Genomic DNA, 55,844 nt, shown 5'->3' on the forward strand with positions numbered 1-55,844 from the left:
CCGCATTGCGGACAACCAGGCCTGCACCAACAATGGGTCCGCACCCACGAATTGTACGAATCAACACAACATTCCCACCGATGCAAGACCCACCTGGGGAAACGCGAACACGCCGTCGATTCGTGCACAATCGGCACCGAAACAGGGTGGTTGATCGCAGTTCTTCACGCAGTGAGCTCGGGCAGATCGGAGGAAGCTGCAGGTGGCGGGAGCCAGATGTGCCCGAGTGCTTGGCTTTCCTATAATGGTCGAGATTAGAAACGGAGGTCCCCAATGGCAGATGTGGACGAAGGAAAAGCGCAGGAGCGCTCTTCCGGCAATAACGGTCGCAAGGACAACCCGCGCGGGGAGCGCGGTGGCCGTGATGCCCGCAACCGTGATGGTCAGGGCGGGTCTCGCAGAAATGGCGGGGGTCGTGGTGAAGGTCGCGGTTGGGATGGGGGCCGTCGTCGGGGCGAAGGCCGCGGACGAGGTGAGGGCCGGGGCGAGCGCCGAGGAGACGGTCGTCGTGGCGAGGGACGGGCCGGAGGAGACGGTGATCGTCGCCGGGGCCGTGGGGGCGTCCGCCACGACCGGTCTAACCCGCGTCGTGAGGGCTTCCGCGAGGACCGCATGGCGCAAAAGGAGCTGGAGCCAGATCTGCCCCAGGGCCTCGAAATCTCTGACCTGGATCCTTCAGTTCTGCAGGATTTGAAGGTGCTGTCGAAGGATAATGCGGAGCGCGTCGCAAAGCATATGCTCATGGCGACCGACCTGCTGTACGACGACCCGCAGCTGGCACTGCAGCACGCGCGTGCGGCGAAGAACCGCGCTGGCCGTGTGGGTGTCGTGCGCGAGACCAATGGTGTGGTTGCGTACCACGCCGGGGAATGGAAGGAAGCGCTGTCTGAACTGCGCGCCGCCCGCCGTATCTCCGGCGGGCCGGGCCTGCTGGCTGTGATGGCCGATGCCGAGCGCGGCCTTGGGCGCCCGGAGAAGGCACTGGAGCTTGGCCGTAGTCCAGAGGCGCGTGAGCTTGACGAGGACGGCCAGATTGAGCTGGCGATCGTGCTGGCTGGTGCTCGTCATGATCTTGGCCAGCACGACTCTGCGGTCGCCCAGTTGCAGCGGTTGAACCCGTCGCTGGATTCCCAGGGTCTTGAGCAGGCCCGCCTGAGCTACGCCTACGCGGACGCCCTTTTGGCTACCGGTGAGAAAGCTGAGGCGAAGCGGTGGTTCGAGCACGTGGCCAAGATTGACGTGGACGGCATGACCGACGCGTCCGAGCGTGTGTCGGAGCTGAGCTAGAGCGATGACGCTTGCGGCGAACCATGACGGCTTGCTGCTGGACCTCGACGGCACTGTCTGGTCTGGCGGTGTGGCGATTGAGCACGCTGTCGAGGCAATTCGCGCCTCCGGGCTGCCGGCGATGTACGTGACCAACAACGCCTCGCGTAGCGCCACGGATGTCGCGGAGATGCTTCGCGCCATTGACCTTGATGCGGCGGAGGAGGACGTGCTCACGTCCGCGATGGCGGCGGTGACTATGGCGGAGCGTTACTTGGAGAAGGGGGATGCGGTCTACGTCGTGGGGGCTCCGTCGTTGCGACAGCTCGTCCAGGAGGCCGGCTACTGGGTCGTGGACAGTGCCGACGATGCGCCCAAGGTGGTGCTGCACGGCCACAACCCAGACACCGGGTGGCACGAGCTGTCGGAGGCTGCGCTGAGCTTGCAACGCGGGGCGAAGTACCTGGCCACAAACTTGGACACGTCGTTGCCGATGGAGCGCGGCTTCATGGTGGGCAACGGCTCCATGGTCGCGGCTGTCATCTCGGCGACCGGGGTTGTGCCGGAGGCGGCGGGCAAGCCGGAGCCGGCGATGTTCACCCAGGCGGCGGATTCGCGTGGCATGCACAAGCCGCTCGCCGTGGGCGACAGGCTGGACACGGACATCGCTGGCGGTGTCGCCGCTGGCATGCCCGCGCTGCATGTGCTCACTGGCGTTTCCGGCCCGCGCGCGCTGCTGCAGGCACCGCCGGAGCACCGCCCGACGTATATCGCCGCGGACATGCGCGGGCTCAGCGAGCGGCCGGAAGCACTCGCCCCGGGGGCTCAGGAGGGCTTTGCGGCGCGTATCGACGGCTCCGCCATGGTCCTTTCCGGCGGCAACACTGGCGCCTCGAGCCTGGCCGCCCTTCGCACCGCGCTGGATGTGGCGTGGCAACAGCCAGAGCCGCCGGCCGAGGTGCGCGCTGAGTCCGACGCTGCTGAGGCGGCGCTCGCCGAGTGGTGGTGACGAAGATGAGCCCCGCTCCGATTCCCCGCGACCCACGGGCACCGAAGGTCAGCGCCGACGAGGTCACCGAGCGCGTTGAGACGATTCTCGCGGAGCCGACGGACGGACTCGCGGATGAGGTGGACGCGCTGACTCGAGCGCACGCGGTGCTGCACGAGGCGCTGTCCGACAATTAAGCCCGACAGGTAAGCAACGAAAGGGGGCCGCTACCGTGGCACCGAAACGCACCCGGCTCGACGCGGAGCTGGTCCGCCGCAAGATTGCGCGCTCGCGCGAGCAAGCGCAGACCTGGATCAAGGAAGGCCGCGTCCAGGTCGGCGGCTTCACCGCCACAAAGCCGGCGACGGTGGTGGAGCCGGAGGCGTCGATCAAAGTCAACACCGAGGACGTGGACGATTGGGCGTCGCGCGGTGCGCACAAGCTGCTTGGCGCGCTTGAGGTGTTTGGCGGGGGCGGGCTTGTCGTCGAGAAGCGAAAGGCGTTGGACGCTGGTGCCTCCACCGGCGGGTTTACCGATGTGCTGCTCGCGCGCGGCGCGAGCGAGGTCGTCGCAGTGGACGTGGGTTACGGGCAGTTGGTGTGGCGGCTGCAGAACGACGAGCGCGTGCGCGTGCTGGACCGCACCAACATCCGCAACCTCACCCCAGAGATGATGGGCGGGCCGGCGGATCTGATGGTCGGAGACCTGTCGTTTATCTCGCTGAAACTGGTGCTGCCAGCGCTGGTGGAGTGCATGGTCGACGGCGCGGACATGCTACCCATGGTCAAGCCGCAATTCGAGGTGGGCAAGGACCGCCTCGGCAGCGGCGGCGTGGTGCGCTCCTCAGAGCTGCGCGCGGAGGTCACGCTGGACGTCGCGCGTTTTGCGCAGTCGCTGGGCCTGTCCGTGCGCGGGGCGACGGCGTCCCCGCTGCCGGGGCCGAGCGGCAACGTGGAATACTTCCTGTGGCTGGTCAAAGACGGGGGCGAGCAACAGCTTGACGACGACGCACTGGTCGCGCTGGTCAACCGCGCGATCAAGGAAGGACCGAAGTAGATGGGTGATGCAACACGCCGCGAGATCCTGCTGGTGCCGCACTTGTTCAGGGCCTCCAACATTGATTCGGCAGCCCGGGCGGCGCAGCTTCTGCAGCAGGCGGGCATTGAGGTCCGCTTGCTCGAGCAGGAGCAGATGGACGTTATCGAGACCAACCCGGTGCTGTGTGGACTGACCCGCGCGAAAGCGGACGACACCGCGGCCGCGGGGTGCGAGCTGGTGCTAGTGCTCGGCGGCGACGGGACGTTTCTGCGGGCGGCGAGCTACGCGCGTGCGCAGGACATCCCGGTGCTGGGCATCAATTTGGGCCACGTGGGCTTCCTCGCGGAAGGGGAAGCATCGAGCCTGGAAAAAGTCATCGGCCAGGTGATTGACCGTTCCTACCGCGTGGTTGAGCGCATGACGCTGGACGTGTCCGTCATCGGCGAGGGCGGGGAAGTGCTTGGCCGCAGCTGGGCGCTCAACGAGTGCAGCATTGAAAACTCCGACCGCACCCGCGTGCTGGACGCGACGCTGGAGGTGGACTTCCGCCCTGTGTCCTCTTTCGGCTGCGACGGCGTGCTCATCTCCACCCCGACGGGCTCGACCGCGTACGCGTTTTCGGCCGGCGGGCCAGTGATGTGGCCGCAGCTGGAGGCAATCCTGGTGGTGCCGAACAACGCGCACGCGCTGTTTGCCAAGCCGCTGGTGGTGGCACCGACGTCGACTGTGGCTGTGGAATCGGAGCGGCAGACTACGCAGGCCACTGCGGTGATGGACGGCCAGCGCCGTCTCACGGTGCCGGCTGGCTCGCGCGTGGAAGTGGCGCGAGGCGAGCGCGGGGTGCGCTGGGTACGCTTGGACGGCAGACCGTTCACGGACAGGCTCGTGGATAAGTTCCAGCTCCCGGTTTCCGGGTGGCGCGGCCCGCGCGGGGCGTAAATCTAACAGGCCTTAAAGGCACCGATAGGGAGGCACGTTTTTGCTCGCTGAGATCGCTATCTCCAACCTTGGTGTGATTAGCTACGCCTCGTCTGAGCTGTCGCCGGGGTTGAACGTGCTCACGGGCGAGACGGGCGCGGGTAAGACGATGGTGGTCACGGGCCTGCGCCTGCTCACCGGCGGGCGTGCGGACGCCTCCCGCGTGCGCACCGGCGCTGATGGTGCGGTGGTGGAGGGCGCCTTTGGCACGCAAGGGCTGCCAGAGGAGGTGCGTCAGGCTGTCGACGCCATCGCGTCCGGTGCCGGAGCCGAACCGGACGAAAACGGCGAGTACCTGGTGTCGCGCTCGGTGAAGGCCTCCGGCCGCTCCAGTGCGCACCTCGGTGGCCGTAAGGTGCCTGCGGCGACGCTGAGTGAGCTGGCGGGCCACCTGCTGACCATCCACGGCCAGAACGACCAGCTGCGGCTGATGGCGCCGGAACAGCAGTTGGCCGCGCTCGACCGCTTCGACCCGGCTATCCAGGCCAAGCTGGAGGCGTACCGTGAGGCGTACACCGCTTGGCGTACGGCTGCGAAGGATTTGAAGGAGCGCACCGAAAAGCGCCTGGAGCTGGCGCAAGAGGTGGACCGCCTGCAGTTCGCCATCGACGAGATCGACGCGGTGGCCCCGCAGGCAGGTGAGGACGAGGAGCTGGTGGCCACCATCAACCGTCTCCAGGATGTGGACGCGTTGCGCGAGGCCGCCGAGACCGCGCTTGTGGCTATCGACGGCGCGGACGCCGTCGGCGGTGTCGGCGGGGAAGAAGAGCCCGCCTCCGACCTGATCGGGCGCGCGCAGGCGGCGCTCGACGGCGCCAGCGACCAGGAGCTGCGCGACATGGGAGCCCGGTTGGCCGAGGTCGCCGGCGTGCTTTCAGATGTCTCCGCGGAGCTGGGCAGCTACACCGGCAGCCTGCCGTCCGACCCGGAGGAGCTGGAGCGGCTCCTGCAGCGCCAGCAAGAGATCAAAGGACTGACCCGCAAGTACGCCCCGGACGCGGCCGGTGTGGTGGCGTGGCGGGACAAGGCTGGGGCACGGCTGGCCAAGATTGATACGTCGGAGGGCGCCGTTGAGAAGCTCAAGGCGAAGGTGGCCGAGCTCGAGCAGGCGATGATAAAACGCGCTGCCGCGCTGACGAAGGCGCGCACTAAGGCGGCGGGCAAGCTGGGCGAGGCGGTGACCGAGGAGCTGCACGGACTGGCGATGCCGAAGGCGCAGCTCACCGTTAACGTGACGCAAGCGCAGTTTGGCCGCGACGGGGCTGATGCGGTGGAGATCCTGCTCGCGCCGAATAGCGCGCTCGAGCCGAAGCCGCTGGCCACGAGTGCGTCCGGTGGCGAGCTGTCACGTGTGATGCTCGCGCTCGAGGTGATCCTGTCCGAATCCTCCAGCGGCGCGACGCTGGTGTTCGATGAGGTAGACGCGGGCGTGGGCGGGCGCGCGGCGGTGGAGATCGGCCGGCGCCTCGCACGACTGGCGCGCGGCAACCAGGTCATTGTGGTCACGCACCTCCCGCAGGTCGCGGCCTATGCCGATACGCATCTGCACGTGTCCAAGGACATCGGTGACGTGGCCGTGACCTCCGGTGTTGCGGCGCTGCAACCGGAGGAGCGCATCGAGGAGCTGGCCCGCATGATGGCGGGCATGGACGATTCGGACACCGGCCGCGCCCACGCGGCGGAGCTGTTCGAGCGCGCACAAGGAGAGGTGGCGCAGTTGCGCGGTTAGTTCCCCGCGCGCCTCCCCGGTTCAGGCAGGTCACCGTTGCACAATGGTGCGCATGACTGTTGCACCCTCCACCCAAGACCCCACCAAGGAACCGCCCGCAGCCGAGCTGCGCGGCACCTTGCGCGACTGCACCCCGCAGGGCAAGGGACTGGGCAAGCTCAACGAGGGCGACATCGTGTTCGTGGACGCCCCCGACATGCAGCGCCGTTTAGCGGAGCAGATCATCGCGCGCCGCCCTGCGGCGGTGGTCAACCTCGCGCCGTACTCCACAGGCACGCTGCCCACGTTCGGCCCGCATCTGCTTCTCGACGCTGGCGTTCCGTTGTTCGAGGCAGCAGGCTCAGACCTGCGCAGCAAGATTCGCGACGGCAAGAAGGCCGTGGTCTCGCCGACCGGCCAGATCACCGTGGGGCGCAAGGCCGCGGGCCAGGCGCAGCCGGTGACCCGCACAGAGGTGGACGCCACGTTCGCCCAGGCCCAGCGCGGCCTGGTGGAAAACATGGAGGCCTACTTCGGCAACACCATCGAGTTCATCCACTCGGAGGCGGCGCTGCTTATCGACGGCGTGGGCGCCCCGGAGCTCGGCGACATCATGGCCGACCGCAAGGTGCTGGTGGTTTCGCCGGCTCCCGACACCCGCCAGCGCATGGAAGAGCTGAAGAACTTCATGCAGGAGTACACGCCGGTGGTCATCGGTGTCGGCTCTGCTGCGGACACGCTCGCGTCCATGGGCTACGCGCCGGACGTCATCGTGGGCGACCCGAAGGATGTGGCGTCGGAGAATCTGCGCTCGGACGCGAAGGTCATTTTGCCCGCGGAGCCGGACGGCTACGCGCCCGGTTTAGAGCGCATCCAGGATCTTGGCGTGGGGGCGATGACGTTCCCAGCCGCGACGGATTCGCCGACGGACCTGGCAATTTTGCTTGCTACGTTCCACGACGCCGAGATGATCGTCACCGTCGGCCAGCCCGTGGAGCTGGACCGTATCTTCGCGGATTCGGCGACCACTGCGGGCACTCCCGGCACTGAGCCGGCGGCGTTGCTGGCGCGGCTGAAGGCGGGGCGCAAAATTGTGGATTCCACTGTGATTACCAACCTGTACGCCGTCGAGTCCGGCGCGGGTGTGGCATGGGCGTGGGCGATCCTTGGCGTGCTCGTTGCCGCCGCAGTGGTGATCCTCATCGCCGGTTTGGGCGGCGACGGAAGCTTCGCCGACAACCTCGTAGACACCTGGAACACCATCGCGCTGACCGTGCGCGGCTGGTTCGAAGGCCTGACCAACTAGGAGGGCAGTGGCAGATGGCGAAGACTAAAGGCAGGGTAGGCCTCATTACGGCTGGCCTGGGTTGGGGCGCAGCCCTCGGCATCGCTCTGGGCGCTCTCGTGTTGGCGCCGGCGATGCCCGGCAAGGTGGACCTCGGCTTCTCCCAGTACAAGGCGGACGCTCCCGCGAAGCCGTCTGTGGACGACGCGGACTTTGAAGCCGCAGAGGCCCGCGCGGAGGAAGCGAACGACCTGTTGGCGCAGGAGTCCGGCTCAATCGTCTCGGGCGCGCTGAAAGACGTTCCGGTGACCATCGTGCGCACGGCTGCGGCGAATTCAGAGGATGTGGAGTCCGTGCGGTGGTTGCTCAACGCCGCCGGAGCATCCGATTCCGGCGAGTTGACGTTGACGGAGCGTTTCACCGATCAGGCGGGTGCGGACGAGCTGTCCAGCATCGTCGCTAACACGCTGCCATCGGGGGCGCAGTTGTCGGTGGAGGACCGCTCCCCGGGCCTTCACGCAGGTCAATCGCTTGCGGCGGTGCTTTTCGACGACGGCACGTCCGGCGAATCCAAAACTCTCCCGGAAGACCGAACCCTGGTGCTGGAAACGCTGCAGCAGGCCGGGTTTATCGAGTTCAGCGGTTCCATCGTGCCGGCCGGCGCGGTGGTCATCGTGGACGGGCCGTCGCGCGGCAGCGACTTCGGTGCGAAAGTCGTCGGCGATTTTGCCAAGGCGCTCGGGGCCGAAGGCAAAACAGCGTTGGCGTCCCAGGGCGCTGAGCCCGACGCAATTAGCGGGGTGAAGACTGTCGGCGGCGTGGACTACGAGGCCGGGCGTATCAAGTCCGTGCTCGCGGTGTCCAGTGGTGGCGGCGAGGCCTAAGGCTCGTAGGCTTGGGCCCATGAGCCACGAATTCACTGTCACTGGATCCGAAGTCGTCCTTGACGCGCCGATCATCGCGGTGCGACGCGACCAGGTGGTCATGCCGGGAGGCACCGAGGCCGCCCGCGAGATCGTCGAGCACTTCGGTGCCGTCGCCGTGGTTGCGTTGGACGGTCAGGGACGTGTGGCGCTGGTGGAGCAGTACCGTCACAGCGTGGGCGAGCGCCTGCTCGAGCTTCCCGCCGGGCTGTTGGACATGCACGCCGAGGACGAGCTGACCTGCGCAAAGCGTGAGCTGCAGGAAGAGGCAGGCCTGGCTGCCGACGAGTGGGGCGTGTTGGTGGATCTGGTCACCTCCCCGGGGTTCGCGGAGGAGGCGGTGCGGGTGTTTATCGCCCGCGACCTGCACGAAGTGGAACGTCCTGAGGCGGAGAACGAAGAGGCCGACATGGGCTTTTTGTGGGTGGACCTGGAGGAGGCTGCGGATATGGCCCTGCGTGGGAAAGTGGTCAACTCGATTGCGGTGTCCGGCATCCTCGCGGCCGCGCGCCTGGTGGCGCGGGGTGATGCGCCCCGGCCTAGCGACGAGCCGTTCCGCCTGCGCCCGACATCCTTGGCCAACCGCCGTGCGGAGCAGGGCGTCGTGCCCGACATGAAGCGGATCTAGCAGGTGGAGGCGGAGGCGCTGGCGCAGCGTTGGCTGACCCATCTTGCCGTCGAGAGGGGAGTCTCACCCCACACGCTGAGCAACTACACCCGGGACGTGAACCGCTACACCGCGTGGCTGGCAGCGGCGGGCAAGACGGATTTGAAGCAGGTCACCGCCACCGACATCGAGGCGTACGTGGCGGACTTGCGCCGCGGTGTGGACGGGGCGAAGCCCCTGGCCGCGTCCTCAGCTGGGCGCGCGCTCACCGTCGCGCGCGGCCTGCACAAGTTCGGGGTGGAAGAAGGCGAGCTGCCTGCGGATGCGGCCGCGGAGGTCTCGCCGCCGCAGACCGGCGAGCGGCTGCCGGACACCTTGAGCATCGAGGAGGTGGCCAAGCTTCTCGACGCCTGCCCGACCGAGACCCCCTCCGGCCTGCGCGACAAAGCGCTGCTGGAAACGCTCTACGCCACCGGCGCCCGCGTCTCCGAGGTGCTGGGTTTGAGTGTCGACGACGCGAACGCCGCCCTGGACGGCGAGTACGGCGGAGTGCTGGCGGTAACTGGCAAGGGCAACAAACAACGTCTGGTGCCGCTGGGGTCCAAGGCACAAGAGGCGCTGGAGGCGTACTTGGTGCGCGGCCGCCCGGCGTTCGCCAACGGGACGTCTCACGCGCTGCTGCTGAACAAGCGCGGCGGGGCGCTGTCCCGCCAAAGCGCGTGGAACGCGATCAAGGCTGCAGCGGCCCGGGCGGGGATTGACAAGGACATCTCGCCGCACACCCTGCGGCACTCGTTTGCCACGCACCTGCTGGAAGGCGGGGCGGACGTGCGAAGCGTCCAGGAACTCCTCGGGCACGCCTCAGTGACCACAACGCAGATTTACACCCACATCACAGCCGATAACCTGCGCGAAGTTTGGCGCAGTACGCACCCGCGTGCGTAAACTCGGCTGCTTGATTGACGTACGCAATTAACGGGAGAACTATCCATGCGACCCGCATCCTCTACACCCCACAGCACGCGCCGCGCTGCGCTGCTCGCCGTGCCCGCCGCGCTGCTTCTCGCAATTCCGACCGTTCCGGTGGCTGACGCACAGCTTCCGGAAGGTATGAGCCCGGAGGAGGTGCAGTCCATGATCCCCGGCGAGATCTCCGTGCCCGCCGGTGAGAGCACGACAGTGGACGTGGGTGTTCCGGTGGACGTGAATTATTCCTCGGGCGGATGGACGGTGACCTCGTCGGGTACATCGGTGACCGTCAGCGCACCGGATCAGCCGGGGGCCACCGCAGCAGTGTCGGCCAGCGCCGGCGGTTACTCGGCGACGGTGAACCTCGTCGCCGTCGGTGATGGCTCCGCGGATGTCGGCGGGGACTCCGGCGAGTCCGCGCAATCCGGCAACTCTGGCAGGGGAGCAGGTGGTGCCGCTGTCGGCGGCGGGGATGCGAATGGTGCAACGGACGGTGGCTCGGACGCCCCCGGAGGTGCAGGTGCAGCCGGCAGCTCTGGTGGCGCCGGCGGGGAAGGCTCCAACAACCAGAGCGGCGAGGCTGGCAGCGCCCCGGCCGCGTCGCACCCGTCGCGCTCAAAGGCAGAGCCGGCTGACGATGCAGCTGCGACGAAGCTCTACTTCGACGGTGAGATCCAGGACAACACAATCGTGGTGAAGGTGCCGCTGAGCCGCGTCAAGGACCTGATGAAATACGCCAGCTACGACACCGAAGGTGCCACGCTGCGCTACCTGGATGTCAATGGTCAGGTCATCGAGGGCGTGGAGCGCCAGATCGATAAAGCCAGCCGCACGATCACTCTGACCTACCCGGAGGGTGAGACTCCGGATAACCCGTTCATCATGGAAATGGTCCGTGACGGCAAGGCGGATTTCGTCGCGGTGATCACCTCAACCAACGCGCCGGTGGAGCAGGCCGGCGACAGCAACGCAGACAACCAGTACGGCAACTACGCGAACCAGGATGGTCAAGGTCGTGGGGTTGACGGGAGTTCGTCGATAAGCGATGTGCTGCCGCTTGCAATCGCAGGAGCTGCATTGCTGGCTGCGATCGCGCTGCTGATCGTGTTCCTGCGCCGGAGGCGCGCGCAGGCGTAATGACAACGTTGTAAGATGGCGGAAGTCAAGGGTTTGGACGTGATTGAGGGAAGGACCGGCCATGGCGGACGAGGCGCTGTTTGACGCTGCGGACCAGAAGACGTTTCTGACCGGGCGGCCGTGGCGCGAGTTCGCCCAGCCGAAGGAGCTGGACAAGCACGGGCCCGCCACGGTGATCTCCATGGTCAACCAGAAAGGTGGCGTGGGCAAGACCACCTCCACCATCAACCTTGGCGCCTGCCTGGCAGAACAGGGGCGCAAGGTGCTGCTGGTGGATCTGGACCCGCAGGGCGCGCTTTCCGCAGGCCTGGGTGTGTCCTACGAGGAGGACCAGGTCACCGTCTACGACCTGCTGTTCGACAACACGGCCAGCATCCACGCCGCGATCAACACGACAAACGTCTCGGGGCTGGACGTGGTTCCCGCCAACATCGACCTATCGGCGGCGGAGATCCAGCTTGTCAACGAGGTCGGTCGCGAACACACCCTTGCCCGCGCGCTGCGTCCGGTGCGCAACGAGTACGACTTCATCATCCTGGACTGCGGGCCTTCCCTCGGACTGCTCACTGTCAACGCGCTGGCCTGCTCGCACGGCGTGATCATCCCGATGGAGTGCGAGTACTTCTCTCTGCGCGGCCTGGCGCTGCTCACAGACACTGTGGAGAAGGTGCGCGACCGCATCAACTTCGACCTGGACATCGTGGGCATCCTGGTGACGATGTTCGACCGCCGCACCACCCACGCCCGCGAAGTGATGGACCGAGTGGTGGAGGTCTTCGGCGAGCGCGTATTCGACACGGTGATCACCCGCACGGTCCGTTTCCCGGAGACGTCCGTGGCCGGCGAGCCGATTATCACCTGGGCGCCGAACTCGCAGGGCGCGGACCAGTACCGCAATCTGGCGCTTGAGGTGCTGGAGCGCACCAGCTAGTGGTGTCGGCCGCGCCCGAGCAGTATCCCCAGCCGGAGATCATCGGTTTCACCCTGGCTCTGCAGAACTTCGAGGGGCCGTTCGACCTACTGCTCACGCTGATCCAGTCGAAGAAGCTGGACGTGACAGAGGTGGCGTTGGCGGAGGTAACCGACGAGTTCATCGCCTACACGCGTGCATTGGGGGAGACCGAGGCTTTGGATGAGGTCACCGAGTTTCTCGTGGTGGCGGCCACCCTGCTGGACCTGAAAACTGCGCGCCTGCTGCCGGGCAACGACGGCGATAGCATCGAGGACCTCGAGTTACTGGAGGCGCGGGACCTGTTGTTTGCCCGCCTGCTGCAGTACCGCGCCTACCAGCGTGTGGCGGACCAGTTTGCGGAGTGGCAGAAGCATGCGCTGCGGCGTTATCCGCGCGCGGTGTCCATGGAGCCGCGGTTTGTGGACCTGCTACCACCGGTGGATCTGGGACATACCCCGGCTAGCTTTGCCGAGCTGGCGGCTAGCGTGTTCCGCCCCCGACCGCCGGAGGAGGTGCGCACCGATCACCTGCACGCGCAGGCGGTGTCCGTGCCGGAGCAAGCCGGCAAGATCCTGGACACGCTGAAGCTCGCCGGCACCGGGTCGTGGCTGACGTTCGCTGCGCTCACGCGCGACTGCACCCGCTCCATGGAAGTGGTGGGCCGCTTCCTGGCGCTGTTGGAACTGTACAAGGCCAAGGCCGTGGAAGCCGAACAGCCAGAAGCACTCGGACGGCTGGACGTGTCATGGACCGGGCTCGAGGTGGACCCGGCGGTGGTTGCCGCCTCGAACTGGACGTAAGCGCCGGACCGGCACGCGGCACCCGATACACTGCCGAAGCATGGATAGCTTGCCCATGGTCTCCCAGTTGCGCTCGCGTATCGAGTCGGTGCTGCTGGTTATCGACGCGCCCGTCGCCGTGGAAGAACTGGCAAGTGCGCTCGGCGCGACCAGCGAAGAGGTGTCCGACCAGCTACGCGAGTTTGCCCGGGAGCTGGACGAACGCGGCTCCGGCATCGACCTGCGCGAAACGGCGGAGGGCTGGCGCCTGTACACCCGCACCGAAAACGCCGACGCGGTGGAGGCGTTCCTTCTGGACGGCACGCAGAAGAAGCTCTCACGCGCGGCGATGGAAACACTCGCAGTGGTGGCCTACCGCCAGCCGGTCACCCGCGCGCAGGTCGCGGGCGTGCGCGGAGTCAACGTCGACGGCGTGATGCGCACGCTCGCGCTTCGCGGTCTCATTGCGGAGGTGGACCCGGGCGAGGCCGGGGAAGACGTGCCTGATCATGGCGCGCACCGCTACGTCACCACCGAGCTGTTTTTGGAGCTGTTAGGCATCGACTCTCTCGAGCGGCTGCCGGAGCTTGCGCCGCTGCTTCCGGACGTCGATTCCATCGAGGATGCCTGGTAGAATCCCGGGGCATGACACCACCCGCTCGCCGAGATGGCACACCGGATAAGCGTGGGAAGGACGATACGTTCTACATCTCCTACGCCAAGCCGGCTAAGAAACAGAATGTCCGCCTGAACAAGAGGCGCCAAAACGCCGCGAAGAATCAACCGAACCCGCTGGACGATAACTGGTGGGACGACGACCCGGCCGCAGCGAAGGCGGCGTCTGAGGGCGTTCGCCTGCAGAAGGTGCTCGCGCAAGCGGGCGTAGCTTCCCGTCGTCACGCGGAGGCGATGATCGAGCAAGGCCGCGTCGAGGTCAACGGTGAGATCGTGATGCGCCAGGGCATGCGTGTGAACCCGAACGTGGACATCATCCGCGTCGACGGCGCACGCATCAACGTCAACGAGGAGCACGAGTACTTCGTCTTCAACAAGCCGCGCGGCGTGCACTCGACCATGAAGGACGAGATGGACCGCATTTCCGTGGGGTCCTACCTGGCGGAGCGCACCGCGTCCGGCCAGCGCCTGTTCCACGTCGGCCGCCTGGATGCGGACACCGAGGGCCTGCTGCTGCTCACCAACGACGGCGAGATGGCCAACCGCCTGACCCACCCGAAGTACGAAGTGTCCAAGACCTACTTGGCCACGGTGCTCGGTGAGGCCAACAATGCTGTGGTCAAGCAGCTCAAGGAGGGCATCGAGCTTGATGACGGCCCCGCGAAGGTCGATTACGCGCAGGTAGTGGACGTGCACAACGGCCAGTCCATCATTCGCGTGGAGCTGCATGAGGGACGCAAGCACATCGTGCGCCGCATGCTGAAGCAGGCTGGATACCCGGTGCAACGCCTGGTGCGCACGAAGTTCCACACGGTCCAGCTCGGCGACATGAAGCCGGGTTCTATGCGCGCGCTGAACTCCTCCGAGCTGGCGTCGCTGTACAAGGCGGTGGGGATGTAAATGGCTGACACACTGTCCAACATGGAAAACGGCGGGCTCATCGTGGCTGTGGACGGGCCTTCGGGCACCGGTAAATCCACCATGTGCCGCGCGTTGGCGAAGCGTCTGGACGCAGAATATGTGGACACCGGTGCGATGTACCGCGTGGCCACCCTGGCTGTGCTGCGCGCGGGCGTGGACCCGGCGGACACGGCGAAGGTGATCGAGGCGACCGCGGACCTGCCGCTTGAGGTCTCCGACGACCCGGATTCCACCGAGGTGCTTTTCGCCGGCGAGGACGTCAAGGGTGAAATCCGCGGTGCCGAGGTGACCAAGCACGTCTCTGCCGTTTCCGCCATCCCCGAGGTGCGCGTGAACTTGGTGGAGCTGCAGCGCAAGCTCGCCCGCGAGGCCGGGCGCGCGATCGTGGAAGGCCGCGACATCGGCACGGTCGTGCTGCCGGACGCACCCGCGAAGGTGTTCATGACCGCAAGCGCCGAGGTGCGAGCGAAGCGCCGTTACGACCAGGACGTCGCGGCGGGGCGCGAGGCGGACTTTGACGTGGTGCTTGCGGACGTGCAGCGCCGCGACGAAGCAGATTCCTCCCGCGCGACCAGCCCGCTCAAGCCCGCCGACGACGCGGTGCTGGTGGACACCTCCCAGATGACGCCGGACGAGGTCCTGGCGGCACTGACTGAGGTCGTGGAAAGGAGCGCGCGATGAGCGAGCGCAACAACAACGGTGAGCACCTCGAGCCGGAAACGCAGTTCATCCAACCCGGCATCGACCGGTCCGGCTACACCGACATGGATGCCTACGTGGTCGGCGCTGATAGCGCCGAGTACTACGAGAACAAGGACTTTAGCGCCGAAGAAGACCTGCAGGGCTTTGAAGAGGCCGGCATCGACGAGTCCGAGTTCGGTGAGGCCGACTTCGGCGAGGGCTACGACTCCGATGACGAGCTGACCGAAGAGGAGTGGGCTGAGGTCGAGGCCGAGTACGGCATTGCCCAGCCCGACGTGGTCACCGAGGCGTTACCGACGGTGTCCATCGTGGGTCGCCCAAACGTGGGCAAGTCCTCCCTGGTGAACCGCTTCATCGGACGCCGCGAGGCAGTGGTGGAGGACCACCCGGGTGTCACGCGCGACCGCGTGAGTTACATCACGGACTGGGGCGGGCGCCGATTCTGGGTGCAGGACACCGGCGGCTGGGACCCGGACGCGAAGGGCATCCACGCAGCGATTGCCCGCCAGGCGGAAGCCGCGATGGCCACCTCCGACGTGATCGTCATGGTCGTGGACGCCAAGACTGCGGTGACAGAGACGGACGCGGTGATGGCCCGCAACCTGCAGCGCTCCGAGGTTCCCGTGATCCTGGTGGCGAACAAGTTCGAGTCCGACAGCCAGTGGGGCGACGTGGCCGAGTTCTACGCGCTCGGCCTGGGCGACCCGTGGCCGGTTTCTGCACTGCACGGCCGCGGCGGCGCGGATGTGCTCGACGAGATCTTGCGACTGTTCCCAGACGAGCCGCGCGTGAAGGAATCCATCACCGGCGGCCCACGCCGCGTGGCGCTGGTGGGCCGGCCGAACGTGGGCAAGTCCAGCCTGCTGAACAAGCTGACCAGGTCCGACCGCTCGGTGGTGGACAACGTTGCTGGCACCACCGTGGACCCGGTGGATGAGCTCGTGCAGCTGGATGAGGACCTGTGGACCTTCATCGACACCGCTGGCCTGCGCAAGAAGGTGAAAAACGCCCAGGGCCACGAGTATTACGCGTCGCTGCGCACCCGCGGCACCATCGAGGCCGCCGAGGTGTGCGTCGTGCTCATCGACGCCTCGGAGGAGATCTCCGAGCAGGACCAGCGCGTGATCTCCATGGTGCTGGAAGCAGGTAAGGCGATGGTCATCTGCTTTAACAAGTGGGACCTGATGGACGAGGACCGCCGCTACGACTTCGACCGCGAATTCGACGAGACGATGGGCCAGCTCAAGTGGGTGACCAAGCTGAACATCTCCGCCGACACCGGCCGCGGGCTGCACCGCCTTGAGCCAGCGATGAAGGAGGCGTTGGAGAACTGGGATAAGCGCATCTCCACCGGCCAGCTGAACAACTGGCTGCGCGAGGCGATCGCGGCGAACCCGCCGCCGATGAAGAACAACCGCCTGCCGAAGCTGCTGTTCGCCACCATGGCCAGCACTCGTCCGCCGACAATCGTGCTGTTCACCACCGGCTTCCTCGACGCCGGCTACCGCCGCTACCTGGAGCGCAAGTTCCGCGAGCAGTTCGGCTACCACGGCACCCCGGTGCGCATCGCGGTGCGCGTGCGCGAGCGCCGCGGCAAGAAGGGCTAGGCCTATGCGGCAGCGCACAGTGGAAATCGGTGGCGTTCAGCGCGCCTACCACGTCTGCGCTCCCGCAGGTCACACTGGCGCGCTGCCGGTGATCGTCGCGCTGCACGGCAAGGGCGGCAACGGCCGCGACTTCCTTGCCGGCACCGGCTTGCACCGGGCGTGCGCCATCGTCGCCGCGCCTACGGGTGCGGGTCTTGCCTGGTCGCCCGCGCCGTACGCGCGGACCACGTTCGAGGAGGATGCGGCGTTTGTGCGCGCGCTTCTCGACGACCTCCGGTCGACCTTCGCCACCACCAACACCTACCTGGCAGGTTTCTCCAATGGCGGGGGACTGGCAGTGCACCTGAGCCTGACCGACCTTGGGCTCGCAGGCGTGGCCACGGTCGCGGCAGCGGTGCGCGCCGCCCCGGACGAGCTCGCGGCAGCGAAACAGCCCCTGGATTACCTGAACATCCACGGCACCTTCGACGACGTGGTGCCGTTCGCCGGCGAACAACGATCCCCGTACAGCAGGGCAGAAGACGACACCACCTTTGGCGCACCGGAGGTGGTGGCGGCGTTTGAGCGTCGCAACGGCGACCGCGCCCGTGCCACGCTGACCGCGGTGGAGGGGATGGGCCACGAATGGCCCACCGGACCGTGGGCTGCCCGGCGCGGCGTGGACGCCACTGAAGCGATCCTCGAGTTCTTCGGGGTTGAGCACAACCGCGCCGGCTAGGCGCGCTCGTAGACGAACGCGTCGGTGCGGTACGGCAGCGGGATCGTGTCGCCGGGGTCGAAGCCGAGACGCTTGTAGAGGTACCAGCTCAGATTCGCCTCCATCTTGGCGCGGGTGCGTTCGTTCGCTTTCAGCCAGTAGGAGCGGGTTGCCATGAGCTCGAAGCAGTCCTCCACAGCGATCGGGTGCAGCCACTCTTGGCGCAACTCGTTCTGCAGCAGCCAGGGGGCGGCGACCTCCGGGTAGAAGCCCTCGCGCTGCACGTCGCCGGAGTGCATGATGCGGCTGAGCCTCAGCACCCAGGGGTGGCGCACGGCCAGCGTGTTCCAGCACAGCACGAGGCGGCCGCCGGGACGGATCACGCGGTCCGCTTCTCGGCTTGCGGCGGGCACATCCACCCAGTGCCAGGTCTGCGCGCACGTCAGCGCATCGACGGAGTCGTCTGCGAGTCCGGTCGCTTCGGCGGTGGCGCGCCACACGGGCACCTCGGGCAGCACTGTGTGGCAGACCCGGGTCATGTCGCCGCTGGGGTCGCAGGCGAGCACGGAACGTGAATCGGCGCAAAGCAATTGTGTGAACTTACCGGTGCCTGCACCGACGTCGCAGACGGTGCCGGAGCCGACCAGCTCGCTGAGCGCGGCGGGGTAGGTGGGGCGGGCGGCGTCGTAGCGGGTTGCGTCGCGGTCAAATGCCTCTGCTGCGCCGCTGCGGTGCGCGGAGTCCCTGAACCTCGGTCCAGCTTTCTTGCTGGGTCCTGGCTGTGTTCCGCTCGCGTGCACGATGGTCTAATCTACCTTGCGTGTTTTACCGCCCAGTGATCCGCGCCGCGGCCGCAATCAGCTTGGCCGCAACTTGCTTGAGCGTCGCAGGGTGCGCGGGTGACACGGCGCGGCTGCGCACCGCGATTACCACGCAGCCGGATGCACCCGAGGATATCGTCCGTGAGGTGGAACCGTGGTCGGATCCTGCGATTGAGCGCAGGCAGATGACCTCCGCCGGGCTGAAACGCGACTACATCCTGTCGGTGCCGAGGGGCGCGAAGCAGCGCGACCGGCTGCCGCTGATCCTCGTGTTTCACGGCTACAAGGAGGACGCAGAGCGGCTCAGGCAGCACTCGCAGCTGGATAAAGCGGACGCTGTGGTGGCGTTTATGGACGGCGTCGGCGAAGCCTGGGCGCCTGCCCCGTACGCGGAGACGAGCGGGGAGCAGGACCTCGCGTTTGTGGACGATGTGCTCGATCAGCTGGAGGGGGAATTCTCCATCGACCGCACCCGGATCTTCGCAGCAGGGTTTTCCAACGGTGGCGGGTTCGCTGCGTTTGTGGGCTGCCAGCGCCCGCAGGAGTTCAGCGGTGTGGCCACGGTGGCCGGCGCGTTTTACCAGCGCGTCGCGGAAGGGTGCTCCAGCATCCCCATGAAGCACGTCGACTTCCACGGCACCGCTGACCCGATCATCTCCTACGACGGCGGCGAGCGGCACGAGACGGTGTACAACTCCACACCCGAGATGCTCGAAGAAGCCGCGGTGCGCAACCACTGCGCGGGACGCAGGGAAGACGTCGAGTTGTCGCATACGGTGACGAAGCTGAGTTGGGACGATTGCGACGCCGCGCTGTCGCACTACCGCATCGAGGGCGGGCCGCACGTGTGGCCCGGCGGCACCTCCGACAACACAGGCCTAGTGTCCAAAGGGTTTGCCACCCGCACGCTGCTGGAGTTCCTTGGCGTCGGCATGTCCTAGCCGCGCGGTGCGACGCGGTACGGGTCTGGCACGGCTACCATGAGGCGCGTGAATGTCGCGTCTAGTCCCCGGGTGACGGTGGTGTACAACCCCGTGAAAGTCCACCTGGAACGCCTGCGCCGCGCCGTGGAGCGCTACGCCTGGGAGGGCGCGGACATCGAGTGGGCGGCAACGACCACCGAGGGGCCCGGGTTTTCCCAGGCTGTCCGAGCGCTCGAGCAGGGCGCGGATTTGATCATCGCCGCCGGCGGCGACGGCACGGTGCGCATGGTCGCGCTGGCCGTGTCCGGTTCGAAGACACCTATGGCGATTGTGCCGGCGGGCACCGGCAACATGCTCGCGCGCAACCTCGGCTTGCCGCTGTTACTGGAATCGGCGGTGCACCGTGCGTTTGCGGGCACCGACCGGCTCATCGACCTCTGCCGCGCCGAGATGGTCTACCCCGACGGCCGTACCGAGCACTCCGGCTTCGCGGTCATGGCCGGCGTCGGCGTGGATGCGGGCATGATCCACCGCACCCGCGACAGCCTCAAGGCCGCCGTCGGACCGCTCGCGTACGTGCCGGCCGTGTTCCAATCGCTCGGCGGCGGCAATAGCGTAGACGTGGACATCACACTTGACGGCGATCCCACGGTTACCACCTCGTTGCACACTTGCATCGTCGGCAACTGCAGCGACCTGGTGGGCGGGATCCCGCTGTTGCCGGACGCGCTGCCTGACGACGGGGTACTCGACGCCGTGGTGCTGCGCGCCGAGGACGTCACCGACTGGGCAGGCATCGGCGGCAAGCTCGCGCTGGACACCGTGCGCGGCGGCATTAACGCGCTGCTGCCGAGCGAGGTGCAGCCGCGCCCGCCGGCGTCCCTGCCGCCGAGCATGGAGTACCTCGAGGGACGCCGTATCACCCTGGAGTTCGCCGAGCCCGAGCAGCTTGAGCTCGACGGCGACGCCGCCGGCGCGGTCAGTGCCGTGACCTTCGACGTGATGCCGGGCACCCTGCGGATGGTGTGCTGAGCGCCGCGTGCCGTCGAGTAGCAGCGAAGGCACAATGGTGGCCATGATCTACAGCTTTGAAGGCGCAACCCCGCAGATCCACCCCTCGGCGTTTATCTCCGACGAGGCCACCATTATCGGCAACGTGACCATCGGCGAAGACGCGAACATCTGGCCCGGCGTGGTCATCCGCGGCGACGTGGGCGCGATCCGAATCGGCAACCGCGTCAACGTCCAGGACGGCTCCGTGCTGCACGTGGACACGGACGGGGAGACCGTGCTGGAAGACGACGTCACCATCGGCCACCTGGCCATGGTGCACGGCTGCCACATCGAGCCCGGCTGCCTGATCGGCATGAGCGCGACCGTGCTGTCGCGCTCGCGCGTGGGCAAAGGCAGCATCGTCGGCGGCGGGGCAGTGGTGCTCGAAGGCCAAGAGCTGCCGGAGTTCTCTCTGGCGGCCGGCGTGCCCGCCAAAGTGAAGCGCACGCTCGAGCCGGACACCTTCGAGGCCAGGTTGCGCCACGCGGCGTACTACGTGGAGCTGGGCCGGCGGGCGGCGACCGGTTTGGTGCCGGTGGAGCGAGACTCGCTCACGTAAAAGTTCACAGTGAAATCGTCGTCAAAGTCACGCAATGAGGCGTAATGTGACGAGTATGACATTCAATAACGTAACAGTACTTGGTGCAGGTGTCCTGGGCGCGCAGATCGCTTTTTGCTCCGCGTTCGCGGGTAAGAAGGTTGTGTCCTACGACATCAACGAGGAGGCCCTCGCGGCCGGCAAGAAGCGTTTCGACGCTATCGGCGAACAGATGAAGACGGAGCTCGAATCCGCCAACGACGAGACCGTCGCGGCAGCGCACGCGAACCTAACGCAGACTTCGGACCTGAAAGAAGCGGTAGCGAACGCGGACCTAGTTATCGAGGCGATCCCGGAGAACCTCGAGCTGAAGCGCAAGGTCTGGGCTGAGGTGGGGGAGTACGCCCCGGATACCGCGGTGTTCGCCACCAACACCTCCACGCTCATGCCGAGCAAGTTCGCAGACGCGACGGGCACGCCGGAGCGCTTCTTGGCGCTGCACTTTGCCAACCACATCTGGATCCAGAACACCGCCGAGATCATGCCGCACGAGGGCACTGACCCGAAGTATGTGGACCAGCTTGTGGAGTTTGCGGAGCAGATCAACATGGTGCCGGTCCCGCTCAAGCGCGAGCAGCCCGGCTACGTGCTGAACACCCTGCTGGTGCCGCTGCTCAGTGCCGGCATGTACCTGCTGCACCACGACATCGCTGACCCCGTCGACATCGACCGCGACTGGTGCAACTCCACCGGGTCCCCGCGCGGGCCGATTGAGATCATGGACCTCGTCGGCGTGCGCACCTTGGTCGCCGTGATCGAGTCCAACGACAACGCCCCGCAGTGGCAGAAGGACTTCGTTGAGACGACGCTGAAGCCGATGGTCGCAGAAGGTAGGACCGGCCTGGAAGCTGGGCAGGGCTTCTACACCTACGACGCGAACGGCAAGATCGTGTCCTAAGCGCGGCGCTCGCGGATAAGCTGTTGAGCTCGCTGCAGATGCTCTCCGTCAAAACCAGGCGCAACCTGTTTGTCCTTGGCGACGGCGATTTGGTTTCTGCGTGCGAGCTCTTTCCATTGCTTCACTGCGTCGACTGCGCGGCTGAGTCGCTCGATGGCTTGAGCGTCATTGAGACCAAACCAGCCCGCGGCACCCATGAGTGTGTCTACTGAATCGTCGCCGACAATGGAAGCAGCTTACGTAGCCTGGGAGGTACCCAAATATCGAGAAAGAGAAGGGTGCCCAAGTGAACCGCGAAATCGTCTTCATCGTCTACGTGACTGACATCGATAGATCAGTCGAGTTCTACTCAGACCTCCTGGACCTGGAGACTGACTTTGTTTCACCGCGCTACGTGACGTTCGCTTTGGCGGACGGTGTGGCTCTCGCACTGTGGACTGGGAACTCCGAAGTGCTCGCAGACGCTCCCGCACGCACCACCGAAGTGTGTCTCAACGTCAACGGGGAAGAAGTCATGGACGTGTTCCAGGCCTGGACTGGCAAGGGGGTCGACGTCATCAAAGAACCCCACCAGGACGTCTTCGGAACGACGTTCGTGATTGCCGATCCCGACGGGAACCAGATCCGAGTGGCACCTATCGACTAGCAACGTCGCCGAAAGAGAACCCCCGAACCCCCAGAAAAAACTTTGTCGGACTGACAGGATTTGAACCTGCGACCCCCACACCCCCAGTGTGGTGCGCTACCAAACTGCGCCACAGCCCGATCCGCTACCGAAACGGTAACTGCGCAAATATTACAGCACTGTCATACGGACCCAAAACCGGCAGGTCACCAGACAGTCACCGGTGACACCCCAGGGTTAGCGGACTACGCCGTCGACGTAGACCCACCGCCCGGCGCGGCGCTCGAAGCGGGAGCGCTCCCGCATGACGCCGCCGGGGTGGTGGGCGGCGAATTCGACGACGCCCTCGGCGTCGAAAGGCCCGCCGCCGGTGGTGTCCAGCACTTCCAGGCGGGTAAACGGTTCGCCGGACGGGTCCACGGTCAGATCCGCCGGCCGCGTCTCATCGGCCCAGGTTTCCGCCACATAGGAGCCCGCGCCGCGCACGTAGGCGGTGTAGCGCGAGCGCATCAGCGTCTCAGCGGTGGGCGCCGCGGCAGCGCCGTCGATGTAGCGCCCGCAGCACGCCTCGTACGGCAGGCCCTGCCCGCAGGGGCACAAGGCCCGCACGTCCGCCCACAGCCCGGATTTAGCCATTACTTACCCAGGCGCTCCGCGCGGTGGAGCTTGTTCTGGCGGCGTCGGCGCTCGAGTGAGGCCGTCTCGGCGGTCGTTTCAATCTCGCCCTTTGCCACGTAGCCGTCCACGGTGGAGGAGGCGCCGGCGGCGCGCAGGGTCTCCACCTCATCGTCGGTCAGGTCGCCGTAGAGGGTGATCAGGCGGGTGAAGGTGCCGTCGCCGTTGTGGTTGACTTCCACGCGGACGTCGTCAAGCTGCATGCCCTTGGCCGCCTCGCGCACCGCCTGCGAGCAGCTGACCGCGAGCGCGGACATGTACAGGCCGGTGGAGGTGACACCCTGGCCCTTGCCGCCGGTGTTCTTGGAGCGGTCGGTGGTGATCGCGCGGTCGGAGGTGCGCACCACGTCGCCGTACTTCGTGCCACGCGCGGAGTAGGACACGGCGTTGGTGTCCGTGGTCTTCGCAGGGACGAACAGCGGCTGGATGTACTGCTGCGCCCAGGAGCCGATGATGTCCGCGGCGCGCTGCGCGGTGCCCTGGCGGGTGAGCAGGTGGTCCGCCTTGTCCAGCGCCATCAGGGACTTGGGGTAGCGCGCCAGTGAGAAAATGTTCTGGGCGTTATCGATGCCGACGGTGACGTCGATAGGAGAGTGAACGACAAGCAGCGGCTTGCGAAGCTTGGGTAGGTACTCCTCCGGGTTGGTCTCGGCGAGGTCTTCGAGGAACTCGCGCGAGATGGTCAGCTCGCGGCCGCCGAGCACCACGCCGACCGAGCCGTTCGCATCGGCCTCGCCGATGGCGTGGGCGTAGTGGAGCACCGAGTGCGCCGGGTCGAACGGCGCGCCGACGGTGGCCACAGCCTTGATCATCTTCTTCAGCTCCGGGCGGGTGGCGGCTTTCAGCGTGGCGGCGCCGCCGAGGGAGTGGCCCATGAGCAGCTGCGGGGCCTTGTAGTTCTCCTCCAGCCACAGCGCGGCGGCGACGATGTCGTCCACGTTCTCGGAAAACGAGGTGTCCTTGAACTCGCCCTCGGACTGGCCCAGCCCGGGGAAGTCGAAGCGCAGGGTGGCAATGCCGTGTTCCGTCAGCCGCTTGGAGATGCGCGAGGCACCCGGGGTGTGGCGCGAGCCGGCGAAGCAGTGGGCGAAAATGGCGTAGGCCTGCGCGGGTCCATCGGGGCGGTCGATGGTCGCAGCCATCATGTGGCCCTTGGACGACGGAACTTTCACGTTCATAGACAGCATGGGTAGCCGTTTCCTCCTGCGGCTCGGCGGTTCAACGCAACGGTTACTTTCGCTGCAAGACTAATCGTCGCACCAACGGTTTGGCACGTTGGCGTTATTCTTAGCCCTTATGGGCAAGTTTGACTGGTTCTGGAAGGCCATGGGCTCCACTACGGAGCGCAACAACAAGAAGTCGAAAGCCGTCGTCGCGGACGCGCACGGCTTAATCGAGGAGCTTTCGCTTCTCGACGATGCTTCGCTCGCCTCTGCAGTCGCCTCCACCGTGCGCGACGGGGCTATTGCCGACAAGCCGCGCTTTTTGGCCGGGCTGTCCGTCGCCTCCCAGCGCACCCTGGGCATGACGCCGTTTGAGGTGCAGAATCAGGCTGTGCTGCGCCTGCTGGAGGGCGACGTGATCCAGATGGCCACCGGCGAGGGCAAAACGCTCGTCGGCGCGATGGCCGCCACCGGGTTCGCCCTGCAGGGCAAGCGCGTCCACCTGATCACGGTGAACAACTACCTGGCCGCGCGCGATGCGGAATGGATGCGCCCGCTCGTCGAGTTTTTCGGGTTGACGGTGGCGGCGGTCACGGAGTCGTCGACACGCGACGAGCGTGTGAGCTCCTACCGCAGCGACGTCATTTACGCGCCGGTGACCGAGATCGGCTTCGATCACCTGCGCGACAACCAGATCACGTCCCGTGAGCAGACGGTGCAGCTGCCCGCCGACGTCGCGCTGGTCGACGAAGCGGACAGCGTGCTCGTGGACGAGGCGCTCGTGCCGCTCGTGCTCGCCGGCTCCGAGGGGTCCAAGCAGGCCACCGGCCAGATCACCGAGGCCGTGTCGAAGCTGGACGAGGACACCGACTACACCATCGACGCGGACGGGCGCAATGCCTTCCTCACCGACGACGGCGCGGCGAAGATCGAACGGATTTTGGGTATCGACTCGCTGTACTCGGACGAGCACATCGGCACGACGCTGGTGCGCGTGAACCTTGCGCTGCACGCGAAGGCACTGCTGATCCGGGACGTGCACTACATCGTGGACGACGGCAAGGTCGCGCTTGTGGACGCCTCCCGCGGACGCGTGGCTGAGCTGCAGCGCTGGCCCGACGGCCTGCAGGCCGCGGTGGAAGCCAAGGAGGGGCTGGACGTGTCCGAAGGCGGGCGCATCCTGGACTCCATCACCCTGCAGGCGCTCATGCGCCGCTACCCGCTGGTGTGCGGCATGACCGGCACCGCCGTGGAGGCGACCGACCAGCTGCGCAGCTTCTACGGCCTGCACGTGTCTGTGATCGACCGCGCCAACGAGCTGCAGCGTTTCGACGAAGCCGACCGAATTTACGCCACTATGGAGGAGAAGAACTCCGCGATCGTCGACGAGATCGCGCACATCAACTCCACCGGCCAGCCGGTGCTGGTGGGCACCCACGACGTGGCGGAATCCGAGGCGCTGGCGGAAGCGCTTGAGGCGCGCGGTATCGCTGTCAACGTGCTCAACGCGAAAAACGACGCGGAAGAAGCCCGTATCATCGCCGAGGCCGGCGACGTGGGGCGGGTGACCGTCTCCACGCAGATGGCGGGCCGTGGCACGGATATCCGTCTCGGCGGCGCGGACGAAAGCGACCACGACAAGGTCGCCTCGCTCGGCGGCCTAGCGGTAATCGGCACGGCCAGGCACCGCACCGCCCGCCTGGACAACCAACTGCGCGGCCGCGCCGGCCGCCAGGGCGACCCGGGATTAAGCGTGTTCTTCGTCTCCCTCGACGACGACATTGTCACCTCCGGCGGAGACGGCGAGCAGTTCTCCGCTCAGCCTGAGCCGGACGGACGCATCACCGGCAACCGCGCCCAGAGCTTCATCGAGCACTGCCAGCGCGTCACCGAAGGCCAGCTGCTGGAGATCCACTCACAGACCTGGAAGTACAACAAGCTGCTGGCGGACCACCGAGACATCCTCGACGAGCGCCGCGCCGCTCTGCTGGACACGGACACCGCGTGGCGCGAGCTGTCCGAGCGTTCCCCGCAGCGCGCCGCAGAGCTCTCGCACCTGCCACAGGACGTGCTCGAGCAGGCGGCGAGGGAGATCATGCTCTTCCACCTCGATGCCGAGTGGTCCGAGCACCTGGCGCTCATGGACGACGTCCGTGAATCCATCCACCTGCGCGCCATCGCCCGCGAAACGCCGATCGACGAATACCACCGCATCGCCGTGCGCGAGTTCAAGGACTTGGCCAACCGGGCGGTCGCGGCCGCGGTAGAAACATTCAACTCTGTGGACATCGACTCCAGCGGAGCGCACTTGGCCGACGCGGGCTGGAAGCGCCCAAGCGCGACGTGGACATACATGGTCTCCGACAACCCACTGGCGGGATCCGGGAACTCAGTCATTTCCGGAATCGGCAACATTTTCCGCTAGGCATTATCCGGTAGCCGCCCCTTCGGGCGAACCGGACGCTATTATGGCGAGAGATCTCAACCACGACTCGAAAGTCAGGAGTTACCCATGAGCGACAACACGCCGCAGAACCAGGTCGAAACCACCTCGGTATTCCGCGCAGACCTGCTCAAGGAGATGGAGTCCGGAGCTGCGACATCTGCGGACTCCGCCGCCGGTGCGGACCAGCTGTCGGATGGGGAGGCCCTCCTCGTAGTCAAGCGTGGCCCGAACGCGGGTGCCCGCTTCCTGTTGGACCAGGATTCCACCACCGCAGGCCGCCACCCGGAGGCCGACATCTTCCTCGACGACGTGACCGTGTCCCGTCGTCACGCTGAGTTCCGCCGCAACGACGGCGGGTACGAAGTCGTGGATGTGGGCTCGCTCAACGGCACCTACGTCAACCGCGAGCCGCGCAACTCCCAGGAGCTGACGAACGGCGACGAAATCCAGATTGGTAAATTCCGTCTGGTCTTCATCACCGCCGGCAACTAGTTAGAGAAGAGTTCGATCACGTGAGCGCAATCCGTCAGACGGCACCAGCCGCTACCTCCGCGAAGCCGGCTAAGGGCGCCAAGGCAACCAAGACCGCGAAGACGATGTCCATCGGCGTGGTGCTTGAACGTCTGCGCACCGAGTTCCCGGACGTGACCGTCTCCAAGATCCGCTTCCTCGAGTCCGAAGGGCTGATCACCCCGCAGCGCACCGCTTCCGGTTACCGCCGCTTCACCGAGGAGGACGTGGAGCGCCTGCGCTACATCCTGGTCACCCAGCGCGACAACTACCTACCGCTGAAGGTCATTCGCGAACAGCTCGAAGCAATGGATTCCGGTCACGTCACCGCGATCCTGTCCGCTGGCGAGTCCGAGCCGATGATCTCCCCGGAGAACTTCCGCGCGCCGGCGGCGACGCAGCTGACCGACACGGACGTTGCGGAGCAGGCGCAGGCGGATCCGTCTACGGTGGAGGAGTACATCAAGGTCGGCCTGATCACCCCGGATGCTGCTGGGCTGTTCACCGCCGACGATGTCCGTACAGTCACCACCGCGCTGTCGCTGTCCGAATTCGGCTTCGACGCCCGCCACCTGAAGACGCTGCGCACCGCGGCGGCCCGCCAGGCCGACATGATCAACCAGGTTGCGGAGCCGGTGTCGAAGTCCGGCAAGGTCACCGCGAAGCAGAAGGCCGAAGAGATCGGTCAGCAGATGTCCGCGCTGGTCGTGTCCCTGCACGCGTCGCTGGTGAAGAACGAGCTGCGCAAGCAGCTGGGGAGCTAATGGAGGCCGTCAACCTCATCGGTGTGTTTCCGGTTGGCCCGGAGGACTTCCTGTGCGCCCTGCTCCAACGGCCCACGAACGGCCGGTGCATTCCAGTGTGGCTGCCGCCGATGGAGGGCGCTGAGCTGGCCATGCGCCTGGACGGGTGGGCCCCGAACCGCCCGCGTCCCGTCGACGCGATCGCGGAGCTCATCCGCACGTCAACCAGCGGCGCCGAAAGCCTTGAGCTGTCCAGCTACGTAGACGGCACATTTATGGCCTCGCTGACGCTGCTGGGCGGCACCGAGATTGACCTGCGTGCTTCAGATGCGCTCCTGTTGGCCAGTGAGCTGGACATGGAGCTGACTGTCGACGACACCGTCGCCGCCCAGGCCTCGGTGTTTTTGTCGCAAGAGGACGCGGAGCGTTACCTGCAGGCGCAGATCGAAATCGAGGACTTCACGGATGGGGCTGTCTCCGCCAGCGGCGACGCCCAGGCCGACGCAGACTTCGAGGCGCTGATGCGCAGCCTCGGAGTGGAGGACTCGGATTTGGGGGAGGGTAACCCCAAGGAGGGGTAAAACCCTCAAGTATTCCTTGAGAGTTTCGGCGTGTTACGCATGTGACTATTGACCAGCTCCGTATGCTTACTCTTTAATAGTCATTAGGCTTCGAGCTAACTTTCATGGGAGTAATTACGTGAGCATCATCGAGGACAATCAGGACGGCCTGTTCGACGCTGTGCAGGAATCGCTTTTCGACGTCGGCCCGTCCGACGAAGTCGGCTACCGCGTGCCGATCGCCTGCCAGGTCGCCGGCATCACTTACCGCCAGCTCGACTACTGGGCCCGCACCGGCCTGGTGCGCCCGTCCATCCGTGGCGCCAAGGGCTCCGGCTCCCAACGTCTGTACTCCTTCAAGGACATCCTGGTCCTGAAGATTGTCAAAGGGCTGCTCGACACTGGTATTTCGCTGCAGAACATCCGTCTCGCAGTGGACAAACTGCGCGACCGCGGTGTTTCCGACATCGCCGAGATCACCCTCGTCTCCGACGGCGTGACTGTCTACGAGTGCCGCTCCAACGAGGAAATCATCGACCTCCTCGGCGGCGGCCAGGGCGTGTTCGGCATCGCCGTGCCGCAGATCATGAAGGAACTGACCGGCACCATCTCCGCATTCCCGTCTGAGCGCGTGATCGACGACAGCGCGGACAACGTCATCGGCTTCGACGAGCTGGCGGACCGGCGCCGTCGCAAGACCTCCTAAGCAAAGCGTTTAGGCCCGGGCTGGGATCACTCCCACCAGCCCGGGCCTTCTTCTATGTTCCCGCCTCCCAGGGTCTGTCGCGGGGCAGCCGGAGAGCTACAGGCCCGACACCTGCTTTACAGCGCTCTCGATGCCATCGGCCTGCTTCGCGTCCACGGTCTTCGCGGACAGTGCCTCGACCGCCTGGTCTGCCTCGCCCTCGCCGACGCGGACAACGGTGATTTCCACCTTGTCGCCGGCGGCGCCGCGCACTGCGTCTTCGAAAACCTTGTCGTCCCCGGCATCAGCTGTGCCAGTGGTGACAAGGACGATGCGGGTCTTCGCCTCGCCTGAGCCGTAGGCGCTTGCGGCCGCCTCGACGGCCTGGCGGGTCTGGGGCACACCGCCGGTGAGGAAGCGGCGCACCGCCACGGCAACGGAGTCGGCATCGGGGGAGACCGTGATGTTCTGGCGGTAGCCCACCACAACACCCGGGTTCAGCGGGGAGGAGTAATTCCACAGGCCGACCTGCTTGCCCTGGCCGCCGAGCTCGAGCGCGGTGTTTGCGATTGCGTCCTTCGCGGGCTGGATGTATGGGTTCATCGCGTCGGAGGTGTCCAGGAGGAACAGGGTGTTTTCGGGCTGCAGTGCTGCGGCATTGGCACCGTCGGTATCTGCGCCGTCGCCGCCAGCTGCCTTGTCAGCGTCGGCACCGTCCTGGGCGTCGCCTTCCTGCTTCGCATCCGCAGTAATGGCCTCGCCTCCAGCAGGCAGGGCAGCCGCCCACACCAGATCGGAGACGGCCGGCTGGTCCTTTTCGGAGCCGTCGAAGTGCTCGGAGGCGAAACGGGCGAAGTCTTGGCCGGCGCGGGCCTGGTTCTCGTCCACCTTTTCGTTCTGATTCAGCGGGAACGCGGTGTAGACGGCGTCGGCGCCGACCGGGGTGAACTTCAGTCCCTCGGGGACGGCATCCTCGGCGGTGGCCAGGAACTCTCCGGCGTCCGCGTTAAGCTCGTCCGCACTGCCGAGGCGCTGATCGGTCAGCGCCTGCACGGCGTCGGTGTCGTTGCCCGCCACCTTGGATGCAACCAGCGCGGAGGCAGCGGACTCGTCGGAGACCGGGAAGCGGACCTTGTCCACGGTCAGGTCTTCGAGCTTGACATCGTCCTTGCCGGCCACGCCGACGGCTTCGCTGTAGGCAGGCTGGGGGTCAGAAACCGCTGGGGTGCGGCCGGAGCTTTCCAGCGACTGGTGGGTAACCGTCGTATTCGGGGCGACAAAGACTGCGGCGTCGGCGACAGCATCCACAAGCTGGGGCTTCACGCAGTAGTCGCGGACGACGGGGGCGGAGTCACCGTAGGCGTCCACAAGCGACTGGCCCGCACCCTTGTCGGAGGCAGCAACAGGCAGGACGAGCTCACCCGCGACGCAGTCCTCCGCCTTCGCCTGCGCGCCGTCGGCGTCGTCCGCACCGTCTCCGCGGCTGGACAACCACCAGATCACGGCCGCTGCGATCAGGGCCAGTACCACCAGTAAGGCGATGAGCTCTCCGGACAGCCTGTAGTTGTTTTTACCGCTTGCGTGCTTCGCCACCGGAATCGCCGCCTTTATCGATCGAACGAGTGAAAACCGTCTTCGAGTCTAGCCGTCATAGGCGGCGTCGATGACCGCGACAAGCCGCTGGCGCAGGGGTTGTGCGCGGCGGCTCAGCTCGCGCTGGCGGGCGACGTACTCCGCCTTGCCCTCAGGCGTTTCCACGGCCACCACGCCGAAGCCTAGCCCCCGGCAGTCGTAGGGCGATGCCTCCATGTCCAGGCGGCGGGCATCGGCGGCCAGCTCGAAGCAGTCCATGAGCAGCTCGCCGGGCACGAGCGGGCCGAGCTTCATCGCCCACTTGTACAGGTCCATGCTCACGTGCACGCAGCCCGCCTGGTCGTTGTCCGCTTGCCCCTCGCGCGTGAGCACGGTGAGATTCAGCGGCCGCGCCGCCGGGGTGAAAAACCGGAAGGCGTCGAAGTGCGTGCACTTGACGTTGTGCGCCTCCACCACGGCGTTCGTGCCCTCAGGACCTAGGCGCAGCGGCAGGCTGTGGCGCGGGTTGTCGGTGCGGTACACCATCGCCCACTCGTGCATGCCGAAGCAGTCGAAGTGGGCTTCACGCCTATCGACGGACCGAAGGATCGCCTCCGCCTCCTCCACGTCGGCGTGGCGGTGGGAGAGGAACCTGTGGACGTCGAGAAGCACAGTGCCCTTGTCACAGACATAGTCGCGCCAGCCGGCGTGGGGGAGTGAGGCGGCGTCTTCGAGCGCGACGCCGGCACCCGGGTGCCACCGCTTCAGGTGTGCGGGGCGCTGCGGGTAGTAATCGAAGAGGAAGTCCCACACGGGGTGGTACTGGCCGCGCGCCCTGCGGGCCACTCTCGGCGCGGTCCAGCGCTCGGCGCGGGCGGCGTGCGCGTCCATGCGCGGCAGGTACTCCTCGGGCGTGAGCACCTGCATTATTCGCCCTCGTGCGTCCAGTCGGAGACCGTTCCCACGTACTCCTCGATGAGGTCTTCCAGGGCGACCACGCCGACGAGCTTGCCGTTGTCGTGCACCTCCGCCATGTGTGCGGAGCGGCGGTGCAGCTGGGCGAGCGCGTCGTCCATGGACTGATTAGCTTCGACGGTGCTTAACGGGCGGATGCGCTTGAGCGAGACGCGCGGGTCGCCCTGCGGGAACTCCATCAGGTCCAGGATGTCTTTGACGTGGACATAGCCGGCGAGCGAGCTGGCGTCGATGCGTACGGGGAAGCGGGAATATCCGGTGTCTTGCACCGCCTGCTCGATGACGGAGAGGCGGATGCCGCGCGGGTCGTACGGGATGGTGGTGACCTGCGCCAGCGGGATCATCGCTTCCTTGAGCTGGCGGGAATCCTGGCGCAGCGCCTTGGCCAGGCGCACCGTCTCCTCGGCGTCGAGCAGGCCTTCCTCGCGCGACTCCTGGATCATGCTGGCCAGCTGTTCCTGGTCCACGGTGGATTCCAGCTCGTCGCGCTGCTCGATGCCGAACAGCAGCAGCGTCTTACGCGCGACCCAGTTGAGGAACTCCAGCAGAGGGCGAGTGAGCTTCATCCACAGTGTCATCGCCGGCGTCAGCCACATGGCCATGCTCTCCGGTCCCGCAATGGCCAGGTTCTTCGGCACCATTTCGCCGAAGAGGATGTGCAGAAACGAGATGATCAGCAGGGCGATGATGAACGCGACCGGGTGCAGCAGGTCCGCGGGCATGCCCAGGGCCATAAACGGCGCCTCGATGTACGAGGCGATTGCGGGCTCGGCCACCTTGCCCAGAATCAGCGACGCCACAGTGATGCCGAACTGCGCACCAGCGAGGTAGATAGAGAGGTGCTCGGTGGCGTAGAGCACGCCCTCGGCCTTGGTCTTGCCTTGTGCGAGCAGCGATTCCAGGCGGTCCTTGCGGGAGGAGACGAGGGCGAACTCGACCGCCACGAAAAACGCGTTGGCGCCGAGCAGCGCGACGATGAGCAGTACTGCGAGCCAGATACTCACTTGGCCTCCACCTCCTCTCCGGTCTCGTGTTCAGGAGGAATTGGTCGCAGCAGGGCGCGGTCGATGCGGCGGCCGTCCATCTCGGAGACCTGCGCCAGCCAGTTGCCGGCGCCGCCGGATTGGAACTCCTCCTGGAAATTCGCTGCGCTGGCGGTGCGCAGCACTACCTCGTCGCCAAGCTCGGGGATGCGCCCCAGCGTGGCCATGATCAGACCACCGAGGGTTTCGTAGGGACCGTCTACCGCGGCAAATCCGGTGCGTTCCTCCAACTCGTCCAGACGCACGAGGCCTGCGACCTCCCAGGATGTGCCGAAGCGTATGAAGTCCTTTTCGCTTTCCTCGTCGTCGTATTCGTCGTAGACCTCGCCCAAGATCTCCTCCACGAGGTCCTCGATGGTGACCAGGCCCTGGGTGCCGCCGTACTCGTCGGCCACTAACACCACCTGAGATCCGGCCGAGCGCACGCGGTTGAGCACAGAATCGCCGTCAAGCGTGCCCGGCACGAACGGCACACGTCGCGCCAATGAAGCCAGCTTCGTCGTGGAACGGAACTCGTGCGGGACAGAAAAAGCGTCCTTGATGTGGACCACGCCCAGCGTGTCGTCCAAGTCGCCGCGGCGCACGGGGAAGCGGGAGTGGCCAGTCTCGCGCGCCAACGTGATCAGGTCCGCGACCGTGTCCTCGGCGTCCAGCGAGTCGATGGTCGAGCGCGGCGTCATCACTTCCTCAGCGGTAGTCTCGCCGAAGCGCAAGGAGCGGTCGATCACGGCCGCAGTTGCCGCATCCAGCCCGCCAGCCTCAGCGGAGTTGCGCACCATCGCGCCGAGTTCCTGGGAGGAACGGGCCGAGGCGAGCTCGTCGGCAGGCTCGATGCCCATCTTGCGCACCACCCAGTTCGCGGCGGTGTTGAGGAAGAGGATAAACGGCTTGGTCGCCGTGTTGAAGTAGTGCACCGGAGGCACCACGGCGCGGGCGGTGTTCAACGGGTCCGTGATGGCGACGTTTTTCGGCACCAACTCGCCGAAGACCATGGACAAAAACGTCGCCACAATTAGCGCGAGGATGAGCGCGACAGTGGTGGACGCGTTCGCCGAAAGGCCAACGAGTTCCAGCGCCGGAGTAAAGAACTTGCCCAGCACCGGCTCCGCCAGGAAACCGGCGGCGAGTGTGGTCACCGTGATGCCCAACTGCGCGCCGGAAAGGACGAACGAGAGGTTCGCATGGTCGCGCGCAATCGCACGCGCCGTGCCGTCGCCGCGCTCTTTGACGTGAGTTTCAATCGTGGACCGCTCCAGGCCGGTCATGGCAAATTCGATTGCGACGAAAAGCCCGGTCGACGCCGTGAGCACCACGAACGCCAGCAGGGCGAGAATGGATAAGAATATGTCCATGGATGGTGGTCTGTGCCTTAGCGGCCGTTGCTCCTTCGACTTCGGTCTGAGCGGCGAGCGCGGCTGCGGTTGTTTCCGCGGCCGCGGTTAGCATTGCGGCTCCGGTTGCCGGAGGCGGCGGGCTTCTTGGTCCGCCGGGGCTGGCCCGGCGGAGGCAGTGGCGCGCCCTCCGGTTTGCGTGCACCGGTGATTGTAACCAAGGATTCCGACAGCGGAGCCACCCGAACCTCGGGCGCGTTAACGCCAGCCTTGCGCAAAAGCTGCGCAACCTCCTTGGTTTGGTCGTCCATCACGAGTGTGACCACGGTGCCGGACGTGCCCGCGCGCGCCGTGCGGCCGGCTCGGTGCAGGTACGCCTTGTGCTCCGCGGGCGGGTCAACGTGCACGACCAGGGAGACGTCGTCGACGTCGATGCCGCGCGCGGCGATGTCTGTTGCAACTAATACCGGGGTGGAGCCGTCGGCGAAGCCCTCCAGTGCGCGGGTGCGTGCACCCTGGCCCTTGTCGCCGTGCAGGCCCTGGGCGTGGATGCCAGCGCGGCGCAGTTTCTTCACCTGGCGGTCCACACCGTGCTTCGTGCGCATAAACATGATCGTCTTGCCCTCGCGCGCAGCGATCTGCAGGGCGATCTCGTTGCGCTCCTCGCGGCCGCCCACGAGGAGGCGGTAGTGGTCCATCGTGTTCACCGCGGCCTGCACCGGGGCGGTGGAGTGGGTCACGGGATCGTGCATGTAGCGGGGGATGAGCTTTTCCACGTCCCCGTCGAGGGTGGCGGAAAACAGCAGGCGCTGGCCGTCTTTCGGGGTGCGGTCCAAAAGCTTGCGCACCTGCGGCAAAAAGCCCATGTCCGCCATTTGGTCCGCCTCGTCGAGCGCGGTGATCTCCACTGCGTCGAAGAAGAGCTTCTTCTGGTTGATCAGGTCCTCGGCCCGGCCGGGGGTAGCCACAAGCAGGTCCACCGGAGAGGCCAGGGAGCGGATGTGGTGGTTGATGTTCACCCCGCCCACGACGTCGAGCACGCGCAGACCCAGTGCGGCCGCCGGGTCGTCCAGGCGCTCGCGGATCTGGGCGGCAAGTTCACGCGTCGGAGCCAGCACCAGCCCGCGAGGGTGGCCCGGGGTGCTCGGCTTGCCGGCGAGGCGCGCCAGCATGGGCAGGCCGAATGTGAAGGTCTTGCCGGAGCCCGTCGGCCCGCGGCCGAGCACGTCCTGACCGGCGAGCGCGTCGGGAATCGCCGCCTTCTGGATGGGGAAGGGCTCGGTGATGCCCTGTTTGCTCAAGACGTTGACAATGGCCCGGGGCAAACCGAGGTCGGCGAAAGTAGTCATTCGGTGCAGTCTACGCGGTCAGGGGTACCGGGAAAAGCCGAGCTAGTAGCTCAGTTCCTCTCGCTCGCCGGACCAGGTGGTGTGGAACGTGCCCTCCGCGTCCACGCGCTTGTACGTGTGGGCGCCGAAGAAGTCGCGCTGGCCCTGAATCAGGGCAGCCGGCAGGCGCTTGGTGCGCAGCGAGTCGTAGTAGGACAGCGAGGATGCGAACACCGGCACAGGCAGACCCAGCTGGGTCGCGGTGATGACCACGCGGCGCCAGGAATCCACCAGGCCCTTGTCCAGCTCGCCCTTGAAGTACGGGTCCAACAGCAGCGACGGCAGCTCCGGGTCCTTCTCGTACGCCTCGGTGATGCGGTCCAAGAATTTCGCGCGGATGATGCAGCCGCCGCGCCAGATGCGCGCCAGATCGCCCGGCTTGATGTCCCAGTTGTGCTCCTGGGAGCCGGCGTTGATTTCGTCGAAGCCCTGCGCGTACGCCACCAGCTTGGAGGCGTAGAGCGCGCGCCGCACGTCCTCAATGAACGATTGCTTATCGACGCCTACGGTCTCCAACGTCGTCGTCTCACCCGCCGGCAACCCGACCTCCTGAGCCGCCTCGCGCTGCGCCAGGGCAGAAGACAGCGCACGTGCAAAGACGGCTTCGCCGATGGCGGTGGTGGGCACGCCGAGGTCCAGGGCCTCCTTGACCGTCCAGCGGCCGGTGCCCTTCTGGCCGGCTGCGTCCACGATGACGTCGATGAACGGCTTGCCGGTGCGAGCATCCACCTGGCGCAGCACCTCGGCGGTGATCTCGATGAGGTAGGAATCCAGGTCGCCCTTGTTCCACTCCGTGAAGATGTCCGCGATTTCCGCCGGTTCAAGGCCCGCCGCGTAGCGCAGCAGGTGATAGGCCTCGCCGATGACCTGCATGTCGGCGTACTCGATGCCGTTGTGCACCATCTTGACAAAGTGGCCGGCACCGTCCGGGCCGATGTGGGTCACGCACGGGGTGCCGTCCACCTTCGCGGAAATGTCCTCCAAAAGCGGCCCGAGGGTCTCCCAGGACTCCACCGGTCCGCCCGGCATGATGGACGGCCCGCGCAACGCGCCCTCCTCACCGCCGGAGATGCCGGCGCCGACGAAGTGGCGGCCGGCCGCGGCGACCTCGCGTTCGCGGCGGATGGTGTCCGTGAACAGGGCATTGCCGCCGTCGATAATGATGTCGCCCTCATCCATCGCCTCGATGAGCTGGGCGATCACCGCATCCGTCGCCGCGCCGGCCTGGACCATGATCACGGCCTTGCGGGGGCGCTCGAGCGATGCGACGAAGTCCTCGATCGTCTCAGAGGGGATGAAGTTGCCCTCGTGGCCAAACTCGTCCACAACCGCGCGGGTCTTCTCCGGGGAGCGGTTGAAAATGGCCACCGTGTGGCCCTTCGAGGCGAAGTTCCGGGCAAGGTTGGAGCCCATCACCGCCATGCCGACAACACCGATTTGAGCAAGCTGTTCACCGTCGCGTTTAGCAGTCATACGCCGAATTCTACGCGGGGCGCATCCGCTCGCGCCCGTATGATTGGCCGGCATGGAAAAGGAGAAGAATCTGCGCCTGTACCAAGAGGTCATCGAGGTCCCGCTCACCGACGAAGAACTCGCGTTCATCAACTCCGTCGAGTTCGACTTCGCCCAAACCCTCGGGCTGAAGCTGACGTACTGCTCCAAGGACCGTCTAGAAGGAGAACTCCAGGTGGAACAACGGCACCTGCAGCCCACCGGCATCGTCAACGGCGGGCTGTATTGCGTGATCGGGGAGACGCTGGCCTCCATCGCCGCCGTGGCAGCGAGTGCAAAGCCCGCGGTGGGGATGAGCAACTACACGGACCTGCTCGGCAGCGTGCGGGAAGGCCAGACGATTCGTGCGGTGGCCGAACCCGTGCACGTCGGCAAGCGCACGCACCTGTGGCGCGTCGAGATGACCGCCGACGGCAAGCTCGCGGCCGTCACCAACCTGAAGCTGATGGTGCTGAACAGCTAGCTACAGCCAGTTGTTCTTACGGAACCACCACCACATCGCCGAGATAGCCAAGGCCATCACCAGAAGGGCGCCGGGGTAGCCGTAGCGCCAGCCCAGTTCCGGCATGACCTCGAAGTTCATGCCGTAAATACCGGCGACCAGCGTCGGCACCGCAGCCATGCCCACCACGGCGGAGATCGTGCGCATGTCCGAGTTCTGTTGCATGGTGATCTTGGCAACCGACGCATCGAGCAGCGACGTCAGACGCTCGTCGAAGCCAGACAGGCGGTCGCTGACGATAGTGGAGTTGTCCTGCACATCTCGGAAGTAGGTGCGCAGAACCTTCCGCATGAAGTCCTTGTTGTTGGTGAGGCCGTTGCGCAGGGCTGGTGCGAGCGGATCGATCGCGTGGCGCATCTCCAAAATCTCACGCTTGTAGGTGTAGATCTTGTCGATGTTGATGTCCCGGCGCGGCGTGAACACCTCATTTTCCAGCTCGTCCACGTCGTTTTCCAACAGGTCGGTGACCTTGAGGTAGTTGTCCACCAAGTAGTCCGACACCGCCCAAGCGACGGCGGTGGGGCCGAGCACGGCCAGATCCTCCTCGTCCTCGATCTTCGGGGTCAGATCCGGCAGGTGCGCGCCGTGGCGAATGGTGATGGCGAATTTCTCGCTGACAATCATCTGCACCTCGCCGGTGGAAATGATCTCGCGGGCGTCCGCGACCTCTTCATCGTCGCGGTAGGACACCGAACGCACGACCATGAACAGCTGCTCGTCGTGGCGCTCGATCTTCGGGCGCTGGTGAGCGTCCACAACGTCATCGACCACGAGGTCTTCGATGTCGAAGATCTCTGCGATCTTTTCCATCTGCTCCGTAGACGGCTCTTTCAGGCTGAGCCACACGAAGGCATTTTCGTAGCGCTCCACAACCTCCAGCGCATGCGCCATACGCACATTGCCTGGCTGGCGTTTGCCGTCCACGAACACGCGGCAGAAGTCGATCTGGCGTTCAAGGGGGACCGGAATGCTGCGCGTGGGGGGCTGTACCTTCTTTGGACGTTGCCCCGGCATCGGGATACGAGGCGGCATAGCTTCAAGCCCCCTTTCACTGGTACGAGGGGCTCGAGGCTTGAAGCATTCGCCCCTGTGCGGCGGGAGAGCGCGCTGCGGGCGCGCCAGACAACTTAGGTGATATTACGCGCTAACGGGCGGTTGTCTAACGGGGGTGCAAAACTGCACAACCCCGTTTCCGACAACCGCCCTCAATGCGAGTTAGCGCCTGCTAAGGACCTGGCTAGAACACGTTCAGACCGCGACTGCGGAAGATCTCGCGGACGTGTTCCACGGACTCCGGCGACGGGGGAGTAACCCCTTTGAGCTCGTAGTCCATGCCAATGCGGTTCCATTTGTCCTCGCCCATGTTGTGGAAGGGGAGGACCTCAACGCGCTCCACGGTGCCTTTCCAGCGTGCGACGATGTCGGCCACGGCCTGCACATTGTCCTCGCTGTCCGTCAGGCCGGGCACGACCACGAATCGGATCCACACCGGTTTGCCCTTTTCGTGCAGCCGGTCGCCGAAGTCGATCGTCGGCTGCAGCTGGCGCGCGGTGACGTTTTCGTACGTGTCGGGCAGACCCGACTTCACGTCCAGCAAGAACAGGTCGATGTTGTCCAGGTCCTCGTCCGTCAGGCGGGAGCCGAGGAATCCGGAGGTGTCGATCGTGGTGTGCACACCAGCGTCGTGGACTGCCTTAAGCAGGCGACGAGTGAACGCGATCTGGAACAGCGGCTCACCGCCGGAGAGGGTCAGTCCGCCACCGGAGGCGTTGAACACCGGCTTGTAGCGAAGCACGCGGCGCACGACATCGTCGATCTGCTCGAGCGTGCCGTCCTTCATTTCCATCGTGTCCGGGTTGTGGCAGTACTTGCACCGCAGCGGGCAACCGGACAAGAAGATGGTCATCCGGGTGCCGGGGCCGTCGACAGCTGTGACCAGCTCCCACGAGTGGATGAGTCCGATTTCGCCTGTGCGGCGGGCCTCAAACAGCTCGGGGCGGGTGATCTCAAGGTCGTCGGTGGACAGTCCGCCTAAACCGGCAGCGACGCCGCGCACGCGCTCGCCCTGTTCGGGCGCAAGCGTGACGACGCCGCTAGTTCCGTCCTGCGCCATATATTAAGCGCCCTTGTGGAAGGTACGGGAGATGACGTCGCGCTGCTGCTCCTTCGTCAGCTTGACGAAGTTGACGGCGTAGCCGGAGACGCGAACGGTGAGGTTCGGGTAGTTCTCCGGGTGCTCCATGGCGTCCTCCAGCGTGGACTCGTCCAGCACGTTGATGTTGGCGTGGTACAGGCCGGAGTCCATGTTGTTAGCGGAGCGGGAAGCCTTCATGGAAGCGAGGCGCTCGTCGAAAGTAGGGGTGGTCATGATGTTTTCTCCTTCAGAGTGGAAAGGTGGATGGGAAGTCTGAGTTAGGCGGGGTTGATGACCGTGTCGGCGTTGTCCATGATGAAGCCAGCATCCAGGACACCGACCAGGTTGGTCACCTGCTCGTCCTTGTTGCGGCCCAAGCCCGTCGGAGTGATCGTGTTGGTCAGCGAGATGCCGTCCAGCGCGTCGTTGTAGTCGAGCTTGCCCACGGAGAGCATGGACGCGACCATGCCGTGGTTGTCCGCGCCGTTCTCCGGGTTAGCGCCCGGTGCGAACGGGGTACCAGCCTTGTGGCCGGAGGGGAACGAACCGGTTGCCTTGCCGTAGACCACGTTGGAGGTGATGGTCAGCACCGACTGGGTCGGGATGGCGTCGCGGTAGAGCGGGATCGCCTTGATCTTCTGCATCACCGTGTGCACCACCGTGGCGGCGATGTCGTCCGCGCGGTCATCGTCGTTGCCGTAGAACGGGAACTCGCCCTCGGTGACGTAGTCGACGATCAGGCCAGTCTCGTCGCGGACCGGGGTGACCTTCGCGTACTTAATCGCCGACAGGGAGTCGGCCACGATGGACAGGCCGGCAATGCCGCAGCCCATGGTGCGGACAATGTCGGAGTCGTGCAGCGCCATCTCGATGGACTCGTAGGCGTACCGGTCGTGGCAGTAGTGGATGATGTTCAAAGCCTCGACGTAGGTGCCGACAACCCAGTCGAGCATCTCCTCGTACTTCTGCCAGACCTCGTCGAAGTCCAGCGGACCGTCGCCCTCAATCGGGGTGTGGTCGCCGTCGGTGACCTGCTTGCCGGTGACCTCGTCGCGGCCGCCGTTCATGGCGTAGAGCAGGGCCTTGGCGGCGTTGACGCGGGCGCCGAAGAACTGCATCTGCTTGCCCACCTGCATCGGGGACACGCAGCAAGCGATGGCGGCATCGTCGCCCCACTTGTCGCGGATCTGCTTGTCGGACTCGTACTGCAGCGACGACGTCTCGATGGAGATCGCGGCGCAGAATTCCTTGTAGCCCGCCGGAAGTGCCGGATCCCAGAAGATGGTGATGTTTGGCTCCGGCGCCGGTCCCAGGTTGCGCAGCGTCTGCAGCAGACGGAACGAGGTCTTGGTCACCTGGTGGCGGCCGTCCTCGGAGAAGCCGGCGTCGGTCCAGGTTGCCCAGTACGGGTCGCCGGAGAAGATCTGGTCGTAGTCCTCGGTGCGCAGGAAGCGAACGATACGAAGCTTGATCACCAGTGCGTCGATGATCTCCTGAGCCTCGACCTCGGTCAGGGTGCCGTTGGCCAAGTCGCGCTCGAAGTACGCGTCCAGGAAGGGGGAGAGGCGGCCGATGGACATGGCGGCGCCGTCCTGGCTCTTCACGGAGGCGAGGTAGCCGAAGTAGGTCCACTGCACGGCTTCCTTGGCGTTGGTGGCCGGGCCGGAGATGTCGAAGCCGTAGTCCTCGGCCATCTTCTTCAGCTTCTTCAGCGCCTTGATCTGCTCGGCGTGCTCCTCACGGTAGCGGGCCCAGTGCTCGGAGAAGTCCTTCTCCAGGGAAGCGTCCTTCGCCTGCTGCTTCTCCTCGATGAGGAAATCCACACCGTAGAGAGCCACGCGGCGGTAGTCGCCGATGATGCGGCCACGGCCGTAGGCATCCGGCAGGCCCGTCACGATGTGAGAGGAGCGCGCCGCACGGATGCGCGGGGTGTAGATGTCAAAGACGGCATCGTTGTGGGTCTTGCGGTACTGCGTGAAGATCTTCTTCACGTCCGGGTTGACCTCTTTGCCGGCCTCCTTGATCGCCTGCTCAACCATGCGCCAGCCACCGTTCGGCATCATTGCGCGCTTGGTCGGCGTGTCCGTCTGCAGACCAACAACGACGTCGTCGTCCTCCGAGATGTATCCCGGCTTGAAGGCGTCGATGTCAGCGGGCGTTTCTGTGTCCACGTCGTAGACACGGCGCTCACGCTCGACGGCGAGGTAGTTCTTGTCGAGGTGATCCCAGAGGCGCAGGGTTTTTTCGGTGGCGCCTTCAAGGAACGATGCATCCCCGTCGTACGGGGTGTAGTTGCGCTGGACGAAATCGCGGACGTCGATGCGTTCCATCCACGGGCCCGGCTTGAAGCCGTCCCATGCGCGGTTTTCAATTTGCGGCTCTGTCGAAACAGTCACAGTTGCACAGTCCTTCGTTAAAGCATTTGAGGATCTCTCGCGGCTGCGCTTGCCCATTTACTTACCCATGTACTTTCAAAGCGCGGGCCGCTCAGAAACCATTGTAAGGGATGATTCGGGGCTAATAGTAATACGATTGGTGTGACGTTGCGCACAGGTGTCATGGGGTAAAAGGCACGAAAGAACCGGCCCGAAGCCTTTGTAGATAGGCTCTGGGCCGGCTCGGATCGGCGTCGGCGAAACGCCAGGGGAGGGCGAAGGGTTACTTTTCGTTCTCCAGCTCAGGTCCCTCGAGCTGCCCCTCGGTCACCGCCAGGTTGTGGCGGGTGCGCGAGAACGCGTTGATGGTCCACTCGCTGGCGGCCACAAGACGGTTGCGGGTGCCGGTGAGGAAGGACAGGTGCACGCCCAGCCACATCAGCCAGCCGATGAAGCCGGTGATTTCCACCTTGCCCATCTTCACAACCGCGTTGAAGCGGTTGATGATGGCCATCGAGCCCTTGTCGAAGTACTCGAACGGGTCGCGGTTTTCCGGAGCGACGTCGTGCTCGACCTGCTCCTTGATGATCTTGCCCACGTAGGCGCCGGACTGGATGGCCACCTGCGCAACGCCCGGGAGGCGGTCGCGGTTCATCATGTCGCCGATGATGAACAGGTTCGGCTCATCGCCCACGGACAGGTCGGCGTTGACCGCAACCTTGCCGGCACGGTCGGCCTCGACACCGAGCTGATCGGCGATCTGCTTGCCCAGCGGGGAAGCGGCAACACCGGCGGACCAGATCTTGGTCGGGGTGCTGATAGTGGTCTCCTGCTCGGTCTTCATGTCCTTGTAGGTCACGGAGTCCGCGTCCACGTTAGTCACCATCGCGTTGAGGATGACGGTCACGCCCGCCTTCTCTAGCTCGCGCTGTGCCTTCTTGCCCAGGCGCTTGCCAAACGGCGGCAGGACCTGCGGCGCGCCGTCCAGCAGGTAGATCTTGGCTTGCTCGGTGCTAAAGGAGTAGCGGCCGGAGGTGAATGCGCGGTGCGCCATCTCGGCCACCTGGCCAGCCAGCTCCACACCGGTCGGGCCTGCGCCGACGATGACGAAGGTCAGCTCACGCTCGCGCTCTTCCGGCGTCTGCGCCAGCTCAGCGCGCTCGAAGGCTGCGATGAGGCGGGCGCGGATCTCAAACGCGTGGTCCAACGTCTTCAGACCCGGAGCGTACTGCGCAAAGTGGTCGTTGCCGAAGTAGGACTGGCCGGCGCCTGCGGCGACGATGAGGGAGTCGTAGGAGAAGGTGGTCTCCTTGCCGCCCTCGACGGAGGTGACGGTCTTCGCCTGAGCGTCGACGGTCTCCACGGTGCCGCGAACGACGCGGACGTTCTGTTGGTCGCTGAACATCTGGCGTACATCGCCGGTGATCTCGCCGGAGGACATCAGGCCGGTTGCCACCTGGTAAAGCAGCGGCGGGAAGAGGTGGTGGTTGGTGTTGTTGATCAGCGTGATGTCGACATCTGCGTCTGCGAGCTCTTTCGCCGCATTCACGCCGCCAAAACCTGCGCCCACGATGACAACGTGGTGGCGACTACCTTCGGGGCGGTACACCTGAGAGGCCATGAGTGATATCTCCTCGGGTTAATGACGATATTAATTGGAACGGCATACATAGTACGCGCCCACCAATAAACTGCGCGGGCAGGCTCCGCCGTGGCACCTCATATCTCAGTGCTGCGCGCACTAGCATTCGAGAAATGGCCGAGAGCACTCCCGCGAACATCCCCGCGCACCTTCAACCAGTTGATGCAGACGCGTGGCCGGGGGTGGCCAATATTCCGAAGCCGAGCAGGTTGCGAACGAGGCTCGCAGAGGCCGGCTTCGCTCGTGCCTGTGCGAAAGCGGGCCTGTCGTTCGAAGGAGACGGCGCAGACATCGCGGTTGAGCGCGCTGAAGTGTTTCAGCGCGTCGCCGCGAGCGGGTGGGTTGGCCTCGCAGAGGGCTACATGGCGGGAGAGTGGTCGGCAGGGGGTTCGCAGCAGCTTGTCGACGTCCTCACGGCCCTCATACGCACCGGCTACTGCCCACGCACCCGCCGCGTGGACGCGGTGCGGCCCGCAACGCCAGGGGAGTTGCCGCCGGATCTGGTTGCTCACTTTTCGGGCGACGGACTCAGCGCGTTCCAGGGGCATTTCGCCACCGGAGTGGCCACCACGCAACGGGTGCGGATGAAGTCTCATACCAAAGGCGCCGGCAGAGGTCGCGAGCCCCGCGATCATTTCGTAGACGTGACGGAAATCGGGGCTCCTATGGAGTCTGACAGGGCGGATCTGCAGGACGCGCAAAACCGCAGCGTAGAATCCCTTTTGGAGAGTCTGAACGTGGTCTCCGGCACGCATCTGTTGGAGTATCCGTCCGGAGGCGGCGCATTAGCGTTCGAGGCCGCTGCGCGCGGGGCGACTGTCGACGCCGTGACTCGCGATTCGCGTATGTACGCCGCGATGCGCGAGCGGCTGATTCTCACGGGCACAGACGGATCCGTCACCGTGGACCGTATTGCGGAGGGCCCGGTTGCTGTGGCCAAGCAACGAAGCGGTGTCTACGACGCGGTCGCGAGCATGGAGGTGTTTGAAACCATGCCGCAACGCCAGCAGAGAAAGTATCTGCTGGCCGTGGACGCGCTGCTTAGTCAGGGCGGGCGAGCAGCCATGCAGACGGTGGTACGTACGCAGGCGTACAACCGCACGGCGGATCTCGCGCTGGAGTCGCTGCGAGCATATATCTGGCCGGGACTGTATTTCTCAAAGGTCACGGAGATTGGCAAGACAGTCGACCGCGAGACCGATCTGCGCGTCGTGGCGCAGACGTCGGCGCCGGAGCACCTCGCGGCGTCGTTGCGCCTGCAGCGCGTCACGTTCGACGGCAAGCTGCGCGATGCGGCCGCCGACGGCTACGACGCCGTGTTCCGCCGTCTGTGGGTGTGGCAGTTCGCGTTGCGTGAGGCGATGGCGCGGCTGGGGATGATCGATCTGGCGCAGATCACGTTCGCGCGGAGAAACAGGAGAGGACGCCGCTAGCGGGAGGCTTGGCCGCCAGAACGTTACTTGACATAATGTACATTATCGGACAGTTATATATGGTGGAACCGTAAAAGGCGCCGAGCGCTCTTCGCGTCCGACGCCCTTCCATATACCCCTAATATTGGAACGTTACGTAAACGAGCCTATCTACTTGGTCATGTTGATACGGACGTTCACTTCGCCTTCTTCGGCGATTTTCGCCGCGACGAGCTCCGGGGTCTCCACGCCGTAGTTCAGACGGTTGATCGGAATGTCGCCGGCGACGATCAAACGGTCGCCCGAGCGCGCAACATCGAACGCCTGCGTGATGTCGTTAGTCTCGCCGTGGATGGTCAGCTCGCCGGTGAGCTCCACAGTGCCTACAGTGCCGTCATCCGGTATGGCGGACACGTCAGCCGGCTGGGTCACTGTGAACGTCGCCTCCGGATACTTGTCCGTGTGGAAGATACGGCGACGCACTGACGAGTCGCGCTTGTCGCTATCGGACGACAGGTGCTGCATGTCGACGGTGATCTCGCCCGCGGTCAGCGTGCCCTCGGCAATCGTCGCAAAGCCTGTGACCGCACGCGTGGACGCCGAGGTGCTACGGCGTTCGCCCGGCAGCACCTCTTCAAATGTGAACCCGGCGGACGTGACGTTGTCGCCCGGGCGGTTGGTTACCGTCCATTCGCCGTCAAGCTCCGTGGAGGCTGCGGATACTTTGTCGGCATCGATGCCTTCTGTCTTCACGCCGCCGCCCTTAAACAGGGTCATGAGCAGCGGAATCATCGCCACCAGCACCGCCGCGACGATGAAGATAGATACGACAACGATGAGGGTTGTGCGCATCTTTGCGCTGGTTGCCGCGCTTTTTTCCACCTGGATTTCACCTCAGCCTTTCAAGTTGCTGGGCTAATTCTACTAATTCGTCACAAAGCGGGGCCAAATCGTCAGGCTTCGCACCTTCGGCGGCTGCCGTGCGGATATCCTCCGCTGCGCACCGCAGCGCGTACAGGCGGTCGCGGTACTCTGCGACCTTGTTGCGGTTGAGGATCACCGCGTCCTCGTCAACCGACGTACCGGCCAGCATGGTGCGCTGTTCGTAGGCGCGCTGCTTGCAGGATGGTCCGCAGTACTTGCGTTTCCGGCCGCGGCCGCGGTTTACGGGAATTTCCTTCCCGCACCAGGCACATGTGGCAGTTTTCTTGGTAAGGGCACGTAATTTATCCGTCACGGTTATGTAGTCTATTACAACTGTCGATTACGCAAAAGTGCCCGGGAACAATTCGCAGAACTGCACCGTTATACTGGAGCGACTGAAAACAAACGGGTTGAAAAGGATGGTGAGTGCCATGGCTGATCGAGTTCTTCGGGGAAGCCGCATGGGCGCAGTCAGCTACGAAACGGACCGCGACCACGATCTCGCGCCGCGCCAGATGGCGAAGTACCGCACCCCCAACGGTGAGGTGTTCGAGGTGCCGTTCGCTGACGACGCCGAAATCCCCGAGGAGTGGATGTGCAAGAACGGCCAGGTCGGCACCCTCATGGAGGGCGAAGGCGTGGAGTCCAAGCCTGCCAAGCCGCCGCGCACCCACTGGGACATGCTGCGTGAGCGCCGCAGCATCGAGGAGCTCGACGTCCTGCTCGAGGAGCGCCTGGAGCAGCTTCGTAAGCGCCGCCGCACCGCCGCCCGCATTGCCAAGGAGCAGCAGCAGGCCAACGAGAGCTAGCTCGCTTTACGACGGCTCACGCAAGTGCCCGCCCCCGCGAAACCAATTCGCGGAGGCGGGCACTTCCCTATTGTCGGCTGCTACTTCTTGCGCTTGCCGTCGACACCGAGCGCGTGGACCGCCTGGCGGACGGTCTCCTCGCCCAAGTAGATCGCGTCGTTCACGCGGCGGGCGGCGTTAGCCTGGATCTTGCCCAGGTTGGCGTGGTCGATCTCGTGCTTGGCCACCGAGCCGAACTCACCAATGGCGTTGATGATCTGCTCGGGAGCGTCGGCGGCCTTGCGGCGGACGTCGGAAAGCTTCGAGTGCTCCACGGCGTAGACGAACTGGCGGACAGTCTCAGAGGTCAGGTCCTTGACGAAGGTGGCCTTGTCCGCGGCGCCCCACTTGGTCACCTCGGCCAGCGAGGCGGTGGCGAAGCTGGCGTCCAGCTTGGACTCGCCGAGCTTGCGGTCCTCAAAGGTGATCGGCACCTCGCGGATGTCGTAGCCCAGCTTGTCCACCTTGTGCGCGATCTCCACCTGGAAGATGTAGCCCTTGGTGGACAGGGAATCCAGGTCCAGCTCCTCCAGCACTTCGCGCTTGAAGGCGCGGTAGCCTGCGGTCATGTCCGCCACGTCGGTGCCGAGGGCGATGGAGACGTACTGGTTGCCCAGCTTGGACAGCAGGAATCGGTTCTTCGGCCAGTTGACCACTTCCCCGCCCTCGATGTAGCGGGAGCCGATGGCCAGATCTGCGCCGTCATCTAGCGCGTCGAGAAGCCGGTGCAGCTCCTCCGGCGCATGGGAGCCGTCGGCATCCATCTGCACCAGCACCTTGTAGTCGCGCTCCAGGCCCCAGTTGAAGCCGGCGCGGTAGGCAGCCAGCAGGCCGTCCTTGCCGGTGCGGTGCAGCACGTTGACCTCGTCGTGGGCGGCGGCGAGCTCGTCGGCCTTCGCGCCGGTGCCGTCCGGCGAGTTGTCGTCCACAACGAGGATGTCCACGGCATCCTTTGTAGCCAGCACGCGCTCGACGATAAGCGGGAGGTTCTCCACCTCGTTGTAGGTCGGAATGATCACCAGAGTCTGGTTGGCCACGGCGCTAATTCTCCTCGTATTTACGCTGTTGTTCTCCGGTAGGAGCATACCCCCGCCCACTTCGGCGCGCGGACACGGCTGCGGCAACCATGAGCGCTGCACCGGCGGCGACAAGGAGCCACTCGAGAATCTGCCCGAAACGCACCGCTGGTGTGGTGCCGGTGCGCAGCGGGAGTGTCTCCATCAAGTGCGCGGGCTCGAAGATCTCTGTCTGCTGGGACACGCGGCCGTCCGGGTGCACGATCGCCGAGACACCTGAGGTGGCGACGACCACAACTGCCCTGTCGGTTTCGATCGCGCGCATCCGGCTCATCGCTAGCTGCTGATACGTCATGTCCGTGAAACCGAAGGTTGCGTTGTTCGTCGGCGTGGACAAGATCTGCGCGCCGCCACGCACCGCCATGCGGTACGCCTCGTCCTCCGCAACCTCGTAGCACGTGGCCACACCCACGGGGATGTCGCCCATGTGCACCACGCCGTTGTCGTTGCCGGGTTTGAAGTCGCCCGCCAAGTCCACCAGGTCGGAGAAGTTCCGGAAGAAATCGCGCATCGGCATGTACTCGCCGAACGGCTGCAGGAAGCGCTTGTCGTGGCGCTCCCCCGGGCCTGTTTCCGGGTCGAAGACGACCATGGTGTTGCGGGCGCCGACGTCGTCGCGGGTGAGCGTGCCCACCAGCAAGGGCGTATCGACGCCGCGCACCGCCGCACCCACCAGCGCCTCGGCCTCCGCGTCGACGAACGGGTTGACGTCGGAGGCGTTTTCCGGCCAGAACACCATGTCCAGCTTTTCGCCGGACTCCTCGGCCTCCTCAGCCAGGCGCAGCGTCTCGTTGACATGGTTGCTCAGCACGGCCCGGCGCTGCTCGTTGAAGTCCAGCCCCATGCGCGGCACGTTACCCTGCACGGCCCCAACGCGGGCCTCCTCGACCGTGGAGCTGTCCTTTCCGACACCGAGGTTGGCGATCAGGCCGGCAGCCAGCGGCAGGATGATGGCGGCTACGGCGGGGCGGCGCGACGAACCGTCGAGAAGCGAGATGCACCCGACCGCCACGAGCACCGTGGCTACGGTGACCAGCGCGGGCCCACCCCAGGCCGACAGTGCGGCCAGCGGGCCGTTGATCTGCCCCCACGCCAGGCGCACCCACGCGAAGCCGCCGAAGGGCCACGAGGAGCGCACAAACTCGACTGCCAGGTAGACCAGCGGAAACGCGAACGCGCCGAAGCGCCACCGCGCCACCAGCACACCGAACGCACCGGTGGCCAGCGCGTAGAGCGCCATGGTGATTGCTAGGGCGATGTATGGCATGGCGCCGACGAACTCGCCCACCCACGGCAGCAGGAACAGGTAGCAAAACAGGCCATGCGTGAACCCGATCAGCGCGCCGAAGCGCGCGGACGGGCGCTCTTGCGCTTCCCCAGCCATGCCGAGCGCCGCGGTGGCGTGCCTGGGCCACGGCACGAGCGTGAGCCACAGCAGCGCGATGCCGAGCACCGCGGCCCACCAGCGGCCGATCGGTTCATACGAGAGGTAAACCAGCCAGCCGGAAACGGCCGCGAGCCCGAAACGGAGAAACGCCGGCACTTAGCGCACTCCGCCGGTGCTGCCGTTGTTGCCGTTGTCTGGATCCTGCGGGCGCTCTGGGCTGTCCATGCGGTACCACTGCTCCAGCTCGTCGGCGTCGATGATCGGCTTCTGCTGCTGCGCGCCGCCCGGCTGGTTGAAAGAGCCGTAGCTGGTTTGGAACTGCCCCATCGGGGTGGCGTCGTAGACGCGCACGCCGAGGTTCTCCACCGCGGCGCGGGCCCGCTTAGTCATGGTTTTGCGGATCAACGCGCGCGTCGGCCCGAACACCAGCGGCAAGCCAATCAACGATGTGACAAAGCCGGGGATGACGGAAAGCGTCCAGCCGCCGATGAGCAGCGCGGAGTCGCCCGCGAGCTTGCCGACGCTGGAGCGGCCACGCGCGGCCTGCAGCAGCGAGTTGCGCAGCGCCATGCTGGCAGCGGCGCCGCCGGCGATCATGAGCACGAAGATGGCCAAAAGCGCCCAGCCCACACCGATGGCCTTGGCCACCAGGAAAAACGCGAGCGCTTCGACGAGGAAGTATGCGAGAAGAGGAATCGGCATGGCCACGAGGGTACCTGGGCTCACCGCTACCTCGGCATGTGCCTCCACACTGGCCGCGGCACAGCGCGCATAATTGCGGCGAGGACAGCCAGGCGCCGCGGGATCCACACCGTGGCGCTTGTGCCGCGCGCGGCGGCGTCCACCACCGCGTCCGCGACCACATCCGGGGTCACCGACATCACCGCCGGTGTCATGCCTTGCGTCATCGAGCCGATGACAAAGCCCGGTCGCGCCAGGATGAGGCTGAGGCCTGTGCCGTGCAGCCGGTCCATCAGGCCCTGACAAAACGCGTCCAGGCCCGCCTTGGTGGAGCCGTAGACGTAGTTGGCGCGGCGTGCCCGCCACCCGGCGATGGAAGAGAAGGCGAAGATCTCCCCGCGTGCCATCTCGTCGGCAAGTACCGTCAACAAGCTCACCTGTGCGAGGTAGTCCACAGTGGCGATGCGCGCGGCCTCGTGCTCGTCGCGCTCTGCGAGCTCCTGGTCGCCGAGGATGCCGAATGCGACGATGGCGGTGGTCACCTCGCCCGCCTCGCGCACGACGCGCCGGTGCGAGTCCAGATCAGTGGCGTCGAAGTCGAGCGTGCGCACCGCTGTGGCACCCGCGGCGAGCATCCGCTTCTCGACGTCCGCCAGGCCCCGACTCCCCCTGGCGGCCAACACGACCTCACGGCCCTGGCAGACGCGTGCGGCGATCTCGCCGCCGATGTCGCTGCGCGCCCCGAGCAGCAGCACTGTGCCGCTAGCCATTGGCGCTGCCGAGGTCGCGGCGGGTGTGGTTGAGCGGTTCAATACCGTCAGCGGTCATGCGCACGATGTCCTCGATGCGCATGCCCCACTTGCCTGGCACGTAGATGCCGGGCTCGATGGAAAATGCCATGCCCTCGCGCAGCACGACGTCGGAGCCGGCGATGATGAACGGCTGCTCGTGGCCGGACAGGCCGATGCCGTGGCCCAGGCGGTGCGTGAAGTATTCGCCGTAGCCGGCGTCTGCGATGACCTCGCGCGCAGCGGCGTCGAGCTCGCCGGCAGTGATGCCGGGCTTGGCGGCAGCGCACGCGGCGTCGAACGCGCGCTCAAGCACCCCGTAGGCCTCCAGGAATTCTTTCGGCGCCTTGGCAGGCTCTCCCACTACGTGGGTGCGGGTGCAGTCGGACTGGTAGCCGGACGGCAGCGCGCCGCCCAGGTCCACCACCACAGGGTCCCCTTCCTCGAGGACACGGTCGGAGAAGTCGTGGTGGGGGTTGGAACCATTGGGCCCGGAGCCGACGATGACGAACTGCACGTTCGCGTGCTCTTGAAGAATCAGCGCGTGCAGCTCGTCCGCGATCTCGCGCTCCGTGCGTCCAGGCTGGAGCAGTTCGGCGGCGCGCTCGTGCACGCGGTCGATGGCGGCGCCGGCTTTCGCAAGCTCGGTGGCCTCATCGGCGTCTTTGACCATGAACAGTTCCGCCACCGCGTCGGAGGCAAGCTCGGTTGCAGGCAGTAACGCCTGCAGCGCGAAGACGTGGTCCGCGGTCAGCGACGATCCGAGGCCCACGGTGCCATCTTCAAGCGTCTCCGCCACGAGCTTGTACGGGCATTCCCCGTCGCGCCAGCCGATGACTTCAACGTCTGCCGCGCCTTCCAGCCCCAGCGACTGAATGTCGGTCACTGGTGCCACCACGGTGGTGCCGCCAGGCGCGATCACCAGCGCGGTGAGCCGCTCGTGCGAGGAAGTCCAGGAACCGGTGAGGTAGGCGAACTCGGCGCCGGTGCCGATGACCAGCCCACCCAGACCGCGCTGTTTAACCAACTCGACGGCTTCCTGGCGGCGTGCGGTGTACGTATCAGAGTCGAATGCAGTCATGTGCGCCATGGTAGATCGCTAGCATCGTGGGAGTGTTGCCTGCCCTGAACCGCTCCGTCGCCCGCCTTAGCGCTCCGGGCGGCGGCTACTGCTCGGGCGCGCTCATCGCCCCCGACATCCTGCTCACCTGCGCGCATTTCTTCCGTGAGCGCCCGCATGCAGGGGTGCGGGTGCGTGTCGACGGCTCCGTGTTCCCCGTCGACAGCCTCCACATTCTGGCCGGCACGGATGTCGCACTCGTCCGGCTGCCGGATCGAGCTGAGGCTGCTCCATTCGAGCTCGGGCCGTCGCCGCGCTTGTTCGCCCGTACGCTCACTCTCGGATACGGCGGTCAGGCTCGCAGCGTCCAGGCGCGGCCGGGTGTCTACCTGGGCACGCTTCCGGTGTCCTGGTCCAGGAAACGTGTGACGCGGGTGCGTCCGGCTGGCCTGGTGTACGCCAACCCGCCGGCGGTGAAGGGCGATTCCGGCGGCCCTGTGTTGGTCGGGGGAAAGGTCGTTGGCGTGCAGTCCCTCATCCTGGATCCGGGCGGCACGAACTTGCGCATCGCCACCGTGTCCCTGTGGCCGCGAGGGCTGGCACGGTCGCTGCGGGGGCTCTAGTTGCCGATCGCCACCACGCCGCGGCGGATCGCGTCCACAGCCCGGTTCGCGTTGTCCCGGATCTGGTCCGAATAGCCGGTCTTTTTGACCTGCTCCAGCAGGTCGATCACCTGGCGGCACCAGCGCACGAAGTCGCCGGGGGTGAGCTCTGCGCCCGATTCCGCCGCCGCGGCCAGTGCGTAGCCCAGCGGCGCTCCGGCGGTCCACTGGTGGATGGACAGGCAGAACCCGGGATCCGGCAAGCGGGTGGCGGGCAGGTTGTGGCGTTGCTCGTCGGAGACCAGCTCGCCGTAGATGCGCATTGTCTCGTTCATCGCGTCGGCCATGGCGTCGGTGGCGGCCTCGGGGCTGCCGCCGGTGGCGCGGCGGTTCTCAAACACCACCATGGAGGCCACACCGGCCAACTCGGCAGGATCCAACTCGTCCCAAATCCCGCGCTTGAGGCACTGCGCCACCAACAGATCGGAGACGTTGTGGATGCGGGACAGGCGCTCGCCTTCGTCGGTGACCTGCGGTTCGCCGTCGTGAAGCTCGACATAGTCCATCTCCGTGAGCAGCCCGATGATGCGCTCGAAGGTACGGCCCAGCGAGTCGGTGGAGGTGTCCACGCGGCGCTCCAGCTTGGCCAGTGCCCGCTCCTCGCGCACGATCTCCTCCGCGGTGCGGGCCAACAGCTCGCGGTCCGCCGCCGGCCAGTCGTGCACCGGGTGGTTGCGGATAGCCTCGCGCAGCGCGGTGACCTTCTTGTTCGGCCGCACCCGGGACTGCTCACGCAGTCGTTTCGGTGCGTCGAAGTGGCCGCGGTGCAACATGCTCGCCACCTTGCGGGCGTGGCGGCGCGGCTGGTCTTGCATGTGGCGCGGTACCTTGATGCGACCCACCACCAGCGGCGGATTCTTGAACGCCGCGGCGTCGATGCGTCCGGACCAGCCGCGCTCCGTGGTCACCCAGGGGCGCGGGTCGTGCGGCTTGCCCGCGGGCTGCACCACGGCGGCGAGCTCCGGCTTGCGCTTGCTCGGCAGAGCGATGACCTGGCCCACCTGGAGCGAGCCGAGGATCTTGATGGTTTCGGTCTGGCGGCTGTCCAGGTGGTCGCGCCGTGCCTGTTTCTCCTCCTCGGACAGGTCCCCTCGCAGTTGCGAGTACTCGACCAGCTCGGCGGCTGCGTCGTCGCTAGGCGGAGCGAACGCGGAGATGTCGCGCTCGAGTTTGGTGCGCAGCGAGCGCACCTTCTGCTGGAGCCGCTCGATGTCGCGCACCTCGCCGACCACCGAGCGGTCCGTCTGGAACTGGGCAAACGACTGCTCGATCAGGCGGATGGAGTCGTCGAAGCCGTTCATGGCCAGCATGTTGATGGCCATGTTGTAGCCGGGCTGGAACTGGGAGATCAGCGGGTAGGTGCGTGTGGACGCCAACCCCGCCACCTGGTGGGGATCCATCGTGGGCGCCCACTGCACCACGGCGTTGCCGATGTGGTCGATCCCGCGGCGGCCGGCGCGGCCGGTGAGCTGGGTGTACTGGCCTGGGGTGAGGTCCACGTGGGCCTCACCGTTGAACTTGACCATCTTTTCAAGCACCACGGTGCGAGCCGGCATGTTGATGCCCAGCGCCAGGGTCTCGGTGGCGAAGACGACCTTGACCAAGCCTCGGACGAACAACTGCTCCACGATGTGCTTGAACGCGGGCAACAGCCCCGCGTGGTGCGCGGCGAACCCGCGCATCCAGGCGGTGCGCACCTGGCGGAAGTTCAGAACCTCCAAGTCCTCTTCGGGGATGCCGTCCACGCCTTCGTCGATAATCTGCTCGATCTCGGCGCGCTCCTCAGGCGTGGTGAGTTCCTTGCGCGAGCGCAGGCATTGGAACAGCGCACCGTCGCAGCCTGCGCGGGAGAAAATGAACACGATCGCCGGCAGCATGTCCTGGCCCTGGAGGGCGGAGACAACCTCGGGCCGGCCGACGGGGCGAACCTTGTCCTGGCGGCGCGAACGCCCGCTGCGGGAGCGCGAGCGAAAGCCTCTCCCCTCCTCGAAGTCGCGCCGGCCCTCGTCGGAAGAGCCCGCCTCGATGCGCTCGATGGCGTGCTCGAGGCTGCGGTTGACCCGCCCGCCGGTGCCCGGCTCGAATAGCGGGAACATCTTGCGGCCGACCATCATGTACTGGCTCAGCGGCACCGGCCGATGCTCGGAGACGATGACTTCGGTGTCGCCGCGCACGGCGTCGAGCCATTCGCCGAATTCCTCGGAGTTGGACACGGTGGCGGACAGGCCGATCAGGCTCACGGAATCGTCGAGGTTGAGGATGATCTCCTCCCACACAGCGCCCCGGTCGCGGTCCGCAAGGTAGTGGATCTCGTCCATCACCACGTGCGTGAGCCGGTCCAGCTGGGGCGACTCCGCGTACAGCATGTTGCGCAAAACCTCGGTGGTCATCACCACGATCTCGGCGGAACCGTTGATGCTGGTGTCGCCGGTGAGCAGGCCCACCGCGTCCTCGCCGTGCTCGGCGACTAAGTCGTGGTACTTCTGGTTGCTCAGCGCCTTAATCGGCGTGGTATAGAAGCATTTCGTGCCACGGTGCAGGGCGAGCGCGACGGCGAACTCGCCGACGATGGTCTTGCCTGAACCGGTGGGCGCGCACACCAGCACGCCACGGTCCTGCTCCACCGCCTGGCAGGCCTGGAGCTGGAAGTCGTCGAGGGCAAACGGCTTCGCCTCGGCGAATTCCCGCAGAAACGATGTACCAGGATCGGGGGAAAGCATGCCCCCTACAGTACGTCCCTGAAATCTGCTCCGCCCGCGTAGCCCCGCGGCGAGGAATTCTGCTGGCGCTCCGGCGCGCGCTGCACCGGTGCCGGGCGCTCAATCGGCTCCGCACCGATGCTGCTGGCGCGGCCCACTGGCGTCGGCGCCCCAATCGGGCCGGAGGCTTCCTCGTCGTCCAGATCCATCCAGTCCGGACGCTCGCGCTTCTGCTTGCGGTCGTTCCAGCGGCAGAATTGGAAGGCCAATTCCACCAGCAGGCAGATGGAGATCGCCAGCGCCACCATGGAGTACGGCTCTTGGCCGGGTGTCATCACCGCGGCGAAGATGAAGATGCCAACGATGATCAGGCGGCGCTTGCCCTTGACGTGCTCGTAGCGCAGCACACCCAGCAAATTGAGCATGATAATGATCAGCGGCACTTCGAAGCTCACGCCGAAGATGACGATGAGCGCGAGGAGGAAGTTGTAGTACTCCCCACCAGAAAGGGCTGCAACCTGGAACTCACTGCCCATCGTCATCAACACGTACAAACCCTGGTCCAGCACGAAATACGCAAGCAGCGCGCCAGCAACGAACAGCATCACCGCGATGGTGACGAAGCTGAACGTGTAGCGGCGCTCGTTCTTGTGCAGGCCCGGGGTGATGAAGTTCCAGATCTGCGCCAGCCACACCGGTGACGCCAGCACAAGCCCGGCGAGCGCGCCGACTTTCAGACGCAGCATGAACATTTCAAATGGGCTGGTGGCCAGCAGGCGGCATTCGCCGTCGCCGGTGAAATCCGCCCGGAGCTCGGACGGCAGGTTGCAGTAGGGGCCGCGGATGATCTCGCCCAGCGGCATCATGCGCGGCGGGGCGGCCTGGTACCAGATGAAACCA

Annotated in this window: 57 protein-coding genes and 1 tRNA gene (1 of these 58 cut by a window edge); 33 read left to right on the forward strand and 25 right to left on the reverse strand. The window is 65.7% G+C overall.

The features are described 5' to 3' along the window. The first annotated feature begins 244 nt into the window (after window positions 1–244). From HMPREF2791_RS12395 to HMPREF2791_RS10770, 19 genes are all read left to right on the forward strand, one after another. A complete protein-coding gene (locus HMPREF2791_RS12395; protein WP_210400180.1) occupies window positions 245–694 on the forward strand; it encodes a hypothetical protein in 450 nt (149 codons plus the stop codon). Then, the gene (locus HMPREF2791_RS10685) at window positions 613–1,287 is read left to right on the forward strand and encodes a tetratricopeptide repeat protein (protein WP_070473772.1); all 675 of its coding nucleotides are present in this window, start codon (window positions 613–615) and stop codon (window positions 1,285–1,287) included. The genes HMPREF2791_RS12395 and HMPREF2791_RS10685 overlap by 82 nt, the downstream gene beginning before the upstream one ends. Window positions 1,288–1,291: 4 nt before the next feature. Continuing rightward, on the forward strand, window positions 1,292–2,275 hold the full coding sequence (locus HMPREF2791_RS10690; protein ID WP_070845272.1) for an HAD-IIA family hydrolase: 984 nt from the start codon (window positions 1,292–1,294) through the stop codon (window positions 2,273–2,275). 5 nt (window positions 2,276–2,280) lie between these two features. After that, the gene (locus HMPREF2791_RS12110) at window positions 2,281–2,451 is read left to right on the forward strand and encodes a hypothetical protein (protein ID WP_168160598.1); all 171 of its coding nucleotides are present in this window, start codon (window positions 2,281–2,283) and stop codon (window positions 2,449–2,451) included. A 35-nt stretch (window positions 2,452–2,486) separates the two neighbouring features. Continuing rightward, on the forward strand, window positions 2,487–3,311 hold the full coding sequence (locus HMPREF2791_RS10700) for a TlyA family RNA methyltransferase (RefSeq protein ID WP_070845273.1): 825 nt from the start codon (window positions 2,487–2,489) through the stop codon (window positions 3,309–3,311). Beyond that, window positions 3,312–4,232, forward strand: a complete 921-nt coding sequence (locus tag HMPREF2791_RS10705) for an NAD kinase (RefSeq protein WP_070473780.1) — start codon at window positions 3,312–3,314, stop codon at window positions 4,230–4,232. Window positions 4,233–4,272: 40 nt separating this feature from the next. Continuing rightward, window positions 4,273–6,000 carry a DNA repair protein RecN gene (recN, locus tag HMPREF2791_RS10710; RefSeq protein ID WP_070473782.1) on the forward strand — a complete coding sequence of 576 codons (1,728 nt, stop codon included), beginning with the start codon at window positions 4,273–4,275 and terminating at the stop codon, window positions 5,998–6,000. Window positions 6,001–6,052: 52 nt separating this feature from the next. Next, on the forward strand, window positions 6,053–7,285 hold the full coding sequence (gene steA / locus HMPREF2791_RS10715; RefSeq protein ID WP_070474038.1) for a putative cytokinetic ring protein SteA: 1,233 nt from the start codon (window positions 6,053–6,055) through the stop codon (window positions 7,283–7,285). 14 nt (window positions 7,286–7,299) lie between these two features. Beyond that, on the forward strand, window positions 7,300–8,148 hold the full coding sequence (locus HMPREF2791_RS10720; protein ID WP_070473784.1) for a copper transporter: 849 nt from the start codon (window positions 7,300–7,302) through the stop codon (window positions 8,146–8,148). Window positions 8,149–8,167: 19 nt separating this feature from the next. Next, window positions 8,168–8,815: an NUDIX domain-containing protein gene (locus tag HMPREF2791_RS10725; RefSeq protein WP_070845274.1), complete on the forward strand. Its 648-nt coding sequence runs from the start codon at window positions 8,168–8,170 to the stop codon at window positions 8,813–8,815. Window positions 8,816–8,818: 3 nt separating this feature from the next. Continuing rightward, the gene (xerD, locus tag HMPREF2791_RS10730; RefSeq protein ID WP_070473788.1) at window positions 8,819–9,739 is read left to right on the forward strand and encodes a site-specific tyrosine recombinase XerD; all 921 of its coding nucleotides are present in this window, start codon (window positions 8,819–8,821) and stop codon (window positions 9,737–9,739) included. A gap of 45 nt (window positions 9,740–9,784) precedes the next feature. Beyond that, window positions 9,785–10,900, forward strand: a complete 1,116-nt coding sequence (locus HMPREF2791_RS10735) for a hypothetical protein (protein WP_141741314.1) — start codon at window positions 9,785–9,787, stop codon at window positions 10,898–10,900. Between the two features lie 61 nt (window positions 10,901–10,961). Beyond that, window positions 10,962–11,831, forward strand: coding sequence for a ParA family protein (locus HMPREF2791_RS10740; protein ID WP_070473791.1), 870 nt, complete (start codon window positions 10,962–10,964; stop codon window positions 11,829–11,831). After that, window positions 11,831–12,652, forward strand: coding sequence for a segregation and condensation protein A (locus HMPREF2791_RS10745; RefSeq protein WP_371336021.1), 822 nt, complete (start codon window positions 11,831–11,833; stop codon window positions 12,650–12,652). Before HMPREF2791_RS10740 ends, HMPREF2791_RS10745 begins: the two co-directional genes overlap by 1 nt. A gap of 40 nt (window positions 12,653–12,692) precedes the next feature. Further along, complete coding sequence (gene scpB, locus HMPREF2791_RS10750) at window positions 12,693–13,265, forward strand: SMC-Scp complex subunit ScpB (protein ID WP_070473793.1); 573 nt, start codon at window positions 12,693–12,695, stop codon at window positions 13,263–13,265. Window positions 13,266–13,276: 11 nt separating this feature from the next. Continuing rightward, window positions 13,277–14,206 carry a pseudouridine synthase gene (locus HMPREF2791_RS10755; RefSeq protein WP_070845276.1) on the forward strand — a complete coding sequence of 310 codons (930 nt, stop codon included), beginning with the start codon at window positions 13,277–13,279 and terminating at the stop codon, window positions 14,204–14,206. Continuing rightward, on the forward strand, window positions 14,207–14,908 hold the full coding sequence (cmk, locus tag HMPREF2791_RS10760; protein ID WP_070845277.1) for a (d)CMP kinase: 702 nt from the start codon (window positions 14,207–14,209) through the stop codon (window positions 14,906–14,908). It abuts the gene before it with no gap. Continuing rightward, a complete protein-coding gene (der, locus tag HMPREF2791_RS10765) occupies window positions 14,905–16,536 on the forward strand; it encodes a ribosome biogenesis GTPase Der (protein ID WP_083327995.1) in 1,632 nt (543 codons plus the stop codon). The genes cmk and der overlap by 4 nt, the downstream gene beginning before the upstream one ends. Window positions 16,537–16,540: 4 nt before the next feature. Next, the gene (locus HMPREF2791_RS10770; protein WP_070845278.1) at window positions 16,541–17,254 is read left to right on the forward strand and encodes a CE1 family esterase; all 714 of its coding nucleotides are present in this window, start codon (window positions 16,541–16,543) and stop codon (window positions 17,252–17,254) included. Here HMPREF2791_RS10770 and HMPREF2791_RS10775 read toward each other — a convergent pair. Next, complete coding sequence (locus tag HMPREF2791_RS10775; RefSeq protein ID WP_070845279.1) at window positions 17,251–18,033, reverse strand: class I SAM-dependent methyltransferase; 783 nt, start codon at window positions 18,031–18,033, stop codon at window positions 17,251–17,253. The two genes, HMPREF2791_RS10770 and HMPREF2791_RS10775, sit on opposite strands and share 4 nt — an antisense overlap. A gap of 20 nt (window positions 18,034–18,053) precedes the next feature. On the opposite strand from HMPREF2791_RS10775, the gene HMPREF2791_RS10780 reads away from it, so the two are divergent. From HMPREF2791_RS10780 to HMPREF2791_RS10795, 4 genes are read left to right on the forward strand one after another with little or no spacing between them, the layout of a single operon-like run. After that, a complete protein-coding gene (locus tag HMPREF2791_RS10780) occupies window positions 18,054–18,995 on the forward strand; it encodes a CE1 family esterase (RefSeq protein ID WP_141764980.1) in 942 nt (313 codons plus the stop codon). A 48-nt stretch (window positions 18,996–19,043) separates the two neighbouring features. Next, a complete protein-coding gene (locus HMPREF2791_RS10785; protein WP_168168305.1) occupies window positions 19,044–20,009 on the forward strand; it encodes a diacylglycerol/lipid kinase family protein in 966 nt (321 codons plus the stop codon). 43 nt (window positions 20,010–20,052) lie between these two features. Further along, the gene (locus HMPREF2791_RS10790; protein WP_070474044.1) at window positions 20,053–20,589 is read left to right on the forward strand and encodes a gamma carbonic anhydrase family protein; all 537 of its coding nucleotides are present in this window, start codon (window positions 20,053–20,055) and stop codon (window positions 20,587–20,589) included. 55 nt (window positions 20,590–20,644) lie between these two features. After that, window positions 20,645–21,526 (forward strand): 3-hydroxyacyl-CoA dehydrogenase, encoded by an 882-nt coding sequence (locus HMPREF2791_RS10795; RefSeq protein WP_070473805.1) that lies wholly within the window; start codon window positions 20,645–20,647, stop codon window positions 21,524–21,526. Here the strand turns inward: HMPREF2791_RS10795 and HMPREF2791_RS11935 are convergent. Next, window positions 21,523–21,723 (reverse strand): hypothetical protein, encoded by a 201-nt coding sequence (locus HMPREF2791_RS11935; RefSeq protein WP_141764981.1) that lies wholly within the window; start codon window positions 21,721–21,723, stop codon window positions 21,523–21,525. The two genes, HMPREF2791_RS10795 and HMPREF2791_RS11935, sit on opposite strands and share 4 nt — an antisense overlap. A gap of 89 nt (window positions 21,724–21,812) precedes the next feature. Between HMPREF2791_RS11935 and HMPREF2791_RS10800 the strand changes: the two genes are divergently transcribed. Next, window positions 21,813–22,172 (forward strand): VOC family protein, encoded by a 360-nt coding sequence (locus HMPREF2791_RS10800; RefSeq protein ID WP_070845280.1) that lies wholly within the window; start codon window positions 21,813–21,815, stop codon window positions 22,170–22,172. 45 nt (window positions 22,173–22,217) lie between these two features. Here HMPREF2791_RS10800 and HMPREF2791_RS10805 read toward each other — a convergent pair. From HMPREF2791_RS10805 to HMPREF2791_RS10815, 3 genes are all read right to left on the reverse strand, one after another. After that, window positions 22,218–22,291: transfer RNA gene (locus HMPREF2791_RS10805), tRNA-Pro, on the reverse strand. A gap of 97 nt (window positions 22,292–22,388) precedes the next feature. Then, window positions 22,389–22,787, reverse strand: a complete 399-nt coding sequence (locus HMPREF2791_RS10810; protein WP_070473813.1) for a YchJ family protein — start codon at window positions 22,785–22,787, stop codon at window positions 22,389–22,391. Further along, entirely contained in the window at window positions 22,787–24,013 is a 1,227-nt protein-coding gene (locus HMPREF2791_RS10815; RefSeq protein ID WP_083327997.1) for a bifunctional alpha/beta hydrolase/OsmC family protein, read from the reverse strand. The genes HMPREF2791_RS10810 and HMPREF2791_RS10815 overlap by 1 nt, the downstream gene beginning before the upstream one ends. A 109-nt stretch (window positions 24,014–24,122) precedes the next feature. Between HMPREF2791_RS10815 and secA2 the strand changes: the two genes are divergently transcribed. From secA2 to HMPREF2791_RS10840, 5 genes are all read left to right on the forward strand, one after another. Beyond that, the gene (secA2, locus tag HMPREF2791_RS10820; protein ID WP_070845281.1) at window positions 24,123–26,414 is read left to right on the forward strand and encodes an accessory Sec system translocase SecA2; all 2,292 of its coding nucleotides are present in this window, start codon (window positions 24,123–24,125) and stop codon (window positions 26,412–26,414) included. Window positions 26,415–26,501: 87 nt separating this feature from the next. After that, entirely contained in the window at window positions 26,502–26,927 is a 426-nt protein-coding gene (gene odhI, locus HMPREF2791_RS10825) for an oxoglutarate dehydrogenase inhibitor Odhl (protein WP_070473817.1), read from the forward strand. Between the two features lie 20 nt (window positions 26,928–26,947). Then, the gene (locus HMPREF2791_RS10830) at window positions 26,948–27,709 is read left to right on the forward strand and encodes a transcriptional regulator FtsR (RefSeq protein ID WP_070845282.1); all 762 of its coding nucleotides are present in this window, start codon (window positions 26,948–26,950) and stop codon (window positions 27,707–27,709) included. Beyond that, a complete protein-coding gene (locus tag HMPREF2791_RS10835) occupies window positions 27,709–28,269 on the forward strand; it encodes a bifunctional nuclease domain-containing protein (RefSeq protein WP_070845283.1) in 561 nt (186 codons plus the stop codon). Before HMPREF2791_RS10830 ends, HMPREF2791_RS10835 begins: the two co-directional genes overlap by 1 nt. Window positions 28,270–28,396: 127 nt before the next feature. Then, window positions 28,397–28,954, forward strand: coding sequence for a MerR family transcriptional regulator (locus HMPREF2791_RS10840; protein WP_070845357.1), 558 nt, complete (start codon window positions 28,397–28,399; stop codon window positions 28,952–28,954). A 96-nt stretch (window positions 28,955–29,050) separates the two neighbouring features. On the opposite strand, the gene HMPREF2791_RS10845 is transcribed toward HMPREF2791_RS10840, so the two are convergent. The 6 genes from HMPREF2791_RS10845 to gndA are packed head-to-tail and all read right to left on the reverse strand — an operon-like array spanning window position 29,051 to window position 36,715. Beyond that, window positions 29,051–30,526 carry a vWA domain-containing protein gene (locus HMPREF2791_RS10845; RefSeq protein ID WP_070845284.1) on the reverse strand — a complete coding sequence of 492 codons (1,476 nt, stop codon included), beginning with the start codon at window positions 30,524–30,526 and terminating at the stop codon, window positions 29,051–29,053. Between the two features lie 48 nt (window positions 30,527–30,574). Continuing rightward, window positions 30,575–31,432 carry a 3-methyladenine DNA glycosylase gene (locus tag HMPREF2791_RS10850; protein WP_070473827.1) on the reverse strand — a complete coding sequence of 286 codons (858 nt, stop codon included), beginning with the start codon at window positions 31,430–31,432 and terminating at the stop codon, window positions 30,575–30,577. Next, window positions 31,432–32,484 carry a hemolysin family protein gene (locus HMPREF2791_RS10855; RefSeq protein WP_070473829.1) on the reverse strand — a complete coding sequence of 351 codons (1,053 nt, stop codon included), beginning with the start codon at window positions 32,482–32,484 and terminating at the stop codon, window positions 31,432–31,434. Before HMPREF2791_RS10855 ends, HMPREF2791_RS10850 begins: the two co-directional genes overlap by 1 nt. Next, complete coding sequence (locus tag HMPREF2791_RS10860) at window positions 32,481–33,875, reverse strand: hemolysin family protein (RefSeq protein ID WP_070845285.1); 1,395 nt, start codon at window positions 33,873–33,875, stop codon at window positions 32,481–32,483. Before HMPREF2791_RS10860 ends, HMPREF2791_RS10855 begins: the two co-directional genes overlap by 4 nt. Before the next feature lie 17 nt (window positions 33,876–33,892). Further along, on the reverse strand, window positions 33,893–35,203 hold the full coding sequence (locus HMPREF2791_RS10865) for a DEAD/DEAH box helicase (protein ID WP_070845286.1): 1,311 nt from the start codon (window positions 35,201–35,203) through the stop codon (window positions 33,893–33,895). Window positions 35,204–35,245: 42 nt separating this feature from the next. Beyond that, complete coding sequence (gene gndA, locus HMPREF2791_RS10870; protein ID WP_070845287.1) at window positions 35,246–36,715, reverse strand: NADP-dependent phosphogluconate dehydrogenase; 1,470 nt, start codon at window positions 36,713–36,715, stop codon at window positions 35,246–35,248. A gap of 52 nt (window positions 36,716–36,767) precedes the next feature. Between gndA and HMPREF2791_RS10875 the strand changes: the two genes are divergently transcribed. Continuing rightward, window positions 36,768–37,217 (forward strand): PaaI family thioesterase, encoded by a 450-nt coding sequence (locus HMPREF2791_RS10875; RefSeq protein ID WP_070473837.1) that lies wholly within the window; start codon window positions 36,768–36,770, stop codon window positions 37,215–37,217. On the opposite strand, the gene HMPREF2791_RS10880 is transcribed toward HMPREF2791_RS10875, so the two are convergent. The 5 genes from HMPREF2791_RS10880 to HMPREF2791_RS10900 form a co-directional block, all read right to left on the reverse strand. Beyond that, complete coding sequence (locus tag HMPREF2791_RS10880) at window positions 37,218–38,288, reverse strand: magnesium and cobalt transport protein CorA (RefSeq protein WP_070845289.1); 1,071 nt, start codon at window positions 38,286–38,288, stop codon at window positions 37,218–37,220. A gap of 205 nt (window positions 38,289–38,493) precedes the next feature. Next, window positions 38,494–39,369 (reverse strand): pyruvate formate-lyase-activating protein, encoded by an 876-nt coding sequence (gene pflA, locus HMPREF2791_RS10885; protein ID WP_070473840.1) that lies wholly within the window; start codon window positions 39,367–39,369, stop codon window positions 38,494–38,496. Window positions 39,370–39,372: 3 nt separating this feature from the next. Further along, window positions 39,373–39,624, reverse strand: coding sequence for an autonomous glycyl radical cofactor GrcA2 (grcA2, locus tag HMPREF2791_RS10890; protein WP_070473842.1), 252 nt, complete (start codon window positions 39,622–39,624; stop codon window positions 39,373–39,375). Between the two features lie 44 nt (window positions 39,625–39,668). Further along, window positions 39,669–41,720 (reverse strand): pyruvate formate lyase family protein, encoded by a 2,052-nt coding sequence (locus tag HMPREF2791_RS10895; RefSeq protein WP_246825514.1) that lies wholly within the window; start codon window positions 41,718–41,720, stop codon window positions 39,669–39,671. A 328-nt stretch (window positions 41,721–42,048) separates the two neighbouring features. Continuing rightward, window positions 42,049–43,386: an NAD(P)/FAD-dependent oxidoreductase gene (locus HMPREF2791_RS10900; RefSeq protein ID WP_070473846.1), complete on the reverse strand. Its 1,338-nt coding sequence runs from the start codon at window positions 43,384–43,386 to the stop codon at window positions 42,049–42,051. Window positions 43,387–43,520: 134 nt separating this feature from the next. Here HMPREF2791_RS10900 and HMPREF2791_RS10905 point away from each other — a divergent pair, with 134 nt between their 5' ends. Next, window positions 43,521–44,840: an SAM-dependent methyltransferase gene (locus HMPREF2791_RS10905; protein ID WP_070473848.1), complete on the forward strand. Its 1,320-nt coding sequence runs from the start codon at window positions 43,521–43,523 to the stop codon at window positions 44,838–44,840. A 150-nt stretch (window positions 44,841–44,990) separates the two neighbouring features. Here HMPREF2791_RS10905 and HMPREF2791_RS10910 read toward each other — a convergent pair whose 3' ends face one another. Next, the gene (locus HMPREF2791_RS10910; RefSeq protein WP_070845359.1) at window positions 44,991–45,671 is read right to left on the reverse strand and encodes a YceI family protein; all 681 of its coding nucleotides are present in this window, start codon (window positions 45,669–45,671) and stop codon (window positions 44,991–44,993) included. A 37-nt stretch (window positions 45,672–45,708) separates the two neighbouring features. Next, window positions 45,709–46,056, reverse strand: coding sequence for a hypothetical protein (locus HMPREF2791_RS10915; RefSeq protein WP_070473850.1), 348 nt, complete (start codon window positions 46,054–46,056; stop codon window positions 45,709–45,711). Between the two features lie 118 nt (window positions 46,057–46,174). On the opposite strand from HMPREF2791_RS10915, the gene HMPREF2791_RS10920 reads away from it, so the two are divergent. Further along, window positions 46,175–46,552, forward strand: coding sequence for an RNA polymerase-binding protein RbpA (locus HMPREF2791_RS10920; protein WP_070473852.1), 378 nt, complete (start codon window positions 46,175–46,177; stop codon window positions 46,550–46,552). Between the two features lie 80 nt (window positions 46,553–46,632). On the opposite strand, the gene HMPREF2791_RS10925 is transcribed toward HMPREF2791_RS10920, so the two are convergent. Genes HMPREF2791_RS10925 through HMPREF2791_RS10945 form a run of 5 tightly spaced genes read right to left on the reverse strand, consistent with a single transcriptional unit; the run spans window position 46,633 to window position 51,613 of the window. Further along, the gene (locus tag HMPREF2791_RS10925) at window positions 46,633–47,628 is read right to left on the reverse strand and encodes a polyprenol monophosphomannose synthase (protein WP_371336025.1); all 996 of its coding nucleotides are present in this window, start codon (window positions 47,626–47,628) and stop codon (window positions 46,633–46,635) included. A 4-nt stretch (window positions 47,629–47,632) separates the two neighbouring features. Next, window positions 47,633–49,210, reverse strand: coding sequence for an apolipoprotein N-acyltransferase (gene lnt / locus HMPREF2791_RS10930; RefSeq protein ID WP_070845295.1), 1,578 nt, complete (start codon window positions 49,208–49,210; stop codon window positions 47,633–47,635). After that, a complete protein-coding gene (locus tag HMPREF2791_RS10935) occupies window positions 49,211–49,756 on the reverse strand; it encodes an FxsA family protein (RefSeq protein WP_070845361.1) in 546 nt (181 codons plus the stop codon). 26 nt (window positions 49,757–49,782) lie between these two features. Continuing rightward, on the reverse strand, window positions 49,783–50,505 hold the full coding sequence (locus HMPREF2791_RS10940; RefSeq protein WP_070473860.1) for an SDR family oxidoreductase: 723 nt from the start codon (window positions 50,503–50,505) through the stop codon (window positions 49,783–49,785). Continuing rightward, complete coding sequence (locus HMPREF2791_RS10945) at window positions 50,498–51,613, reverse strand: M24 family metallopeptidase (RefSeq protein WP_070845297.1); 1,116 nt, start codon at window positions 51,611–51,613, stop codon at window positions 50,498–50,500. The genes HMPREF2791_RS10940 and HMPREF2791_RS10945 overlap by 8 nt, the downstream gene beginning before the upstream one ends. 23 nt (window positions 51,614–51,636) lie before the next feature. Between HMPREF2791_RS10945 and HMPREF2791_RS10950 the strand changes: the two genes are divergently transcribed. Continuing rightward, window positions 51,637–52,206, forward strand: coding sequence for a trypsin-like peptidase domain-containing protein (locus tag HMPREF2791_RS10950; protein ID WP_070845299.1), 570 nt, complete (start codon window positions 51,637–51,639; stop codon window positions 52,204–52,206). Here HMPREF2791_RS10950 and HMPREF2791_RS10955 read toward each other — a convergent pair. Further along, entirely contained in the window at window positions 52,203–54,965 is a 2,763-nt protein-coding gene (locus HMPREF2791_RS10955) for a DEAD/DEAH box helicase (protein WP_070845301.1), read from the reverse strand. The two genes, HMPREF2791_RS10950 and HMPREF2791_RS10955, sit on opposite strands and share 4 nt — an antisense overlap. Before the next feature lie 5 nt (window positions 54,966–54,970). Further along, a protein-coding gene (gene tatC / locus HMPREF2791_RS10960) for a twin-arginine translocase subunit TatC (RefSeq protein WP_246825512.1) crosses the window boundary here: on the reverse strand, window positions 54,971–55,844 show its 3' portion. It continues 137 nt past the right edge of the window; 874 of the gene's 1,011 nt are visible here — the last part of the coding sequence; its start codon lies off the right edge, out of view; it ends in the stop codon at window positions 54,971–54,973.

This window comes from Corynebacterium sp. HMSC034A01, from assembly GCF_001838175.1.
GTDB lineage: Bacteria > Actinomycetota > Actinomycetes > Mycobacteriales > Mycobacteriaceae > Corynebacterium.

Coding starts and splice junctions, on each gene's coding strand:
- HMPREF2791_RS12395 (WP_210400180.1), top strand. CDS start 245: ATGGTCGAGATTAGAAACGGAGGTCCCCAATGGCAGATGTGGACGAAG.
- HMPREF2791_RS10685 (WP_070473772.1), top strand. CDS start 613: ATGGCGCAAAAGGAGCTGGAGCCAGATCTGCCCCAGGGCCTCGAAATC.
- HMPREF2791_RS10690 (WP_070845272.1), top strand. CDS start 1,292: ATGACGCTTGCGGCGAACCATGACGGCTTGCTGCTGGACCTCGACGGC.
- HMPREF2791_RS12110 (WP_168160598.1), top strand. CDS start 2,281: ATGAGCCCCGCTCCGATTCCCCGCGACCCACGGGCACCGAAGGTCAGC.
- HMPREF2791_RS10705 (WP_070473780.1), top strand. CDS start 3,312: ATGGGTGATGCAACACGCCGCGAGATCCTGCTGGTGCCGCACTTGTTC.
- steA (WP_070474038.1), top strand. CDS start 6,053: ATGACTGTTGCACCCTCCACCCAAGACCCCACCAAGGAACCGCCCGCA.
- HMPREF2791_RS10720 (WP_070473784.1), top strand. CDS start 7,300: ATGGCGAAGACTAAAGGCAGGGTAGGCCTCATTACGGCTGGCCTGGGT.
- HMPREF2791_RS10725 (WP_070845274.1), top strand. CDS start 8,168: ATGAGCCACGAATTCACTGTCACTGGATCCGAAGTCGTCCTTGACGCG.
- HMPREF2791_RS10735 (WP_141741314.1), top strand. CDS start 9,785: ATGCGACCCGCATCCTCTACACCCCACAGCACGCGCCGCGCTGCGCTG.
- HMPREF2791_RS10740 (WP_070473791.1), top strand. CDS start 10,962: ATGGCGGACGAGGCGCTGTTTGACGCTGCGGACCAGAAGACGTTTCTG.
- scpB (WP_070473793.1), top strand. CDS start 12,693: ATGGATAGCTTGCCCATGGTCTCCCAGTTGCGCTCGCGTATCGAGTCG.
- HMPREF2791_RS10755 (WP_070845276.1), top strand. CDS start 13,277: ATGACACCACCCGCTCGCCGAGATGGCACACCGGATAAGCGTGGGAAG.
- cmk (WP_070845277.1), top strand. CDS start 14,207: ATGGCTGACACACTGTCCAACATGGAAAACGGCGGGCTCATCGTGGCT.
- der (WP_083327995.1), top strand. CDS start 14,905: ATGAGCGAGCGCAACAACAACGGTGAGCACCTCGAGCCGGAAACGCAG.
- HMPREF2791_RS10770 (WP_070845278.1), top strand. CDS start 16,541: ATGCGGCAGCGCACAGTGGAAATCGGTGGCGTTCAGCGCGCCTACCAC.
- HMPREF2791_RS10790 (WP_070474044.1), top strand. CDS start 20,053: ATGATCTACAGCTTTGAAGGCGCAACCCCGCAGATCCACCCCTCGGCG.
- HMPREF2791_RS10795 (WP_070473805.1), top strand. CDS start 20,645: ATGACATTCAATAACGTAACAGTACTTGGTGCAGGTGTCCTGGGCGCG.
- HMPREF2791_RS11935 (WP_141764981.1), bottom strand. CDS start 21,723: ATGGGTGCCGCGGGCTGGTTTGGTCTCAATGACGCTCAAGCCATCGAG.
- HMPREF2791_RS10810 (WP_070473813.1), bottom strand. CDS start 22,787: ATGGCTAAATCCGGGCTGTGGGCGGACGTGCGGGCCTTGTGCCCCTGC.
- HMPREF2791_RS10815 (WP_083327997.1), bottom strand. CDS start 24,013: ATGCTGTCTATGAACGTGAAAGTTCCGTCGTCCAAGGGCCACATGATG.
- secA2 (WP_070845281.1), top strand. CDS start 24,123: ATGGGCAAGTTTGACTGGTTCTGGAAGGCCATGGGCTCCACTACGGAG.
- odhI (WP_070473817.1), top strand. CDS start 26,502: ATGAGCGACAACACGCCGCAGAACCAGGTCGAAACCACCTCGGTATTC.
- HMPREF2791_RS10835 (WP_070845283.1), top strand. CDS start 27,709: ATGGAGGCCGTCAACCTCATCGGTGTGTTTCCGGTTGGCCCGGAGGAC.
- HMPREF2791_RS10850 (WP_070473827.1), bottom strand. CDS start 31,432: ATGCAGGTGCTCACGCCCGAGGAGTACCTGCCGCGCATGGACGCGCAC.
- HMPREF2791_RS10860 (WP_070845285.1), bottom strand. CDS start 33,875: ATGGACATATTCTTATCCATTCTCGCCCTGCTGGCGTTCGTGGTGCTC.
- HMPREF2791_RS10865 (WP_070845286.1), bottom strand. CDS start 35,203: ATGACTACTTTCGCCGACCTCGGTTTGCCCCGGGCCATTGTCAACGTC.
- gndA (WP_070845287.1), bottom strand. CDS start 36,715: ATGACTGCTAAACGCGACGGTGAACAGCTTGCTCAAATCGGTGTTGTC.
- HMPREF2791_RS10875 (WP_070473837.1), top strand. CDS start 36,768: ATGGAAAAGGAGAAGAATCTGCGCCTGTACCAAGAGGTCATCGAGGTC.
- HMPREF2791_RS10880 (WP_070845289.1), bottom strand. CDS start 38,288: ATGCCGCCTCGTATCCCGATGCCGGGGCAACGTCCAAAGAAGGTACAG.
- pflA (WP_070473840.1), bottom strand. CDS start 39,369: ATGGCGCAGGACGGAACTAGCGGCGTCGTCACGCTTGCGCCCGAACAG.
- grcA2 (WP_070473842.1), bottom strand. CDS start 39,624: ATGACCACCCCTACTTTCGACGAGCGCCTCGCTTCCATGAAGGCTTCC.
- HMPREF2791_RS10895 (WP_246825514.1), bottom strand. CDS start 41,720: ATGGAACGCATCGACGTCCGCGATTTCGTCCAGCGCAACTACACCCCG.
- HMPREF2791_RS10900 (WP_070473846.1), bottom strand. CDS start 43,386: ATGGCCTCTCAGGTGTACCGCCCCGAAGGTAGTCGCCACCACGTTGTC.
- HMPREF2791_RS10905 (WP_070473848.1), top strand. CDS start 43,521: ATGGCCGAGAGCACTCCCGCGAACATCCCCGCGCACCTTCAACCAGTT.
- HMPREF2791_RS10910 (WP_070845359.1), bottom strand. CDS start 45,671: ATGCGCACAACCCTCATCGTTGTCGTATCTATCTTCATCGTCGCGGCG.
- HMPREF2791_RS10920 (WP_070473852.1), top strand. CDS start 46,175: ATGGCTGATCGAGTTCTTCGGGGAAGCCGCATGGGCGCAGTCAGCTAC.
- HMPREF2791_RS10935 (WP_070845361.1), bottom strand. CDS start 49,756: ATGCCGATTCCTCTTCTCGCATACTTCCTCGTCGAAGCGCTCGCGTTT.
- HMPREF2791_RS10940 (WP_070473860.1), bottom strand. CDS start 50,505: ATGGCTAGCGGCACAGTGCTGCTGCTCGGGGCGCGCAGCGACATCGGC.
- HMPREF2791_RS10945 (WP_070845297.1), bottom strand. CDS start 51,613: ATGGCGCACATGACTGCATTCGACTCTGATACGTACACCGCACGCCGC.
- HMPREF2791_RS10955 (WP_070845301.1), bottom strand. CDS start 54,965: ATGCTTTCCCCCGATCCTGGTACATCGTTTCTGCGGGAATTCGCCGAG.